The following is a 57,671-nucleotide window of genomic DNA, read 5'->3' as shown; positions in this document are numbered from 1 at the left end:
AACATTATTCAAAGGATCAATAACCTGAACATATAGTTCTTTATCTCCAGCTTCAGTTAACATATTTTTAGCAACAGTAAAACAAACTTTAATCTTATCACTTCTGGTTGCACGTTCCGTTGGAATTTGTTTTCCACTGCGTCTTTCAATAACACCCATTCCTACTAAACCTACAGTTTGCAACGCAGCTGCATCTTTCACAACAGTTGCCAATTCCGTATTTTGTACCAATAGAGAATCTGTAAACATCGTGCGCTCTGCTAATTGAACATTGGTACTATCTAAAGAGGTTGCCAAGTATTGGTTTTCAACCTTTAAACGGTCATTTTCAGTTAAAAGAATGTCCATTTCTTCTTGTAATGCCATGTATTTCTTTTTATATCTCCATAAGCTACCAACGCTATTTTGAGATACTTTAAGAGAATCCATCAAACCTTCAATGCGTTCTCTAGCTGCAATAAGATCTTGATTTGTAACTTCGCTCTCAGCAATAGCCTCATCATAATCTTTAGCCATATTGTTGAGATCATTCATTACTTGTTGTTTCTCACTAACTAATAATTTTTCATTTTCTTGCTTTTCGCTGTAAAGCTTAGACGTGTAAAATGCAGTTCCTAAGAATAAGACTAGTAAAATTCCTAATCCTACTTTTAGACCTGTACTTGATTTTTGTGAACCTTCCATAAATTGTTTGGTTTTAAGTATTGTTAATAGTTGTTTTTAAATTTTTATTTGAGGTTAAAATAATTAAATAAAACTGTACTTTTATTCTATTATTCAAATTATATCCAAATGCATCATCTTATTTTATTTTCAGAAAAAGAAAAACAACAGCTTTTAAAGAAACGAAAAGGCGAATCAAAATTTGGAGAACATATTCAGTTAGTACCTAACCTCACTAACATATACGATTCAATTGTTAATTTAGACGTTGACTATGTTGTTTTCGGTATCTGTGAAGATATTGGAGTTTATGCAAATCACGGAAAAACAGGAACTTACAAAGCTTGGGAGGCAACTCTAAAAATTTTGTTAAACATACAGAGCAATAGCTTTACAAATGCTAATCGTGTTTTAATTCTCGGTCATTTGGACTATACGGAAGCGCGAGAGACGTTGCTCAAATTAAACACCTCGAAAAAGAAACAACTTTCGAAGGTTAGGTATTTTGTAGAAACAATAGATAGCGATGTTAGCCATATAGTGTCTACAATTGTTAAGGCGGGAAAAGTTCCGATTATCATTGGTGGAGGCCACAACAACGCCTATGGTAATATTAAAGGTTGTGCTTTGGCTAACAATGGAAGAATAAATGTGGTTAATTTTGATGCACATTCAGATTTTAGAGCAGAAGAAGGGAGACATAGCGGCAATGGTTTCAGTTATGCATTTGCTGAAGGGTTTTTGAAGAATTACTTCATATTTGGATTGCACGAAAACTATACCTCAGATAATTTATTTAAGACGCTGAAAAAGATAAAAAATCTGAAGTACGCTACCTATGAAGCACTAGAAGTCAGAAATGAAACAGATTTTAATGCTGAATTAAAAATGGCATTGGAACATGTTGCCGAAAAACGATTTGGAATTGAAATAGATTGTGATGCCATAAAGAATATTCCAAGTAGCGCAATGACACCTAGTGGTTTTAGTGTAAAACAAACACGACAATTTGCAAATTACTTTGCTCAGCATGAAAATGCTATGTATTTACATGTCTGCGAAGCTTCACCAACCAAGAAAACAGCAAACAAGGTTGGAAAACTTATTACGTATTTAATTACAGATTTCATTAGAGCACATGGCAATTAGAATCATTGATTTCAAAACACAATATGCCAAAGTCTTTTACGATTTGAATATAGAATGGTTAAAAACCTTTTTTTATGTCGAACCCTTCGATGAAGAATTATTAAGCAAACCAAATAAATATATTATTGAGAAAGGTGGTTTTATTTTCTTCGCCATGAAAAATGAAGAGGTCGTTGGCACGGCTGCTCTAATCCCAACCGAAAATCCTGAAATTTTAGAATTAACCAAAATGGCGGTATTACCCAAAGAACGTGGACAGAAAATTGGACAACTACTTCTACAACATTGTATTGATTTTGCTAGAGCTAAAAAATTAGAAGGACTACTCCTCTATTCCAGTACAAAATTAGAAAATGCAATCTACCTGTATAGAAAATATGGATTTAAGGAATTGGTACTTGAAAAGGACAGTCCTTATGTTCGTTCTGATATTAAAATGATGCTGGAATTTTAATCAATTATGATAATTTCGCCCTTCCACCTCAAAATCTTCTGGTACTAAATAATCTTCAATAATTCGTTCTTTATTGCCGAACTGTTTATGTCTAAAACTGACTATCATAAGCGTATCCGAAAGATCTTTAATTTTAAGGAACTTATAATCATTTTCTATATGCATTAAGGTTTTTATTTGGTCGCCTTTTAACTTGATATAAGCACCATTTTCATTTGAATAAAAACTCCAATTGACATTTAAAGATTGACCACAATCCGTATTCGATCCATTATTGTCTGTGGTTGTACCGTCCGTATTATAAGTTACACGATATGAGAGAAAACAATCTCCCATATTCATACGGTAACTATCATTATAGCGTTTTGCAAGTTTCCATGTTTTAGACGAATCTTTTGTAAGAAAAGTATTGGCATTATCAGGTAGGTTAAATTTTTCTGAATCGCATGATGACATTAAAATTGCAACTATAATTAAGAGGATATAGAATTGCAGTTTCATATTAATTCCCCACAGCTTTCAAAGAATCCAACTGACGTTGTAATTTTTCTATTTGCTCAGAATTATCTTCAACCTTTGGAATTCGCGTTAAAGAATCCATTTGTTGTTCCATAATGTCTTCATCCTTTGGCGCTTCATTGTAGTAATAACCAATCCCTTCACTAGATCGCCAAGCTTCGTTGAGTTGATTGTATACTTCTTGATCCCAAGTGCTTGGATGTTTGACGTCTATCCAAATGACATCTCTGTATTCGCTATCAATCAATACCAAATCTGGTGTAGCAGAACCATCAAATTGCTGGGCATCCGTAGAACTGATGGAAGAAATAGTACCTAAGAAAAACATGCGCTTTCTACCTGCAATATCTTTTATATAAGGTCTGAACTCCACTGGTGTACTCGCATTCCAGTCGTACTCTTTTCTAGATTCCTTAACTTTTAAAGGCATCGCAGAGACTCCTGCATACCCTTGTTTTTTGGTCGCATGATCGTAATAATACATTTTATCCGTTCCATCTGCTGGAATAAAAACACTATAACTTAAACTGGTACGCTCATTACCAACAGGTTCTAAACCAAACCAATGATACAAACCACTATAGGCATCAGAATTTGAGCCTGCAAAATCAAAATCCGTAACATATGGTTGTTGGTTTTGGTCTTTTGGCATCAATGGAATTTTTACTGCTGTTTCCATATTCCAAGGTAAGGGATCGCTAAAACCACCTAGGAATTTCAAGGATTCGGCTTGTAATTGTGAAACCTCTTCTGCTAATGTGTTTTGCTTCATTAAAAATGGATAATTTTTGATCTCGTCTGGACTTACAAAAGTACCCTTGCCAATTGTGATACGTTCCATATAATCATTAAAATCGTGTTCACCATTATCGATAATCATAACACCGCCAAACGAAGGATACGGAAAAAAGAAGCCTTTCCATTTAATTAAACTAACCACTTCTACCCAATTACCAGCGTCATTCTTCATATAAAACGTATCGCTTGGTTCATAATTAAAGAGCATCCATGGATTGAAACGTTGCACGACCGCATTATATGTGTTTCTACTAAATTTTAAGGATTCGCCTATAGAAAACGTTACATCAATTCTATTTTCATTGGAAAATCTTGGGAAAGGTGTGGTACTACTTACCGAAAACACTTCTTCGGTGTTATCGCTAATACGTTGCATCACATACTTTTCACTTGGCTGAATCGCCATGGTCCATTTATTCTCAGTTCCGATTCTTACCAAATGTGGCAACGACACATCTTTAGTCTCACCGACGCTTTCGTTGGCCATGGAAAAGATATTTCTTAAGGGTTGAATCCGTTCATTTTGCGTTAATGGCAACTCATTGATTTCAACTTTGTTCAAACTGTTGAAAACATTATAAGTTTTCATATAATCGTACATTTTGTAATGCCAACCGATGACATACAGGATGCCAAAGAAAATAATAAGCAAGGCTAAAATCCCTAATCGTGTTCCTGTACTAGCACTTTTTCTAAATTTTCTTAATCCCAAAATAAGAATCAATAAACTCACTAAAATGATGAAAATATACTTACGCAGAAATAGCAATAACGGTTGGTAATCGTCCCTAAAAAAGAACAGTAACACTAATAATAACAATGCGACGAAAATGGTAATTCGTTTTTGTTTTCCTCCTTTGTTCCAGTATGATTTTATCATATTTGATTTTTTGTCATTCTGAACTTGATTCAGAATCTTAAACTTTTTTATTAATGAAATCTTGAAATAAATTCAGGATGACACGTTTTGTCACATCAATCCCTTATCCTTCAAACGCTCCCTTGCGCTTTTTTCGTTCATTTTCTTTTCTGGCTCGTTTTCAATTTCTTTTTTAGCTTCTTCAACTGCTTTATTGTCCTTGTTTTTTAAATCTTCCAAAAAGTCCTTCCCTTTTTCAACGACATCATCTAGTTTGTCCTCGATAGAACCACTTTGTGCTTCGATGACTTCAGAAGATGAAATGATAAAACTAGCGATATAGGTTCCAAAAAGCGTACCCACAGCGAAAGATGCAAATGCAGAAACACCATTATAACTATTGAATACAGCAATTGGTGTTAGAAACTCTACAATTAATGCAGCAACCAAAACTAAGGTTACCACAAAAATAATTCGTGGTAAAAGTGATTGTTTGTAAACAAAGCCTTTTGGATTATCCTGACTCATTTGTAGCTCTTTGCTATTGACCATTTTGTTCAAAAAACGATACACTCCATTTCCGTTGGATTCTCTCCAATAGAGAAAAATTCCGAATAATATGGCTGCTATGAATATGACGAGTTCTATTCCCATGGTTTTTTAAAGTTAGAAGTTGGAAGCACGAAGTTTGCTTATTACTTTTGATTAATATTTTAGTTTTTGTCATTCTGCGCTACGACGCAGAATCCATTAATAATTCCAATCTTTAGATAAATCGATCCAATTTATATTAGCCTCTTCTATTAAATCGATTTTCCATTGCCTATTCAAGTTTTTTAATTGTTTTTCTCTCTTAATAGCGTCGTTAACATATTGAAAAGATTCAAAGTACATCAATTTATTTAAATTATATTTAGACGTAAAACCTTCGACAAGTTTATTTTTATGCTCATTCATTCTTCGTTCTAAATCATTTGTTACACCAATGTATAAAGTTCCGTTTTTCTTTTTAGACAAATTATAAACATAGTATTGGTGGTAATTCCCTTTCATTTTAATAGATTCCGCATCAAGTGCGGAATGACAGCAATTATAAAATTAGTCTAAAAAACTTAAATATTGTTACGAATCCTATCAATAACCCAATCCTTAAACGAATCCTCCCAAGTTTCGTAGCTTTTATAAAACTGCTCCTTATCATACCAATACAAGAACAACACATCCTTTGGAGCAATGTTAATGAGCAACTTATGAATTAAATCCCGATGCATAGAAGACAACGATGAATGTGGTTGATGCAAAGCAAAATAAAAAGATTGATCTACGATATCCTCAATTTTATAGGCGTTACTTCTTTCTAACTTTTCAAGATATATTTCGACGCTCATGACCAGCTTTCTGGCATTTATGTCTATTTTGTTTAAATAGCTTTTAAATAACACGTTATCGTTCAAAATAGCTGCAATTGGATGCTCTGTATCTTTTAAGAACTGTGCTAATTCGTACTTTTTGATTCGGTCATAATTTGGTGTGTTAACTATGTGTTCCAAATCGCACTCTATAATGATATAATCCTTAAGTTTATCAATTAATTCTGGTTGTTCAATATGATAAATCAGCACATCGTGAATGGTATCCTTAATAGCTTCTTTATAATATTCCTTACTTTCGAAAATAACAATCGGTTTAATAAAATCCCTCAGCAGATACACACCATCAAAAGCTCTGGTAAAGAAAGAACCTGTTGAAAAATGTAAAGGATGTAAACTTAAATCCCTGTCTCGTAAATCGCCATAAGTTTTAGCGGAATCCAATAATTGTTGATGGATACCTTCGTCAATAAAATTGTTACCTGTATTAAATTTATCAACTAAGTGTAATTGATCTTTCTGAATTTTCTCTAAATTGTCTATAAGCCTAAAGGTGATATTGACATTATCATATTTTAAAATATCTAAAGGTTCATAAAACACATCGATATTCTGATCAAAATCAATACAAATGGCTGAATCCCTAGTGATATCATTTATTTTTTGTCCATGTGTTCTAAATATGTGTTGCATCATTTCCTTATCAAAAGAATGAAACGGTAAATACACAGGTTTTCCTTTTTGCAAAGGTGAAATGATGATGCCATGCGGATTCGCATCGCCATGATTTAGGTATTGGGTATTCTTCTTTTCTTCTGCAATCTCTGGACTCCAACCTATGCCGTCAATGAAAAAAGAGGTGAGCTTGGTTTCCGTAAAACCTAGAGTTTTTAAGCACTTGTTGTAACGCTCAACCAACTTTCCGCTGATGGGTATGAGTTCACTTCGGTATAAATTTGCTTGTTTTAGTTTTTGCATCTTGTTGCAACCTTTCGATTTCGCTCAAGATAAATTTCAGCGATAATCTTATTTTTAAATTATTTTGACACGAATTTCACTAATTGTTACGCTGAGATTCACATAGTCTCACAGAGAAATTGATGTGCCGTTATATCATTAAAATTTTATTAATTTGGACATATTGCAACAACATAATTGTTTTTGCATCAATAATTTTCTCATTTGTAATCATTTCTAAAGCTTTTGAAAATTGAAATTCCAACACCTCAATTTCTTCATCTTCACTTTCTACGCCTCCTCCTTTAGCCACTTTCATACTTTCGTCATAGTCGGCAATGAATAAAAACATTTTTTCCGTTAACGCGCCTGGTGAGGTATAAGCCGTTAACACTTGTTTGGCAGCCTTTATTCTATAACCGACTTCTTCTTCGGTTTCCCTAATCACGGTTTCTAAAGCACCATCATTGTTATCAATAGCTCCTGCACAAACTTCTATGGACATGCCTTCTTGCTCATTGACCTCATAAATTGGCATTCTGAATTGTCGCGTTAAGATTACTGTTCCTTTTTTAGAATTATACAATAAAATTGCAGCACCATTACCACGATTATAAGACTCTCTCGACAATCGTTTCCATTCGCCATTTTTGAATTGATAATCGTAATCAATTCGATTTAGTGTTGCCCATTCTTTTGAGAGGGTTGTTTTTTTTATGTTTTTTAGTTTTGACACGGTTTTCATGGATTTTCACGAATTATTTTTAAATCTAAAATCTTCAATTGTTAATCGTCAATCTCTTTTCCCAAACTGTTCCCTAGCCTCTGTCTCAATATTTAATTGATTCACTCTAGCATCCACTTTACGTTTAAAATCTGTATCTGCGATGGTTGCTACATTATCTAAATAACGAATGACTTCTTGTCTTCTAATATCTGAAAAATTTAAACCTTTCATGTTCGATTTCATTAATTCTTGAAGCATATGAAACTTGGTTTCGTAATTCTTTTTGAAATATAGTTCAGGATTCTCAAACCAGTCTTTTTCCAAATCGAAATCGGTTAATCGTAAAGAAATTGCAGATTGAATATTACGCACATCCCTTGATGAGAAAAATGGAAATATCTTCTGAATCTCTTTATATAAGGCTGCATAGAACATGTGATCGTTAGTTTCATGAAGCTTTTCAACTTTATCAAAAGTTTCATGTACACGTTCTTCGGAAGGCTTTTCAACCAAATTGAGAATATCTCCCATACTTTTTGCCAAACCTTGATCGGACAAGTATTTATAGGTTTCAGGATCGTCCATGTTTACAAAATCTGGCAAAGTATTTTGTAATTTTCGCCACCAAATATAGTCTTGATCTACGAAATCGTGCTCAGTTCGTGCGCCATCAATTTTAAATCGACCTTGAACACGTGAGATTACCGCTTTATCTAACATTTCAGGTAAATTGGTAAATAAGCCTATAGAACTGTTCCCATAATTTACGGCATACGCGCCTTCTGTATATCTTAAAAACACACCTATCACTTCCTTCACTCCTGCGGAAACACCTTGTGCTGTTCGTTCTTGAAGATTATTTTCGGCATCATCTATTGGTGCAAAAATCAATTTAGTAGGATCTTGTAAAGGTTTCATCCACTCCACCATTTTTTCGGCAGAACCACCTTGAAATGTAGATATTAACGTATCTGGCATGGGATGAAACAAGAAGGGAATATCCAAATTATCGGAATGTTCTTTAAGTCTTGTTGCAATGGCAGCAATCAACATACTTTTTCCGGTTCCTGGAATCCCATAACCCATAAAAACAGGCATAAAACCACCCAATTCCTGAAACGGATTTTTCTGGGCTTCAAAATCGTAGCTCAACATTCGTTCCGTTAAACGACGAGCAAAATGTTTAGCATCTCGGTTTCCTACAATTTGTTCGAATTGAATTTTGTTGAATTCGATACTTTTTGCTGTACCTTGAAATACGTTTTCCCAACCTGAAACTGCAAAATCTGAATTTTCTAACTTATAAGTTCTATCTACTATGGTTTCCGTGTACTCTAAACTGCTTTTGCGTAATTGAATTTCATCAATCAAAGCTTCAAAATAAACCACGGTAAAATCTATGACATCTTTATCGGATTTGATGATTTCAGGATGGCCTAGATACTTATCATAATAAAACAACTGACACGAAACTCCTTTTAAAGGTGTCATAAATGAAACTTCTGGAATGCCAGCAAATTTCTGTTTCATAACCGATAAATCATCTGAAGCATGTGGTTTTAAATCGTGTAAAACTTTATAAGCCGTGGCGAATAACATAAATGCCGTCGCTGTGTGCATTTTGCTTTCGTATTCACGTTTTCCAGAGCTATCCAAAGCAGATTTATTTTCGCTTAAACTCGATAAACCAGAAGCATCATAATAAGAATCCTTAATCCAAATACCTAAGGTTAAGCCTTCTTGAACAGCAAACAGCGTGTGATTTAATTTTACAGGAAGCGCAACAGATTCTGGCAATAAACGTTTCTTTAAAGCTAAAATGGTCTTGGAAACCGAAGTGACATTAACATTACTTCCATTAGTCGCTCTAGACAAATACAGTAATATAGATTCGTCCTTGGCATCATTATCTTTGTTTTTTGCACGTTGGCTTTGTTCCCATTGAATGGATTTCAGATAGGATGTTGCTTCATCGCGAAGCATATCTAGTTCGTTTTGTTTTATGGGGAATGTTGAGTTGTGTTCCATTTATTGAGTTTTCAGTCTCAGTCGCAGTAAACAGTTCCTCACTGTGCACTGAATATTATCTCTAAAACTGTTTGTTATTAATATTTAATTTAGCCGCAATATTGAAAACTGTGACTGCGACTGAAACTTATTTCGTTTTAAGTTCAGAAATCTGAATAGGACCTTGTGCCAATTTATTCATAACTTCCGGTGTTTTATTGTAAAGCAATTGTATGATTCTATGTGGTGCAAATACAAAGCGTTCCCTATACATTGCATCCCATTTTTGAAACGTTCGTTTACTAAAAAAACCACCTTCCTTAAATTCATTACCTGATTTTAATTCATCTATTTTAAATGAAATAGCATACGATTCCAATGGAATTTCTTTGTTAGCTATGCCTTGTAAAATAGCATGCGTCACTTTGTTTTCGTCTTTGGCAAACACATTGTGAATTGGTCCTAAATCGACACGTTTTATTAACTTTGGCAAAACATCAGGTAAACGCTTATCTATTCCGTAAGCCATAGTATCTAAAGACATTTCTCTATCGGCTACCGTTTTTAGTGCTGAGTATATTTCGTCACGCTCTTTTTGAGGATCTTTTCCATCGTAATTGAAATACATGTAACAGATAAATGGTCTGTTATGCGATACATCATAAAAACTCCAACTTACCAAATGCTCGGCAGGCGAACCCTCTGGAGCTTCTATAATTTTACCTTGTACAAAACGATTAAAAATATATTCTTTCTTGGCCGATGTATAATAGACTATGGAAGCTGCTTGAAAGAGTTTCCGTTTAGTAATCGGTTCTTTTTTTCGCATCAGCGTATCTAAAAACTCATCTTTTAAAGTATTTACATCAGTAAGTTTACCTAAGTAATCTTCACGTAATGCTAAATCGTTGAATAGATATCGGAATTCTAAATAATTAGGAAAACTGGAATCTGTTAGATCGACCTTCATGTTTTCCTCATCGTCATACATGTATTTTACACGCATGGCCTCAATGGAATACAACAATAAATCACAATATTGCTTAAACAAAAGCACTTCTTGCGCGTTCAGGATTTGCTTTTGTTGAACCGCAACAATGAGTTCCTTTAATGAAAAATCTATCATTTTGTGATAGAACACATATTGTTCTTTAGAGTCTAATATTGCTGAGTCTAATGGTGTTACGATCATTTTAGTGTTCAGTTGGCAGTATTCCGTTTGCAGTATGCCACGAATACCTTAAAAGTATTATTTAAAAAAATTAATGAATATCTAATATATCCACAGTATTTAGTGACATTTTAACTGCCAACTGAATACTGTAGACTGCAGATTATTTTTTTATCCTAACAGATCATCCTCATTAGCTTCTGGTTTTGGTTCGCCTGTCGGTTCTCCTTTTCCATCACCAGATGGTGCATTAGCGTCTGCCTTGTAATATTCGTCAAAAATTTCTTTCATGTCAATACCATACCGATCAGCAAAGTTTTTCTGAATTTCTGCATCTTTCGTTCTGATCTCGCCTAAAGCTTCAGCGTAACTTCCGTAAACGCCTTGCATCACTTTTTCGTGAACTGGAATATTATCCATCATTTCCTGACGTGCTTTAGCACTTGCTGTATGCATTGCTGCCAGCGTTTCGCCAATATGCTCATCGGTTTTAACACCTAAATGCTCTAAAATAGCCGCGAATTCTTGATCTGTTCTCGCTTTTAAAGCCACCACATAACCATCGTAATACTTCAAACGCTCGTCAGTATCTGACTTTAGTTTTGCGCGGTGCGTTTGTAAATTACTACGTAACGAGGTCAAAACTTTGATAGTAAGATTGTGCTTGTGTACAAAGCTGTCTTTTGAAGCTGCCAAAGTGGTATAGGCATTTTTAAGTCCTTCTAGCTCCTCAACCTTCTGCTCTAAAGTGGTTACTTTTTCTAAAGCTTCAGAATATTCAGTAGATTGTTTGTCCGCCACCTCTTCCAATGCCTGTCTGGCTTGTTTCAAAAGTGCGTATTGTTCTTCGAGCTTATTTTCAACTTCTTTCTTTTTCTCAAGTGCTTTTGTATGATTCTTAGAAGCTTCTAAAATGGCAGTTTTTAGACTTTCTTCAACTTCCTTAATTTCGATTTCCCTATCTTTTAGTCGCTTGATTGCCGCCTGACTCTTAAATGACAATTCATTTAACAAGGTCTGCACATCAGCAGTTTCAATACGTTGCTGGAACATCGCTTTCGCCTTGTTATCTGAAGCATCACGTTCTTTTTGTGCATTTTGAAGCTCTTGCTCAGCATCCCTGATTTTGCTTTTTCGTCCCCAAAGGTTGTTCCACCATGTGTCTGGTTTGTTTTTGGCGTCTTCGAGTTCAACTTTAGCACGTTCCAAACGTTTTACAGCATCATCTATTATTTTTTGCTCCGCAGCGTTTAAGGCTGAAAAGCCTTCGAACATAATACCGACTTCATCTTGATAATCCGTTAAGTCTTTTATGGCGTCTAATAGCGTAGTTCTATCTTTTTCGGCCATGTCCACCACATTATCCAATGTGGCATTTAAAATTTTCTGACGACTTTCAGGATCATCTTCTTGAGCCAATTTTGACTTCATTTGGTCAATGGCTTTTCCCCAATTTACATCTACTTTTTCAGTTTTTTCGTTGGAATTTGTTTCTAATAAATCAAAATCATCAGACATATTTTTAGCGTGTTATTAAGTTGAACAATTTTAGGATAACAATTTCGGTAAATTTTTGAGACTACAAAAGCATTACTCACTAAATTATATGTAGTTATATCTTTGACTTTGTTACATTATTACTATTATTTTTTTTTAGGGAATTAACATTTATTGAATACCGAATTGAGGAAAACTCCATTTCAAATCAGAAAACGATTATTAACAATTAATATGTTAAATATCGATTTGCAAACAAATCGACAAATGTTGAATTTTACTTAAGAACACTGTGTTTTATCGAATATTTACAACGGTTAATCGGTAAAATTGTAGATTAAAAATGGTAAATATTTTAAAATTAAGTATTTAACATTAAGTTTTTTTCTATCTTAGCAATCCAGAACCCAATTCTAAAGACGTAAATTATGTTTAAAAACCTGCTTACCAAAGCATTGATCGTGACAACTACGCAACTTACCATGATTTTAATCGCTGTAGCGTCTATATTTTTAGTTTTTATTCTTATAGCCATTGTGAAGATGTATAAATTAAAAGCTGAAAACAAGAAATTAATGCAGACCAATGCTTATAAGGATTATGAAGATTCTGATGAAGATATTCCCAGTGGACATCTCTATGGCGATAACTAAATCACTTATGTCATTGATTTCTTCAGTTTCATCAGAAATTTTTAAAAATTGACCTACTAAAACAATCATCAATATTTTGTTAATTGGATTTATTGCCACTATTATTTTATACGTATTTCAATTTTTAAAAATTAAACAAACATACACCCCATAGAAAACAAACCTTAAAAATATTTACCAACAGAAAAAGCCAGCAAAATTGCTGGCTTTTTCTGTTTAAAATCGCTTAATTTTATCTCACCAATTTTTTATACTTAATTCGTTTCGGCATCAAATCACCACCCAAACGTTTCTTCTTATTTTCTTCGTATTCACTGAATCCGCCTTCAAAGAAATAGACTTGTGAATTGCCTTCAAAAGCTAATATGTGCGTACAGATTCTATCCAAAAACCATCTGTCGTGACTAATCACAACGGCGCAGCCAGCGAAGTTCTCCAAACCTTCTTCCAATGCTCGTAATGTATTCACATCTAAATCGTTAGTTGGCTCATCTAAAAGTAATACATTACCTTCTTCTTTTAAAGTCATTGCTAGGTGCAAACGGTTACGTTCACCACCAGACAGTAGTTTTACCTTTTTATTTTGCTCACCTCCAGAGAAATTAAACCGACTTAAATAGGCTCTGGAATTGACTTCCTTTCCACCCATCATTACCAACTCTTGTTCGTCACTAAAGTTTTGCCAAATCGTTTTTTCTGGATCAATATTAGAATGTTTTTGATCCACATAGGCAATCTTCGCCGTTTCCCCTACTTTAAATTCGCCTTTATCAGGTGTTTCCTCACCCATAATCATTCTGAATATTGTGGTTTTACCAGCTCCATTTGGACCAATAACACCTACAATTCCTGCTTGTGGAAGGTTGAAATTTAAATCATCATATAATAATTTATCTTCATATCCTTTAGCAACACCAGAAGCTTCAATAACATTAGTTCCCAATCGTGGTCCATTTGGAATATAGATTTCCAATTTTTCGTCAAGTTGTTTTTGATCTTGACTCATCAGTTTATCGTAATTCTTTAAACGTGCTTTCTGTTTGGTTTGTCGTCCTTTGGCACCTTGACGTACCCAATCTAGCTCACGTTCTAAGGTCTTTTGACGTTTAGAAGCCGTTTTACTTTCCTGAGCCATACGTTTTGATTTTTGATCTAGCCAAGACGAATAGTTGCCTTTCCAAGGAATCCCTTCACCTCTATCGAGCTCTAAAATCCAACCAGCCACATTGTCCAAGAAATATCTATCGTGTGTTACGGCAATGACAGTTCCTTTATATTGTGCTAAGTGATGCTCTAACCAATGCACCGATTCCGCATCCAAGTGATTGGTAGGCTCATCCAATAATAAAACATCTGGTTCTTGCAATAATAGACGACATAAGGCCACGCGACGACGTTCACCTCCAGAAAGTACACCAATTTTCTTATCGCCATCTGGTGTGCGTAAGGCATCCATGGCAATTTCTAATTTGGTGTCCAATTCCCAAGCATTCGCCGCATCAATTTGATCTTGCAATTCCGCTTGACGATTCATGAGCTTTTCCATTTTATCGGCGTCGCTATAGACTTCTTCTAAACCAAACTGATCATTAATACTATTATATTCATCCAAAATGGCAACGGTTTCAGCGGCACCTTCTCTCACGACTTCCATTACCGTTTTATCGTCATCCAATTGTGGTTCTTGTTCTAAATACCCAACGGTATAACCTGGTTGAAACACCACATCACCTTGATAGTTTTTATCTACTCCGGCTATTATTTTCAGTAAAGTGGATTTACCTGAACCGTTAAGACCGAGTATTCCAATCTTAGCGCCGTAAAAGAAACTTAAATATATATTCTTTAAAACTGGTGTGTTTGCACCTTGAAAGGTCTTTGTGAGACCAGACATTGCGAAAATTACTTTTTTATCGTCAGACATAATGATTTACGATTTTTGATTTACAATTTTTGATTTGAGCGTGATTGATTACTTTACTGCAACTGGGACTGAAAACTAATTTAAAAACTTCCTTTTGTTTTATTTTTACGACTTACAAAAATTAAAATACTTGCTTTGCAAAGTATCTATTTTAATTTTTATAAGCCACCCTTTGCTTGGGTTTTAAACTCTTCCTTTTAATGCATTGAAAACCCATGCAATACAAAAAAAGCCACCTCCAACGGCAGCAAATCCCCAACCTGCAACATCATCATATCGAAATGCGCCTAATGCAATTAAGCCACATCCTACAAATATCATAATCCATGTAGCCCAAGACAGTACTGTATTTTTGTTCATTGCCATATTCAATCTTAGTTTTATTAGTTAGTTAAATACAAATATCGCATTTTAAATAAAAAAAACACCACAATTTGTGATGCTTCTATTATAAAACATTTGAAATTTATAAAGTCATCATAGGAACTTCGATCAATAATAATTCGCAATCCGATTTTGATTTTATATTAAAACTTTCAGCTTCTGAAACACCAATGGCATCCCTAGTATCTAAAGTTTCACCTTCTATTTCTACTTTTCCAAAAATGCTCAAAACATAAACACCTTGATTTTCATTTGCTATAACATAATCAAAGGTATTGCCTTCTAATAAATCAATTCTTGAAATTTTTACATCTTGATGAATTTTTAAACTGTTTTCATTTTCATCTTCAAAGGAAGTCACTAAGGTTTGAAGTTTTCCCTTTCGATCTTCATCTTTAAACATCTTTTGGTCGTAACGCGGTTGAACATTTCGCTTTTGGGGAATGATCCAAATTTGAAACAAACTTAAATGTTCATCAGAAGATCCATTAATTTCAGAGTGTTGTACGCCTGTTCCTGCTGACATCACTTGAACTTCTCCAGGAACTACGGGTTGCCAATCATTATTCATATTATCGCGATGTTTTAGAACGCCTTTTAATGGAATAGTTATAATTTCCATATTTTCATGAGGATGTGTACCAAAGCCCATTTTTGGTGCAATGATATCATCATTTAGGACTCTTAACGCTCCAAAATGAACGCGTTCAGGATTATTCCAACTGGCGAAACTAAAAGAATGGTTGGCCTGCAACCATCCATGGTTAGCAAATCCTCTGCTTTCTGCTTTGTGTATTATTTTTTTCATATTAATTTTATTTTCTTAAAATCGAGAAGCTCTTGTTTATTTTATCAATACTACCTACAAGAGTTTAAAGGCCTTGCAGGTCAGTCAATCTTAACGCATTTTGTCCAAAAGATTACTCAATAGCTCTGCCTCATCTTCATTTAAATTTTTGAGCAAATCTTTATTTAGGTCTTTTGGTATTGCCTTCAATAATTCCACTCCTACTTTAGTAATTACAATCTTTACGACGCGTCGATCATTTTCAGAAGGCAAACGCTCTATTAGATTTTTAGCGCAAAGCTTATCCATTAATCGTGTTGCGTTTGGCGAACGTTCTAACATTCTATCTTTAATCGTTTGAACTTTTATTGGCTCGCCTGCCCCTTTTAAAATTCTAAGAATATTGTACTGCTGTGGTGATATTCCGAAAGGTTTAAAAAATTCGTTTTGAGCGCTTGTAATCCAGTTGGCTGTATAAATAACATTCAACAATGCCTTAACTCGATTATTCTCAAAGCTTGAATTGATATCTTTTACTAAATTTCCCATTTGTTTAGTCCTCAGTTCCCCATTGTCCTTCGCACATTTCCCCTAAGGGAAAAATTGACAGTCTTCAGTAAGCAGTTAAGATTGCTAACTTTCAATCTTAAGTCATGCGTTTTTTGTCTTAAATATTAAGTCTTTTTCTTTATACTATTGTTTTTCGTCTTTCTTCTCATTTCGCTAAGACAAAACCAGCTATACCTTGACATCATTGTACTTATCCGTTCTTGACAGTACTTTTTTGGCATATGGACAACTTGCTGATACATGTATGCCTTTTTTTCTTGCAAAAGTAACAACCGCATCAATTAATTTTTCCCCAAGACTTTGACCTCTGTAATTATCATCTATTTCAGTATGGTTAATGTCGATGATATGATCTTTTACATATACATAAGTGCTTTCCCCAACTTCTTTCCCTTCATCTAAAAGATAAAATCTATTTCTATTTGTAGTTTCTTCATGTTTTAATTCCATAATTAAAGACTGTTTTTTAATTTTTTTACTTCTTTTAATAATGCTTTATTTAATTCGTCATTTGTAAGTTTTCCTTCTGAAAAATTATCACCAAAAGATGGTAACGAAAACTGACCAACTATATGCGCATCATGACGGGGAAAACGCTCTAATGCCATTTCTAAAACCGACTGTCCGCCTCTCGCTCCAGGCGCCGTTGCCATTAACAACATAGGCTTACCTAACCAGTTTTTCTGTTCAGCCCTGGACAGCCAATCAAATAAATTCTTAAATACGGCAGCGTATGCTCCATTGTTTTCTGCTAATGAAATAATAATGCCATCTGACTTTTTCAATAGATCTAAAAATTTGGTAGCATTCTCAGGTATGCCTTCTTTCGCCTCCAAATCCTTGCTGTAGATTGGTAAATCGAAATTATTAAGATCTAAAACTGTAGCTTGAGTATTCTCAACAAGCGAAGCTGTATAAGTCGCTAACTGCTTATTAATTGAATCTGAACTATTACTGCCTGCAAAGGCTATGATTTTTTTCATATGTATTTTTTTTGAATTATAAATTTACAATTAAATAATTTATATTCCAAGGAATATAATTCCATGTATTATATTTTAACAAAACATTCACTTTCGCAACATCGATTCGTTTTGTAAATTCGTGCAAAAGAAAGACAAGTTATAATCTCAAAATATGCCCACTTTCGTGGGCCGTAAAATATGGATATCAAATTCAACCAAAACGAAGACCACAATAAACTTTTAGTCTCCGATCTTAAAAAGCGTTTCGCTCAAGTCAAATTAGGTGGTGGCGAAAAAAGTATTGAGAAACATCATGCCAAAGGTAAAATGACAGCTCGCGAGCGTATTAATTATCTTTTAGACCCAAAAGCCAAATCCATAGAAATTGGTGCTTTTGCTGGAGAAGGCATGTATGAACAATATGGTGGTTGTCCATCTGGAGGTGTTGTTGTAAAAATGGGCTACATTAAAGGTAAACAATGTATTGTCGTTGCCAATGATGCCACAGTAAAAGCTGGTGCTTGGTTTCCCATAACAGGAAAAAAGAATTTACGTGCCCAAGAGATTGCCATAGAAAACAGATTACCAATCATTTATTTAGTAGATAGTGCTGGTGTATTTCTGCCTATGCAAGACGAAATTTTCCCAGACAAAGAACATTTTGGACGTATTTTTAGAAACAATGCCGTGATGAGCAGTATGGGAATTACCCAAATTGCTGCGGTTATGGGAAGTTGTGTTGCAGGCGGCGCGTATTTGCCGATTATGAGTGACGAGGCTTTGATTGTTGACAAAACCGGAAGTATTTTCTTAGCTGGAAGCTATTTGGTAAAAGCAGCTATTGGCGAATCCATCGATAATGAAACCTTAGGAGGTGCTACGACGCATTGTGAAATCTCGGGCGTTACGGATTATAAAGCTAAGGATGATAAGGATGCATTAGACAAAATAAAATCGATAGTTGATAAAATTGGTGATTTTGACAAAGCTGGTTATAATAGAGCTGAATCTAAAAGGCCTAAAGAAAATCCGGAAGATATTTACGGCATTCTACCTAAAAGCAGAGCGGATCAATATGACATGAAGGAGATTATAAAACGTTTGGTAGATGATTCTGAATTTGACGAATACAAACAAGATTATGGTAAAACGATTATCACGGCTTATGCTAGAATTGAAGGTTGGGCAGTAGGAATCGTTGCCAACCAACGTAAATTGGTAAAGACAAAAAAAGGTGAAATGCAGTTTGGAGGTGTGATCTATAATGACTCAGCCGATAAGGCCACACGTTTCATTGCGAATTGTAACCAAAAGAAAATCCCTTTGGTCTTTCTACAAGATGTCACAGGATTTATGGTTGGTAGTAAATCGGAACACTCCGGAATCATAAAAGATGGCGCCAAAATGGTAAATGCAGTAAGCAATTCTGTGGTACCAAAATTCACCATTGTACTTGGCAATAGTTATGGCGCAGGAAACTATGCGATGTGCGGAAAAGCTTACGATCCGAGATTAATTGCGGCATGGCCGAGTGCAGAATTAGCTGTTATGAGCGGAAACTCAGCGGCAAAGGTTCTTTTACAAATTGAAACGGCTTCTCTTAAGAAGAAAGGCGAAACCATTACCAAAGAAAAAGAAGAAGAATTATACAAAAAAATAAAAGATCGATACGACGACCAAGTCTCTCCATATTATGCGGCTTCAAGAATTTGGACCGACGGTGTCATTGACCCTTTAGATACCAGAACTTGGATCAGCATGGGAATAGAAGCAGCCAACCACGCTCCCATTGAAAAGCCTTTTAATATGGGTGTTTTGCAAGTTTGATATGCCGCAACAAGAAACTAAAAAGCAGCCTCTGTATGTAATTCTATTATTGATATTAGCAGCAGAGGCTGTTTTTATTTTGCCTTTTGTTTTACAGCGTATTTTTAGAACTACGTTTTTAGAATCTTTTTCTATTACTGACACCGAAATAGGAAGTTGTTTTGCGGCTTATGGCACAGTTGCCTTGGTTTCCTATCTTTTTGGCGGACCATTGGCAGACAAATTTAAACCGCATATATTAATGTCAGTTGCGCTTATTCTAACTGCTCTCGGAGGCTTCTATCTAGCAACATATCCAAGTCTATATCAGCTACATTTACTTTATGGATTTTGGGGTTTTACCACTATTTTCCTGTTTTGGGCTGCAATGATCAAAGCCACAAGAATTTGGGGCGGCACTCATAAACAAGGTATCGCTTTTGGATTTTTAGATGGTGGTCGAGGTTTGGTCGCAGCCCTGTTTGGATCTGTTGGTGTCCTTATATTCTCAATTTTTATTACCAAAGAGGTTGAATTAACCTCAATTGCAGAACGTCGTCTAGCATTCAAAGAAGTGATAACTTACACCTCTATTGCCGTATTTTGCATTGGCATTATCGTCTTTTTCTTCTTAAAATTTACGGAAACAGAAACCATAAAATCTGAAAAACCCTCTAAATTATTGACCATAGAAAATTTTAAAATAGTTATGAAATACAGAGCCGTTTGGCTACTCATGATTATTATTCTCTGTGCTTATTACGGTTATAAAATGACGGATCTTTTTAGTAAATATGCTGAACAAGTGATGGGTTATAATAAAATCGAAGCTGCGAAAGTGGGAACATCTCTTCTGTATATAAGACCTGTTGTTGGAGTTATAATTGGTATGCTTGCTGATAGAACTAAAGCTTCCTTATGGATTGTTATTGGTTTTTTATTAATGACAATCACAAGCCTCATTTTCTATGTAGGAATTATTGATGACTCTACAACACTCTTATTTATACTATCCATTGGAACCATGGCTTTAGGTGTGTATTCAGCAAGGGTTTTATATTTCGCAACGCTTGAAGAAGCCAATATTCCATTAGCGGTTACAGGAACTGCTGTTGGCTTTATTTCAGTTGTTGGCTATACACCAGATATTTTTGCAGGACTCGTAATGGGTTATTTTTTAGATGCCAATGAAGGTGCTGTTGGGTTGCAACATGCTTTTGGTGTCATGGGTTTATTTACTTTGGCTGGATTAGTGGCATCCTTCATGCTTTATAACTATTCAAAAAATAGAGCATAAAAAAAGAGCACAAATGCGCTCTTTTTCTTTATGATATAAAAATGCTTTTAATGCGTTAAACCTTCACGCTTAGCTTTTCTTTCTGCTTTCATTTCTTTAAAACGCTCTATTGAAGATCCAAAAATCCAATAAGGAATAACGAAGGTTAAAAGGAAAATCATTAACCAAAATCCAATAGTTAATATGGTTAAAAATGCTAAAAATCCTAAATACTGATCAAATTCGAACATAATTATTGTTTCGTTTACGTTTTGTTGGCACAAAGATATAACCAAATTATAAGTTTTACAACCGACTTGCCCAGTTTTATTAACAGGTTATTAAAAATTATAGGGCTTTTATAAGCAATTCTGCTGTTGCTGGATTAGTTGCCAAGGGCACATTATGAACATCACACAATCTCATGAGCATCAAAATATCTGGTTCATGCGGATGACGATCTAATGGATCCCGAAAAAACAACACCATATCGCAACGACCTTCTGCTACTCTTGCCGCAATTTGAGCATCTCCACCTAATGGTCCAGAAAGTAAAGCATTAACCGCAAGACCAGCACTACTTACTTTCTCTCCAGTTGTACCAGTTGAAACCAGCGTAATATTTTTTTGCTGTAAAATATCACTATGTTGATTTAAAAACTGAACCATTTCAGCTTTTTTACCGTCATGCGCTATGATTGCAATTTCCATATTAAAGATTTTTAACGTGATAGTCCACTAAACCTTCAATAGGTCGTCTTACGAAATTACCCACTTTAAATCCATATTCATCAGCAACTTGTTTAATTTCCGTTTGTCCAAAATAGGCAATGGAACCTGCAAAGTGAACAGGAACACCAGAATCTAATTCTTTCTTATATTGAAGAATCATATTTTCCGTAAATAAACGTATCCCTTTAGTAATTATATTACTTATATATGCTGAATCTTTATTTATAAACATAAATTCGGCATGATCTGCCAAATACGCGCTTGGGTTGGTTTGTTTATACAAGTTATATTTTATATAATCTGCTTCAAGATTATGTTTGTGAGCAAATGCCACACTAATAGTATCTGGCATTTTATTAAAGTAATAGTCTCTAATTAATTGCTTACCAAAATAATTTCCACTGGCATCGTCCATTAATATAAAACCAAGACTTTTAACTTTTTGATGTAAATCCTTACCATCAAAATAACTACAATTAGAGCCTGTGCCCAATATACAAACTACAGCAGCTTCATCATTAGAGTCGATGCATGCTCTTACTGCAGCATATGTATCTTCCCTAACCTCAACTTCTGCCTTAACAAAATAGGTTTCTAAAATTGATTTCAACAGTAGGCTCGGTTTTTCAGTTCCACAACCTGCACCGTAAAAGTAAACATGAGTAACATCATTGGCAATCGCCATTAGTTCTTCACTTTTTCGAATTGTTTTGTTTAGTTTTTTCTCTGCAACAATAGCCGGATTTAAACCTTTGGTTCTAATTTTATCAACAGCTTGTTTACCGTTTTTATCTATGGCAATCCAGTCGCATTTTGTAGAACCTCCATCTGTAATTAAAATCATGATAATGAATATAAATAAAAATTCCGTAGCCTATGACAATGCATAATCCTACGGAATTTTCAGAATTAATACTATGTCTTAAAAGTTATTTACCTTTTCGGCCAAATCAACCAATTTGTTTGAATAACCAAATTCGTTATCGTACCAAGAAACTACTTTGAAAAATCTTGAGTTCAATTCAATGGCTGCTTCGGCATCAAAAATACTTGTACGTGCATCACTAACAAAATCTTGTGAAACTACTAAATCTTCAGTGTATCCTAAAACACCTTTCATAGCACCTTCAGAAGCTTTCTTAAATGCGGCTTTTATTTCTTCTAAAGAGGTTTCTTTTTGAGTTCTAAACGTTAAATCGACAACAGACACATCAGCAGTTGGAACTCTTAATGCCATACCTGTTAACTTTCCGTTTAACTTAGGAATCACTTTACCTACAGCTTTTGCTGCACCAGTTGAAGCCGGAATAATGTTTAAAAGCGCACTTCTACCTCCTCTATAATCTTTTTTAGATGGTCCATCTACCGTTAATTGAGTTGCAGTAGTAGCATGAACAGTTGTCATTAAACCTTCTTCCAACCCAAAATTATCATCGATAACTTTAGCAATAGGCGCTAAACAGTTTGTTGTACAAGAGGCATTGGATACGATGGTTTGATCTGCAGTTAATTCATTATCATTTACACCCATTACAAACATAGGTGCATCTTTACTAGGAGCTGAAATTACTACTTTTTTAGCGCCTCCATCAATATGATACTGAGCGGTTTCTAAAGTTGTGAAAATACCCGTACATTCTGCAACTACATCTGCACCAACTTCATCCCATTTAAGGTTTTTTGGGTCGCGCTCTGCTGTTACTCTTACGGTCTTTCCATCCACTACCAAGTGTCCGTCTTTTACTTCTACTGTTCCGTCAAATCTTCCGTGAACAGAGTCGTACTTTAATAAATACGCTAAATGCTCTACATCCAATAAATCATTAATCGCCACAACATCTACGTCGTTACGTTTTACTGTTGCTCTAAAAACGATTCTTCCTATTCTACCGAATCCGTTGATTCCTAATTTTAAATTTGCCATTACTCTATCTTTGTTTTAATTTTTATTCGTTATTAAATTGTCATTATATCCGAAACTCTTAAAAGTTCCATGTTAATTTTTGATTTTCCTTTTACAGCTTGGTCAAATGGTGTTAACTCCATAAGGTCATTTTTCATACCAACCATATAGTTACTCTTTCCTATTAACAAGCTTTCAACCGCTTTCACTCCCATTCTGCTTGCAAACACACGATCGAAACAAGAAGGTGAGCCACCACGTTGCATGTGACCAAGTACAGAAACCCGCACATCGTAACCTTCCATATTTTGATCTACATAATCTTTAAGTTCAAAAACGCTCTTTCCTATTTTATCCCCTTCGGCAACCACTACGATACTCGATGTTTTTCCAGATTTCTTGCTACGCCTCAACGATTCAACAAGCCTACCCAATCCTAAATCTTCTTCAGGAATTAAAATTTCTTCAGCGCCACCAGCTATACCAACATTCAAAGCAATATGTCCAACATCTCGTCCCATAACTTCAATAAAGAACAATCGGTTATGCGAACTTGCTGTATCCCTTATTTTATCTATGGCATCCACCACTGTATTCAAAGCTGTATCGTATCCTAAAGTATACGTAGTACCGAAAATATCATTATCTATAGTACCAGGAATTCCCATTACTGGAAATCCAAATTCTTGATTAAAAATCATAGCGCCAGTAAAACTACCGTCTCCACCGATAACCACAAAAGCATCAATTCCTGCTTTTGTCAATGCTTCGTAAGCTTTTGTTCTACCTTCCTTGGTTCTAAATTCTTTTGAACGTGCAGATTTTAAAATCGTTCCACCTTTATTAATGATACCTTTTACGCTTCGTGCATCCATTTCAACGAAATCGCCTTCTATCATCCCTTCATAACCTCTATAAATACCGTAGCATTTGATATCGTGAAAAGCGCAAGCTCTAACTACAGATCTAATTGCGGCATTCATTCCTGGCGCGTCGCCTCCAGAAGTTAAAACACCTATTTTTTTAATGGTATGTAGCATTCTCTAAATTAATTTACAGTAAAATTAAGAAACTCTACATATAAAAAAGTGACTATTATCATAAATAAACCGTCGAAATACCAATTCAAACGTTTTCGTTAATAAGTATTTTAATAACTATGGGGAATTTGAAAGGCTTAAGACTTATTTTCTGTCTTTTTTTCCTTCATAGTCATATACTCTGGCATCAAATCTTCATCATCTTTTTTCTTATTTTCTTTCGTTTTATTTGATTTTATATCTTTTCTATTTTTACCCGTAAAAATAATTTGAAGCAATTCCTTAAATGAATCGAATTCAACATTATATGATAAACCAGCGCCTTGTGTATAGCCTATTTCTTCTCCAAAATTCCGAATACTATTCTCTCTATTGAAAACTTTGGCCCTAAGTGTGCCATCTTCATTCAATAATAAATCGATTTGCACATCGCCACTTATCACGGTTTGGCTAGCACTTCCGAATGGTACACCAACCTTTCCGTTCACCAAAATTTTATCGCTTATTTTAGTTTGTAGCGTCACGCCTACCTTATTATTGGTTTGCAATTCTGGCGTATCTTGTCCCAACTCAAAATCGATACCAACATCTAAATTACCATTATTGGTCCCAAAGAGATTATTCACAATGCCTGTGAGTCGCTCTGAAATTGTTCCTGTAAAATTAACACCTCCCAAACTACTGGAAAACCCACCAGTTGCCAAAAACATCAAGGCTTGATTGTCGCGTTCGTCTTTAGAAGACAGCCTATAATCCAGCTCCGATTTTATCGTGGAACTCACGTTGGGAAATCTAAAGTTGAACTCTGGGTCTGGTTGTTCTAATTTTCCTGTTAAGTGAATTTCGACTTCAACATCGATACTTTGGTTGATCGGATTATCCAATAAAACAGAAGGGTTGGCATCAGCTGCATAAATTGCTTTTAGGTTTAATTCGGCATCCATAGGATCACCTTCCCAGACAATGCTTCCACCTTGCTCTACTTTAAATTTCTTCTCAACCACACCACCATACTTAAAATTATAGGTACCATCATAAACCACAAAATCGCCCCACATATTAAATGTTCCGTTGGTATTGATCAAGAAATTCAAACCACCTACGCCTCGTCCTTTTATAGTGCTCCCTGCTTCTTTATCTATGACTATTTCAATGACTGCATTTTGGTTGACGTTCAAGTCAAAATCCAAAACCAATCCTTTAACTTCTATTACTTGCGATATTTCCCCTTTTAATCTGGCCGCTTTTTCCTCAGGACTTAAGAAATGAATAAAAGTATTGTCACCAAAGCTTTCTGCATCATTAAGAGGAATAAAAAACTCAGTGCCTGCTTCTGTTCTTCCATCAATTACTTGAATGACTAATTGGTCAGTTGGCCCTTTTATTTCTGCTCTTCCTGAAATGAATCCTGTTCCATAATATAATTCGTCTTCGGATTCTTCAGTATTCAAGACTAAAAGTCGATCTGTTGTCAACTCTAAACCTAGTTTCCAATCCGTAAAATTATCGTGCGCAATAAAACCATTTAAATTTCCATTTGAAAAATACTTGGAATCCGTCATAGCGACATTATTGAAAATAAATTGCTGACCTCTTAGCGATACTTTAGAATCAAAATCGAAACCATAATCTACATTGAGATATGGAATGGATAATCCTGCCCTATCTAATAGCAACTCTCCATAAATAGCTGGTTTATTCAAGCTTCCTGTGACATTAGCGTAACCCGAAACCAAACCTCTGATGTTACTTATAACGCCTTCTCCCAGAGGATTTAATGGGTCTAACAAAAATTCTTCAAACGTAACATCTAAATCTATTTGTGGATTCTTTTTTGAAACATCAATCGTTCCTTTGGCGTCCAATGATTTTAAATTATCATTTATCAAAGTCACATCGACATTATAATTGGTAATGGAATTGTTGCCTTCGATATTCGCTTTAAGATTACCCAAATCGTAATCATTGACAAACAAACCACTTATTTCAACATTGGATTTCGGCAGATACACACCATTATTTTGAACCACATCTAACTTTCCATTTACAATACCTTTTAATGCCAGACTATCTATTCGTGGTGTAATTTTAACGAGTTGTACATCTTTAAAATCGACATTAAAATTCTTGTTGGTAGAATCCTGCACTTTACCAGACACCAAAATTTCCTCATCGCCTTGTGTTATTTTAATAGGAAAAATATCGAACGTATTGAATTTTCTATCAAATCGAATTTTGTTCAGCGTGTCTTTTTGTGCATTTAAAAGCCAATCGTATCCTTTAAATTTTACATCAGATTTTCTAAAGCCAACTACGGATTTATTGGACTCATCAATAGTGTAGAACAAATTCAAATTAAAATCATCTGCATTGTTTTTTCCGCCTTTAAATTGAGATTTAATTAATAATGTGTCGCGTTTGGTCACATTGATAAGGCTAAATTGTGAGGCATTGTATATGCCAGCACTTAAAGTGTCAACTTCAATATAGGTGTTGTATAAGGGATTGCTATTGTCTATACTGACATTGATATTATTGGCAAAATAATCCTTAAATTTAATTTCGGGCGAATTGAATGTGAGCTCAAACCCTTTTTCATCCGTTTCTATTCGTCCTTCAATAAAAGTGTTCTTTCCCAAAGTTAATTCCTTGAAAAAGACAGCGGCAATCTTAGAATAAATATTGAATCTGAAATCTATATACTGACCTTCATCAACCTTATTGGGTATATAATTCGTATAAATACTTCCAACGGAATTCTCAACCAAGCCCAAAATATCCTTAGTTTTAAACTGACCTGTAATTTGTCCGTTAATAATATCTGGGGAGTTTATAGCAATGGTACGTTCGTTATTTTCAAACGAAGACACGATATCAAAATCTTGAAAACTATAAGTTTCATCCTGATTTTTATAGGTTGTATTTTTAATGTTAATCGCTCCGATAGCATTATCTAAAGTTGTTCCTTTTGCAGACATAGTTACCAAACCCCTAAATTCTGAAATGCTATCTCGTGTCACAAAATTCAGTTGGCTCAAATTTGCATAACCAACATTAGCTTTAAAATCGAACTTCTTTAGGTCTTCAGAAAAATCTGCTAACCCATTAAAATCGAGTTGCAAATTAAGGTCCTCTGCTTTTACGATACCATTGAATATTTTATTCCCAAGCGTACCAGAAAGCGTTATATCTCGATACGTATAATTATTGTAGTCTAAAACAAAAACCTCTCCTTTTACATTGGTCTTTAAGTTATCTATGGTAAAACCTTTACCATCTACATCGAGATTTAGAGATGTGGATTTAACCAAAGGGTCATTGATAAGTGCTCCAATATTAAATTCATCAAAAACCACATTTCCTACATAACTGGCATTATCAATATTATCGATGTTTGTCAATAGCAAATCTGAATTTATAAACCCTAAATCCGTATCGATTTCAATATCAGCTTCAACACGTTTTGCTGTGATATAAGAGGTTCCATTTATTTTGAAATTACCAACTTTAGAAATTATACTGGGAATGGAATTCCCAAGTATTCTTGGCAATAGCGCAGTTAAATCGTTATAATTTGAAGCGAGATTTTGAAATCTTCCACGTAACGCAAAACTATCTTCTTCATTGCTAAACAAGTTTTTAAACGTGATATCTCCAATAATTCTGGTATTATTAGAGGTACTCACATTAAGATTTTTAGCTTCCAGATTATTTAAAGTTCCAGATAAATCGGCATTGAATGCTGCATGTTGGTTGGTGCCAAATTCATCAAAAAACGCATTGAGTTCTGTCAGAGAAATGTCAGAATCCCGAAAACTTGCCACCACATTTACTTTGTCTTTGAAGAACTTTAAATCTTCACGTTTATAGTTAAATCTTAAATTACCTTTTAATTCCGATAGTTCGGTTTTAATGTTAAGGTCTCCAAAATTCATGTGGTCCAAGGTGTATTCAAAATTTGCCATTAAATTTTTGACCGCAATACCTCTGCTATCCCTAAAACTCAATTTATTGATTCTACAACTTACTTCAGGACCATTAATTAAAAAATTGGTCGTATTTGCATTCAGTTCAGAAAACTCAAAGATTTTTGGGGTTTCCAAATTTTCATCTATCAATCTGAAGATTCCACCGTCTATAGAAACATCGCTTGAAGAAAACAGAAATTCACTTGGTCCCGTTCTTGGATTGTCATCATCGAACTTAGCAACGAATACGTCTAAATTAGTATCTGTTTCGCCTTTGTAAGTCTTTAAATTAAAAATGACATTTTGAAGATCAATATCACCAAAGTTAAGTTTGCCATTGATAAGATTCTGAAAACTGATAATTGAGCTATTTAACTCACTCGCACTAATCAGTGTATCTTTTTTATAATCTCTAATCAGTATATCTTTGAGTTCAATATCTCCATTGAGTTGAAGTCCAACACGACCAACATTAATGTCGGTTTTAAAATCGTCGTTAAGTCTATCTGTGACATATCTGCCTAACTTGGTCTGTACTGCAGGAATGGATAAAACCAAAAACAAAATGAAAAACAAGAGCAATATGATGCCTATTATTTTTCCTATTATTTTGAGTATCCGTTTGATAGAATTTATGAGTTTTATTGTTTGAAATCTTCACTACCTTTGCCCTAACAATACGTTGTTAAATAAGACATTGGACTTTAACTTGTAAAATTAACAATTATTGTACCGAATATCGACTATGGAAAAAGAAAATATTTATATCCTCGGAATTGAGTCGTCTTGCGATGATACAAGTGCTGCCATACTATGTAACGACCGGATTTTAAGCAATGTTGTGGCCGACCAAAAAATACATGCAGAGTATGGAGGTGTTGTGCCAGAATTAGCGTCACGAGCACATCAACAAAATATTGTTCCTGTGGTGCATCAAGCTTTTGAAAAGGCAAATATTAAAAAAGAACAATTAAGTGCTGTGGCTTTTACTCGCGGCCCAGGTTTAATGGGTTCTTTGTTAGTTGGCACTTCGTTTGCAAAATCATTAGCTTATGGTTTGAATATCCCGTTAATTGACGTCAACCACATGCAAGCGCATATTTTGGCGCATTTTATTGACGAAAAAGACCATAAAAAACCACCATTTCCTTTTTTAGCGCTGACCATTTCTGGTGGACACACACAGATCGTAAAAGTGAGCAATTATTTTGAAATGGAGGTCATAGGTGAAACCATTGACGATGCTGTTGGTGAAGCTTATGATAAAAGTGGTAAAATCCTAGGATTGGGCTATCCGGCTGGTCCAGAAATTGACAAGCGAGCGCAACTGGGAAATCCGAAAGCCTATCAATTCACCAAACCAAAAGTTGAAGGTTTGAATTTTAGTTTTTCAGGATTAAAAACCAATATCCTCTATTTTGTGCAGCGTGAAGTAAAAGCCAACCCTAATTTTATTGAAGCTAACCTAAACGATATCTGTGCTTCCATTCAGTATACCATTATCGGTATTTTAATGGCTAAATTAAAACTGGCCGTTAAACAAACTGGAATAAAACATATCGCCATTGGTGGAGGTGTTTCTGCAAATTCAGGAATTCGAAAAGCACTAAAAGATGCCGAACAAAAATTTGGATGGACGAGCTATATACCCAAATTTGAATATACCACAGATAATGCGGCAATGATTGCTATTGTTGGGTATTTGAAATATTTGGAAGCGGATTTTTCGGATTTTGATGTGATGGCTGCGGCTCGGCTGAAGTTGTAATATGAAGAAAAGAAATATTAATATTACTTCAATTGGCATCTTCTCACTTATATTCATTACTGGTATATTATGTGCTTTATATCTCAAAAAACATGAAATACTAGAAATTGAAAATTCTTTCAGTTTTGCGCTAAAATATTATTCGATTCCTGTATTGTTGCTCGGCTCTCACTTATGTTATTTAGCTGCCTTTGAATATAAAAAAAGCCTGAAAAAATGGTTCAAAATTATTTCATTTCCATTTTTTCTTATTCCTATTTTAGCTTGTTACATATCACTACTAACATTTATTTCACTCGTATTAAATGAGACGATAGGAACTCAAGAGACCATTGTTTTAAATGGTAAAATTATCGAGTTAGAAAAGACCAAAGCTGAATCTATATCTTATGTTGAAATAAATAATAAAACAGATACAATAAGGTTAAGAATAAACAAAAAACTTTATAATAAATATACGAACGAAAAAGTCTTTAGTGAAATCGTAAAAAAAGGGTCGTTCAATTTCTACTATAAATTATAGAAAACAACATTTAGACTAAATTGTTAAAACAAATGTTAACATCCTTCCAAACCTTCTCTTCCATTATATATTAAAATTTAGTTGTTTTGTACTACCCTAAATCAAACTAAATTAACTACACATGAAACATTTATTTACACTTTTACTTTTTTTACCATTATTCGGCTTTTCACAAATGGCTTTGGAACAACAGTTAGATTCTATTTCCACGCCTGATGAGGCAACCCTTTTTTTGAAAGCCAACAAACCCAAACAAGGCAAACTTTTCACATTCAATAGAGAAAAGCATAAAACCAGATTGGCCAACGATTTATTCAACATGTCGAAAGGTGGAAAAAAAGTTATTAGAACTGATTTTAAGAAAACCTTTTACAAGGTAATTGACAAAGCTCAAGTAGATTACATCAAATTTAGCATTATTGTATTCGATGCTTCGGACGAACAGGCACTGTCTAAACGTGAAAAAGTACTTTCACTATACAACCAAGGTTACAGGTTCAAGGACTTAGCTAAGCATAACTCTATAGATCGTACCGCAAAAAAAGGTGGCGATACAGGTTGGATTAAAGCTGGAGATATGTCTAAAGCATTTGACGATATTGCTTTTGCTGAAAACCATGACATTGACGCTATTTTTCCGATTGATGATTTAGAAAATCAAAAATACTACCTCGTCATTAAAACTGAGGATAGAACTCCTATTGAGGAAATTACAGTTTTAAAATTTTCTGAAAATATTGAGTAATGCAATTATTCTATAACCCTAATATTTCTGAGACCACGACTAGTTTTAATTTCGATAAGGATGAAAGCCGACACATCGCTAAAGTTTTAAGAAAAAAAGCTGGAGACATTTTACAAATTACCAATGGAAAAGGTTGGCTTTTTACTGCCGAAATCACATTGGCAGAACAAAAGAATTGCATCGTTTCCATTACCTCAAAAAGCTTTCAGCCTAAACGCAATTTCAATTTGCACTTAGCGGTTGCGCCAACAAAAATGAACGACAGATACGAGTGGTTTTTAGAAAAAGCTACTGAAATCGGTATTGAGACTATCACACCTATTATCTGCGAACATAGCGAACGTAAAGTGGTAAAGACCGAACGTTTTGAGAAAATCATTCAGTCTGCCATGAAACAATCGTTGCAATGTTATTTACCAAAACTAAATGCGTCAATAGCTTTTAAGGACTTTATAAATCAAGATATTGAAGGTCAAACTTTCATTGCCCATTGCGAAGAAACCGATAAAAAATCATTAAAATCGCAATTAAAATCGTCAACCGATTGTACTATTTTAATAGGACCCGAAGGCGACTTTAGCGTTAAAGAAATCGAAATGGCATTGGCGAATAACTTTATTCCTGTAACTTTGGGTGAGACACGTTTAAGAACTGAAACTGCAGCCATTGCCGCTTGTCATTCTGTGGCGTTTAATAATGAATAAAATGAAATGCTTTTTTACTTTATATTTTACATTTTTTACAGTGTTCCTTTTTTCCCAGGACGTCGCCATTTTAAAATACAAAGGTGGTGGCGATTGGTACAGTAACCCAACAGCTTTGCCAAATTTGGTGAAATATTGCAACGATAATATTGACACCAATATTAATGAAAGCATTCAAACGGTTGAAGTGGGTAGCACAGATATTTTTCAATTTCCTTTGTTGCATATGACAGGTCATGGCAATGTATTCTTCAGCGATGATGATGCCGAAAACTTAAGGAATTACCTTATCTCAGGAGGATTTCTCCATATTGATGATAACTACGGAATGGAACCTTACATAACCAAAGAACTCAAAAAGGTTTTTCCGAATAGTGATTTGGTTGAAATTCCAAAAGACCATAAAATATTCAGTTCGGCTTACGAATTTTCAAACGGTTTACCAAAAATCCATGAACATGATGGCAAAGCGCCACAGGCTTTCGGTATTTTTTATGAGAGCAGATTGGTGTTGCTTTTCACCTTCGAAAGCGATTTAGGTGATGGCTGGGAAGACCAAGAAGTCCATAATGATCCCGAAGATGTGAGGGAAAAAGCTTTAAAGATGGGCGCTAATATTGTGAAGTATGCTTTTGAAAACTGAGGGTATTTACGATATACGATTTTTGATTTACGAATTAAGAATTAAGAATTAAGAATTAAGAATTAAGAATTAAGAATTAAGAATTAAGAATTAAGAATTAAGAATTAAGAATTAAGAATTAAGAATTAAGAATTAAGAATATTAGCGAAGTCGATGCAAACCAAAAACTAACAAGCCTCCAACTTATCAGCAATCAACTCAACAATATCGAAATCCTTTTTTTTAATCTGAAAATCACGATTAAACCACAGTAAATCGTAAATCGTAAATCAAAAATCGTAAATCCTTTTGCAACTCAACCACTACAATTCCAACTTCAAAAAACAGAAACATCCAATCAAAATAGTTTGCGATAACATAACTAATGCACCAAATATCGGCAGCTTATTCAGAATTGCGGATGCTTTCAATATTGAAGAACTCATTTTCTGTGGGTCTGATATTTCATTAGGAAAGCGAATGACAAAAACATCGCGCTCTACGGAAAAGTATGTCAATCATAGCATAAATGAAGCTATTGAAACGCAAATTCAAGATCTAAGGGCCAATAATTATTATTTGATTGCTTTGGAGATTACGGAAAACAGTCAGGCTCTATCCGAATTCAAACTACAAACAAAACAACCAATTGCACTCATCTTAGGCGATGAAAACTTTGGAGTTTCAGAAACCATTTTAGAACAAGTGGATGCCGTCATCCATATTAATATGTTTGGAAACAATAGCAGTATGAATGTGGTGCAAGCCACAAGTATTGCGCTTTATGAAATTACCAAACAACTGAATTCTTAAATTTTATCTCAGCATCTTTGATTATATTTATCCCATGAACTCAAAAATTATAGCCAACGGTATTTTAAGAGCATTGGGAGTAATTCTTGCTGTTGCTTTAGTGCTATACTTTCTTTATAAAATTCAATCTGTAATTGTTTACATCGCAGTCGCTGCAGTTATATCATTGATCGGTCGACCGATTATATTATTTTTAAGACGGAAACTAAAATTTAGTAATACCATTGCAGTTGTGGTCACCATGTTTTTGCTAATGGGACTTTTGGTGGGATTAGTCGGTCTGTTTATTCCGTTAATTGTTGAGCAAGGTCATAATTTGGCGTTACTAAATATTGAACAATTACAGGTAAATATTGAAGATCTCTACAATCAAATCATAACCTATTTTGAATTTAATCATATCGATGTTGAACAGTCCATTAAAGATTCCAACATGCTTTCTAAATTAGATTTTGCCATTATTCCTAACTTTTTAAACAGTTTTATCAGTGGGTTGGGCAGTTTTAGTATTGGCTTGTTTTCGGTTCTTTTTATTTCATTTTTCTTTTTAAAAGACAGTAAATTGTTTGAAGATGGTATTATGACATTTGTACCAAGCGGAAATGAGGAACGCTCTAAACGTTCTATGACCGCTATAAAAGACTTGTTATCTCGATATTTCGTAGGGTTAATACTTCAAATTTTAATTCTATTCGTTATTTATACCATTGTTCTTTTAATTTTTGGAATTGATAACGCTATTGTTATTGCCTTTTTATGTGCGCTTCTCAATTTAGTACCCTATGTTGGGCCATTGGTTAGTGGGTTTTTAATTTTACTTTTAAGTATGTCGAGTAATTTGGGAGAAAGTTTTAGCGACGTTATTTTACCAAAAACCATTTATGTAATGATCGGTTTTATTATCGCCCAATTAGTTGATAATTTCTTTAGTCAACCGTATATATTTTCCAAAAGTGTAAAATCACATCCGTTGGAAATCTTCTTGGTGATCATCATTGCAGGTATTTTATTTGGTGTTGTAGGTATGATTGTTGCCATACCGACTTATACAGCGATAAAAGTTATTTTGAAGGAATTTTTATCGGATTACAATATCGTTCAGAAACTAACGAAAGATCTATAGTTTTGATTTGAATAGCGATTTATTACATATAGAAATTCAAGAATTCATAAATAATAATTTAAATTCAGATCTATCAGCATTAGTGTTGAAAGGCATTCCGTTTGAAAGTGTAGATCCGAAATTAGTTATTGAACAAATTGAAGCCAAAAAACGAAGCCGAAAGAAACTACCAACTTGGTTTGATGCCAACCATATTTACTTTCCCAATAAACTGAACATTGAACAAACCTCCTCTGAAACAACCGCTGAATATAAAGCCTCACTGATTTCAGGACAACATATAATTGACCTCACTGGTGGATTTGGAGTCGATGCGTTTTACTTCTCAAAACAAGTCAAAAACGTTACACATTGTGAAATTAATGCTGAGCTTTCAAAAATCGTCAAACATAATTTTGAAGTATTACAAGTTCCAAACATCACTTGTTTAAACGAAAACGGCATTGAAGCTTTAAAACGAATTGACGAAGAGTTCGATTGGATTTATATCGATCCATCACGTCGTGATCATTCCAAACAAAAAGTGTTTTTATTAGCCGACTGCGAACCTAATATTAAAACCTATCAAGGTCTATTCCTGAAATATGCCAAAAATGTCATGATCAAAACGTCGCCATTACTGGATTTATCAGCAACACTTTCAGACTTAAAAAATGTAAAGGAAATTCATATCGTTGCAGTAAACAATGAGGTAAAAGAATTACTTTGGATTTTGGAACGTGATTTTGAAAACGAGGTGCTGGTAAAAACCGTGAATTTACAAAAGTTGAATTCGCAGTATTTTGAATTCAATTTCCATGAAGAATCAAAAGCAATAGCCAATTATAGTGAACCACTGACCTACTTGTACGAACCAAATTCGGCAATTTTGAAATCAGGAAGTTTTAATTCCATTAGTGATATCTTGAAGGTCGATAAACTTCACAAACACTCTCATCTTTATACGTCTGAATCGCGCTTTGATTTTCCAGGAAGACGATTTAAAATTGAAAAGGTATTGGCTTTCAACAAAAAAGCTTTTTCCAAAGAAAAAATTACAAAGGCTAATATCACTACACGTAATTTTCCATTAGCAGTTAAAGATATTCGTAAAAAACTGAAGGTAAAAGATGGCGGTTCGGTTTACCTTTTTTTTACTACAAACCTAAATGATGAAAAAATAATTGTGATCTGCTCAAAAATCTAAAACTCAAAAATAGCAGTTTCCGTAAATGCATAGCTGACACAATCTTTGGGTTTTATTCTTGTATTCAATCCCGTAAATAAGCTAAATGCCGGTAAAATCATTTGATTATTGGTTACTTGAAAACAAGGTAACCTTAATTTTTGTTTGCCTTTTCCTTTAATCATAACTCCAGGATGAATATGACCAGATATCGAAAACATATCATTTTCTTGTTCCATCGGTTCATGTATAAATTGAAATGGCGGAACCATAAGTTCTGTTTCAACTTTTATATTAAAATCATCCATTAATGTATGGGAAAGTCTATCGTGATTACCCTTAACTAAGGTAATCTCTAAGTTTTCAAATTGCTCTAACCACAACTTAAAGGTTGACATGTCTCTATTGTTTTCAGCATGAAATAGATCGCCAACAATCCAAAGCTGTTGTGTTTTAAAATGAAGAATTAACGTTTTTAAACGTTCCAAATCATGTTGAAGAATCGCAGCTGGCATTGGAATACCGTGTTTTCTAAAATGAGCTGTTTTTCCAATATGAACATCAGATATAATCAGCGCATTTTCACGTTTCCAAAATAATGCGCGTTGATTGGTAAGCGTTAACGCGTCATCATTTACTATTATATTTTTGGTACTAATTTTCAAAATGGTAATTCACTTATTTTATCCTATAAGGGTTCAAAAGTATTATAATTATTATTTTTTTACACCCCTAAAGTCCCCTCTAAGGGACAATGGTCCTATTCAACTGAGTGTATTGTCCCCTTGAGGGGACTTTAGGGGTGTCTTTTTATTAAACATTCCAGTTAATTTAATTTATTCCTAATCCCATAAATATCTGTATTTCACAAACTTATGTTATATAAACCTTGCAGGTCGTAGTCAAATTATTAATCAATTTTAAAAGCCTGCGATTTAATTCGCTGAATGCGCTTATCCAAATTCTCATTGGTCATTGTGCCGCGTAAGCTATCAACTTTTAATGGAAAACTCAAAGGTGTAAACGATTTTGCACGTTTTATGATAATTTTACTTTTTGAAATTCTATCGAATGCCGCTTGTAAACGCACCTCTTCCAATTGCTGATTAAAAACTTCGGTGTAAGCTTGTCGTAATAACAAATTATCAGGTTCATAATCTTCGAGCACTCTAAAAATTAATCCCGAAGACGACTGTAAACTTTTATTGTTTTTACGAGTTCCAGGTTGTGATTGCACTACCAAACCCGCAATAACGGCAATATCCCTAAATTTTCGTGATGCCATTTCAGATGCATTGATACTGGCAATGACGTCGTCCATTAAATTTTCCTTGCTTAACAATGCTGAAATATTATCTTCATTAATCGGCAACGCTTGGTCGCTCAATAACTCGAAGCCATAGTCATTCATGGCAATTGTAAAAGTCAATGGTTTTAACTTACTGATTCGATAGGCCATTAAGGACGAAAACACTTCATGGACCAATCGACCTTCAAAAGGATACATAAATAAATGATGTCCGTCTTTAGTTTCTATCATTTCTATTAAAAACTCGTCAGCTTTTGGGATGTGCGAATGGTCTTTTTGTCGGATTATCAATGGGTTTAAAAACCTTAATTCCTTTTCCAATCGTCCAGGATCTAAAGCATCTGATAATTTTAATCTTAAAAAATGACTTAAATGTGAAGTCAAAGGCAAACGACCGCCCAGCCAACTTGGCGAGACTGCTTTCTTTGCTTTGCTTCGTCTCACAAGTGCGGTCATATCTTTGATTTTTACCAATTCTAAAATACGTCCAGCTAATATAAAACTGTCACCAGGTTTTAGCTTAGAGATAAAGAATTCTTCAATCATGCCAATATAACCACCAGAAAAATATTTGACCATCATGGAAGCTTCACTTACAATGGCTCCAATGTTCATGCGATGCAACATACTTATTCTTCTGCTTTTCACCTTGTAAACCCCAATTTCATCTTGTACAACTTTATGAAATTCCTCATATGAATGTAGCGTTTTACCGCCTTTGGTAATAAAATGTAAACACCATTGCCAATCGTCTTCAGTGATATAATGAAACGCATGAACTTGCTTTATTCGATTGAATAATTTTTCAGAATCGAAACCTTGACCAACGGCTAATGTGACCATAAATTGAATCAACACATCAAATGTCAATACCATGGGTTCACGCGACTCAATCACCTGTTCCTTTATGGCCGATTTTAAAGCTGAAACTTCAACCAGTTCCAACGAATGTGTAGGCACAAAATATATTTTTGAACGCTCATAAGGCGAATGGCCACTGCGACCAGCACGTTGCATAAAGCGCGCTATTCCTTTGGCTGAACCAATTTGTATCACACAATCGACTGGCTTGAAATCGACGCCTAAATCTAAAGAAGAAGTACAAACTACCGCTTTTAAATAGCCGTTGGAAATACTATCTTCTATCCAATTTCTTAATTTTTTATCTATGGAACCATGATGAATGGCCATAACTCCTGCTAATTCTGGATTGGCATTTAATAGTAATTGGTACCATAATTCAGACTGACCTCTGGTATTCGTAAAAATCAATGTGGTGGTATTAGCATCAATAATGGGCAAAATTTTATCGACCATCTTTCCTCCTAAATGTCCAGCCCAAGGCAACACTTCAATTTCATCTGGAAGTACGGAAACAATGTCAATTTTCTTTTTCTCTTTAGCGGTGATCTGAGTAACTTTTAAACCAGCATAAGGTAACAACACGTGTTTGGCCTCTTCTAAATTTCCAATGGTTGCCGTGACGCCCCAAATTTGAAGTTGTGGCGAGTAATGTCTTAATTGCGAAATGGCTAATTCCGTGAGAATGCCCCTTTTATTTCCCAATAACTCATGCCATTCATCTATAGCTACACATTTTACACCTTTAAAAAAGCGTTTGTTTTTCTTCTGGGAAAACATGAGATGCATAGTTTCTGGTGTCGTTAGCAAAACGTCTGGCATTAACCGTTCTTGTTTTCGTCTTATACTAGTTGGTGTATCTCCATTTCGCACTTGTACAGACCAATCCAAACCAATATCCTCAGCGGCTTCCGTCATGGCTTTTGCCAAATCCTTAGCTAATGAGCGTAATGGACTTATCCATAATAATTTTAATCCTTTGGGATAATTTTCGGGATGATTTAGATAATCTATGACTACGGCTAAAAACACGGAAAAGGTTTTTCCAAAACCCGTTGGAGCAACGACCATTCCACTATACCCACTGCCATAACGTTGCCATGTCTGACTTTGAAACGGAAACGGTTTTTGTCCTTTTTCAGCCATCCAATTGTGGACAATTTGCAACCCAGTACTGTCTTTAAATTTGCTCAAGGTGCAGTTATCAATTGTTTAACGGTTTCAATAGTATCTATATCTTCAACAGGCTTATCTTTTCGCCAACGTGCAATTCTGGGAAATCGCAAAGCCACGCCAGATTTATGTCTATTACTAAACGCAATACCTTCAAAAGCAATTTCAAAAACTAACTCTGGTTTGACTGTTCGTACTGGCCCGAATTTTTCAATCGCATTTTTATTAACCCATCGCGATATTTCGGTAATCTCTTTATCGGTTAAACCAGAATAAGCTTTTGCAACCGTAACTAATTTATCTTCCTTCTTAACGGCAAACGTATAATCAGTATATTTTGAACTACGACGACCACTACCCTTTTGTGCATAAATCATCACAGCATCTATAGTTAATGGGTCTACTTTCCATTTCCACCAATCGCCTTTTTTTCGACCTGTATGATATGGTGATGCTTTTTGCTTCAACATCAAGCCTTCACTATTAATGGCTCTGGAATTTTCACGTATAGGATATAAGTCTTTCCAAGTCGTAAAATCGACTAGAAAGGATAGTTTTAAATTATGTTGAGGCTCAATGGAATTAAAAAGTTGTTCTAAAACTGAACGTCGTTCTATCATTGGTTTTTCCCTTATATCGTCCTCATTAAATTCTAAAATATCGTAAATATAAAAACCGACAGGCACGTCTTGAAGTAATTTTTTAGTCACGTTTTTACGATTCAGTCGCTTTTGCAAATCGTTAAATAGTAAAACTGAATTATCTTTCATGGCGAGGATTTCTCCATCGATAACAAAATCGTGTTTGAATTTAGAAATTGTCTCCACCAATTCAGGAAACTGTTCAGTCACCAACTCTTCTCCACGCGACCATATATAGATTTCATTATTACGCTTTACAATTTGCCCTCTAATGCCATCCCATTTTTGCTCCACCATCCAATCTTCTGGTTCGCCTAAATCAGGAAGTTCCTTTTCCAAGGCATAAGCCAAGCAAAATGGATAAGGTTTGGAATTATCATAATTAATATGGGAGCCATTAATTAAATCTTCAAACGAAATGGTATCGATATCCCATTTACCTATAATACTGTGCATTAGTTGATTGGCATCTATATTGGTAAGTTTTGCCAAGGCATTGACTAAGGTCTTTTTTGACACGCCAATTCTAAAACTGCCACCAATTAACTTGTTAAAAATTAAGCGTTCTTGCTGTTTTAAACCATTCCAAGCATTAAGAACATATTTTTTTTTCTCATCGTCAGATTTAGGTTTTAAGGATTTAAGCTGTGTCGTCCACTCACTTAATGTCAGTTCTATATTATTTGCAGGTTCTGGCAAAAGCAAAGCAATAGTCTCTCCCAAATCACCAACCGTACTATAACTCTCAAGAAACAGCCATTCTGGCAATTGGGTGATTTCCATACACCATTGTTTCATCAAGGTGGTTTTGACAGGTCTTGAAGGTCGTTTTCCCGTGAAAAGGGCAATCAACCATAATTTATCTTTGGCTGGAGCTACCTGAAAATAATGTACCAATGCTTCGATTTTTGCATTGGTTTTATTGGTGATTTCTATGGCACTTATAAGTTCTGAAAACTGTTTCATGCTTCAACTTTTTTTTCAGATTCTTGCTCCGCTTTTGCCATAGCTTCCTCTCCGAAATCGGTTTTGAGTTCATGGGCTTTAATTCCTATTTCATTCAAATATTTCGAAAAAATAGCTTGCGAGCCATGAGTCACATAAACTTGTTCTGCCTCAGTCGCTTTAACGGCTGACAACAAACCATTCCAATCCGCATGATCGCTCACTGCAAAACCAGCATCTACGGATTGCCAACGTCTATTCCCTCTAATTTGCATCCATCCAGAACAAATGGCAGTAGCTACATTTGGAACACGTTTCAATAATTTGGAACCTAGCAATCCAGGTGGCATAATAACTATTTTATTTTGAAGTGCTTTTTTATCAAAGTCATTCGTAATTAAGGTCGTTTTTGGTAATCGAATTCCAGAATTTGAAATCGCTTCATTCAAATTATAAATCGCAGAATGCACATAAATTTCATCTAATCCCTCTAACAAAGACATTAAGCGTTGTGCTTTTCCCAAAGAATAACCCAGAAAGACAGACGTTCGATTATTGGCCTTATTATTTTCCACCCATTCTTGTAATTCTGTTTGAAGTTCTTTTTCGCTTTTCCAATTATAAATAGGCAATCCAAAAGTACTTTCAGTTATAAAGGTGTTACATTTTATGGGTTCAAATGGTGTTGAAATAAAATCGGGTTGTGTTTTATAGTCACCAGAAAATACAACGACATATCCTTTGTATTCCAGTCGGATTTGAGCAGAACCAATGACATGACCAGCTGGATGAAAGCTCACTTTTACACCATTGATTAGCAAGGGCGCTTCATAACCTAAACTTTCAATCTTAATATCAGATCCTATACGATGTTGTAAAATCGCTTTGGAATCATCCTGGCATAAATAGTGCTTCATTCCCCAACGTGCATGATCTGCATGCCCATGGGAAATGATGGCATAATCAACAGGAAACCAAGGGTCTAAAAAGAATTTACCTTGTGGACAGTAAATACCTTTTTTTGTGAATTTTATGAGCTGCATGCATTTTATTTATAACTCTTACAAGCTATTAAAAAAGTGACAGCTTTATTAGTAAATTAAAGTTAAATTTTAGCACATTTGAAATTATATCCATGATTTAATAGACCGTCTTGGGAACTTCCAGATCAATTCGTCTTGAAAAATATTTATGAAATCGTAATAGTAAGAAAGGCCTAAGCTAATAGTCTTATTAACCGCCTTAAAAGTATCTAAAAACTGAATAAAACTCAGATATTAGTCTGATAAATATATACTTAATAATATCTGGAAAAATATTCGCGTTGTTTTTATAAAAAACTCAAAAAAATTGTTGCGTTCTTTAAAATGTTGCGTTACATTTGCATCCGCATTTAAAGGAATGTTCTTATACATATTGGAGAGGTGCCTGAGTGGCCGAAAGGAGCGGTTTGCTAAATCGTCGTAGGTGGAAACACTTACCCAGGGTTCGAATCCCTGTCTCTCCGCAAATTTACTGCAGCTTATGCGACTGCAAGTAATATTAAGATAATCAATTTTCGGGGTGTAGCGTAGCCCGGTTATCGCGCCACGTTTGGGACGTGGAGGCCGCAGGTTCGAATCCTGCCACCCCGACTTTTTATTGGATTTTTGGAGTTTTACTCTAAATGGTCGCATAGCTCAGCTGGATAGAGCACCTGCCTTCTAAGCAGGCGGTCCTAGGTTCGAATCCTAGTGCGATCACAGAAAGCCTCACTAGAAATAGTGAGGCTTTTTTGTGTTTTTATTCAGGATACTCAATCCTCAAATGATAAATATTGGCCAATTTATGCTTAAGTACTTTCTTTATAGATTGTATTTCTTTAAACGTGATATTGGCATTCAAAAATTGACCGCTTTCCATTTGTTTATTGATGATATTTTCAACAAAATCATTAATCTTTGTACTTGTAGGTTCTTTTAAACTTTTTGATGCTGCTTCTACACTATCGCACATCATTAATATGGCCGTTTCTTTACTAAATGGTTTTGGTCCAGGATATTTAAAATCATTAATGTCCACATTTTCATTCTCAGCTTTTTCTTTCATATAGAAATAGTAAACCAAACTTGTGCCGTGATGGGTTCTTATAAAATCTATTACACGATCGGGTAGATTATATTTTTTAGCGGTCTCGATACCTTTTATAACATGATCTACGATAATTTTTGCACTTTCCTTACTCGATAACTCATCATGCGGATTAATTCCTGTACTCTGATTTTCGGTAAAATATGTAGGGTTATTCATCTTACCTATATCATGATATAACGCTCCTACCCTAATCAACATAGCATTAGCTCCTATTTCATTAGCTGAAGCTTCTGCTAAGTTGGCGACATTTAAGGAGTGATGAAATGTTCCCGGAGCTTTGTTGGATAGCTCCTTCAATAATTTTGTATTTGTATCTGAAAGTTCTAAAAGGGAAACATCCGATACAAGTCCAAAAATCTTTTCATATATATATATTAAAGGCTGAACAAAAAGTGTTGCCAAACCGCACAATATGAATAGACCGAATGTCTCCAATTTCAAGCCGGTTAATTGTCCTTCGTGAATAACAAAAAAAGCAAAATAGGCAATGATATATATAAATGTTATTTGACCTACTGAAATAAATAAATTAGCTCTTTTGTATAACTCGGACACCGTTAAAATAGTCACCATTCCTGCAATAATTTGAAGAAACATATATTCATAACTATTCGGCACCACAAATCCTAAGAGTAAAACGGTCAGTACATGGGCAAACAAACCTAGTCTGGCATCAAAAAAAGCTTTTAGCACCAAAGGCAAAATACACAATGGCACCACATAGATGTATTGGGAATTATAATTAATAACCAAAGTGGTTAGCAATATCATTAAAGCAATATTGAAAAATATAAATGTGACTTTAATATTATTCAAAAAAACTTCTAATCTATATTTTCTAAGAAACAACAGGAGCATTAAAAGAGCCAATGCCACGAGCAATGTATAGGCAACCAGCACCCAATTATAATTTGCTGAGTTCCAAACTTGAGACTCATATTCAGATTTTAGGGAGCTTAAAATATCATACTGGTCTGCTTCAATAACTTGCCCCTTGGAAACTATAAGTTGGTCTTTTTCAACACGACCTCTGGTTAGTGAAAGTCGTGACAGCTCTTCTTCAAGTGCTTTTTCACTTAAACTCTTATTTAGTTTTATGTTTGGTTTAATAACATCGAAAAAAATCGATATCATTTTCACCTTAACGTCTTCAGACAATGAATTATCTAAATCTTTTTCAAAGATTCGACGTAATTCGCTTAACTCATATAAACTTCCATATTGTAATTCTTTCTGAACTTTATTGGAAGTTGCTAAAATCACAGATCGATCATCATCATAGCTATAATCTAAATCTAAAATTCCTGTTGCATACAGTTTATTGACTAATGATTTACCTTTATCATATAAAGTCTGCTTTTTAAAATTATAGTCAATTGAATCTACAAATACTTGATTAAATACTTCAGAATACTCAGATAGAACTTCAGCTTCTATGTCTGTTGACACTTCAAAATATAAGGGACTTTGATTTTCTATTTCAGCTTTTTCTTTTTCTATTTCAGCGTTGGATTTTTTTATCGCAAAATTAAAAGGCGCATATAAATTTTCAGACTGCCAAGGCTTGCCTTTTTCAAAAGAGTACCTGAATTTCCCTGTTTTAGGAAACAAATAGACTATAAACAAGGTGGTCACTAAGAACAATAGGATCTTATAGACCAAAGCATGATTCTTATACCATTTATTAAGGAATACATTCATATACAATCAAATGTAGTAAATATTAGATTTTTAGACTGCTAATATCATTAATACATTCTAAAATCTCTCAAAAAATGTTTAATTTCGCAGCAAATAACATCAAACATACGCACAATGAATAAGGACGTCGTTATCGTTTCAGCCGTTAGAACACCCATAGGAAGTTTTTTAGGAAGTTTATCTACAGTACCTGCTCCACGATTAGGTGCTGCAGCCATCAAAGGAGCTTTAGATAAGATTAATTTGAAACCTGAAATGGTTGATGAAGTTCTCATGGGAAATGTCGTACAAGCTGGTACTGGTCAGGCACCTGCGCGGCAAGCTGCAATTTATGCTGGTATTCCAGATACAGTGCCCTGTACCACAATAAACAAAGTCTGCGCCTCTGGGATGAAGGCTGTGATGCAAGCGGCACAAGCTATTCAATTAGGCGATGCTGAAATTATTGTTGCTGGTGGTATGGAAAACATGAGTTTGATTCCACATTATTATCACGCTAGGACTGGAACAAAATTCGGACCTGCAACACTGGAAGATGGCATGCAAAAGGACGGATTAGTTGATGCTTATGATAAAAATGCCATGGGAGTTTGTGCAGATGCCTGTGCTACTGAATATAAATTCTCTAGAGAGGACCAAGATGCTTTTGCTGTTCAATCATACGAACGCTCCAAAGCCGCTTGGGACGATGGTAAATTTAAAGATGAAGTCATTGCCGTTGAAGTTCCTCAACGTAGAGGCGAACCTACAATTGTTGATAGAGATGAAGAATACACCAATGTAAAAATGGAAAAAATTCCTGCTTTACGTCCTGCGTTTACTAAGGATGGGACAGTAACTGCAGCAAATGCCTCAACTATAAATGATGGCGCAGCTGCCTTGGTTTTAATGAGCAGGGAAAAAGCTGAAGAATTAGGTTTAACTCCTTTGGCGACCATAAAAAGTTATGCAGATGCTGCTACCGAACCTAAATGGTTTACAACCGCACCAGCTAAAGCATTACCTAAAGCATTGAAAAAAGCAAATATGGAATTAGATGCTGTTGATTATTTTGAATTTAATGAAGCATTTTCAGTCGTTGGCTTGGCGAATATGAAAATTTTAGGATTGGACGACAGTAAAGTCAATGTTAATGGAGGAGCCGTTTCGTTGGGTCATCCGCTAGGATGTTCTGGTGCAAGAATTCTTGTGACATTAATCAATGTGTTACATCAAAATGATGCCAAACTAGGTGCTGCAGCTATTTGTAATGGTGGTGGTGGCGCTTCTGCAATGGTAATAGAACGCGCTTAACCTAACGTTATGCAATACGGCATTTGCAATCTAGGGATTGTACCTATACGATTAGAACCCAACGATACCAGTGAAATGGTAACGCAAGCATTGTATGGAGATTTTTTCAAAGTGCTTGAACAACGAAAAAAGTGGAGTCGTATTCGTTTTGCATTTGATAATTATGAAGGTTGGATTGATAATAAGCAATATCAAGAAATTGAAGAGCTTAATTATAATGACCTTGATAAATCAGAAATTAACCTTTCCAAAGATTTAATTGAATTTGTTTCGGACGATTCAAATAACCTTTACCCTATTCCTGTAGGATCAGATTTGAATGGTTTGAGTTTATTAAATCATCAATTTGATGGCATTGCAGTAACTTCAAAAAGGGCAAAGGAAAATATTATCAATTCGTCGTTTTTATTTTTGAACGCGCCATATTTATGGGGTGGAAAAACACCTTTTGGAATTGATTGTTCCGGTTTTACGCAAATGGTCTACAAACTAAATGGTTATAAACTGTTTAGGGACGCTTCCGAACAAGCTACACAAGGTGAGGCCTTAAGTTTTATTGAAGAAAGCGAACCAGGTGATTTGGCTTTTTTTGATAATGTAGAAGGCAACATTACGCATGTAGGCATTATCATGGAAGATAATTATATCATTCACGCACATGGTAAGGTAAGAATTGACCGATTAGACCATAGCGGCATTTATAATATTGAGAAAAACACACATACTCATAGACTGAGAGTTATTAAAAAGATTGTATAAAAAAATCGTCTAAAAATTTCTTTTTAGACGATCTCAAATTATATTTATTTCTACGAATAATTAATTTCCTTCAGCTGAACTTTGCATAGCTTCAACTCTAGCTTTCATTGCCTTAAACTTATCTGTTTCACCCAATGCACTATAGATATTCATCAAAGTCATAGCTGCATTAAGATTGGTTTCTTTTAAATCTAGTGCTTTTATCAAGTAAGGTATTGCTTCTTCATAAATTTCAGTACGCTGTTTTTTTAACTCATCGTACTTTTTATTATCTGCGGCACTTGTACCTAAATTGTTCATTTCTTCAACAACATTTGCTTCACCTTCCAGTATAACAACCGCAATATTATTGTACGAATCTACATGATTGGGGTCGATAGCAATAGCTTTTTCATAATATTTAATGGCATCTTCCTGGTTTCCAGCTTCTGCAGCTAAAACACCAAGGTTATATTGCAACTCAGCATTGTTTGGATCCTTTTGAGTTGCTTCTTCCATCAAAATTTTAAATTTTTCTGTATTACCCATTTTAAGATATACATTCGCTTCTGACAATAATAAACCTAGATCGTCCGGATTTTCTGCCCTAGCATCTGCCATAGCACCCAAAGCCTTTTCATCCTCTCCTTGAGAGACATAGATTAAAGCGATATTCTTCACAATTTCCGCTTTTTTAGATTCGGCTTTTTCATCTTTCGGATCAGAATGCATTTTTGCTTTTACTGATAGGTCTCTAGATGCTTTATCCCTAAAACTTTCTTCTTCATTTGTCTCTACATTAGTAGCATAATATACCATTTCTCCACCGTCATAACCCAAGTTTTTAAGTTGAATGTAATAATCTAAAGCGGTATCATAATCGGGTTCTGAGACAGCTGCTGAAGCTGCATAATACAGGTATAATGTATCCTTAGGAGACATTCTATAAACCCTTTCAAAACCTTTTGCCGCAGCTTTATATTTATTTTCTGTAAAAGCATCGTTAGCCTTGGTTAAAAACGTATTTACCATTTCAGCAGTCATATCGTTTGCTTCTTTGGTATATTTCAATTTTCCCATTTCGGACTCTAGCGTTTTCAATTTGTCTAAGCTTTCAATCGCTTCGTCAATGTTAGCACCTGTACCTGCGCCATTGGCATACAATGCTTGTGCTTTTAAGAGATAGAACTTCGCTTTAGACTTATCGTCCATATCTCCCATTAAGGCTTCCGCTGCAGAAACTGCTGATTTGGCATCTGCAAAATTCGAATTTTTAAGTGCTTTTTCAACTTCCTTTAGCTCTTTTTTCTGTGCAAAGGACATTGACGCTACAGCTACTAGAAGCACTAATGTCATTAATTTTTTCATCTTGTAATAATAGTTTTTGTTATTAATTTTTAGTTTTCAGTTTCAGTGTCATCTTCATCAATAGCCGTGCCATCTTCATTAGAGTCTTGACTATCAGTTGATTCGGAATCTATAATTTCTTCAGAGATTATATCTTCGATATCGTCTTCTTCATCCTTCATTACTTTTGCAACCGCAGCAATAGAATCGTTTCCTTTCAGGTTTATTAATTTAACCCCTTGCGTAGCTCTTCCCATAACACGCAAATCGGCTACTGCCATACGAATCGCAATACCAGATTTATTGATAATCATTAAATCGTCTTCGTCGGTCACATTTTTAATTGATACTAAGTTACCTGTTTTTTCTGTAATAGAAATGGTTTTTACACCTTTTCCGCCTCTATTGGTAATTCTGTAATCTTCTAAACTTGAACGTTTCCCATAGCCATTCTCAGAAACGACAAGGATATTGCTTTCCATATCATCAACAGCGATCATACCTATAACTTCGTCTGTTTTTTCATTTTGAAGTCGAATACCACGAACACCAGAAGCATTTCTCCCCATTGGTCTTGTCTTGGCTTCTTCAAAACGAATGGCTTTACCAGATTTCAAGGCCAACATTACTTGGCTTTCTCCAGTTGTTAACTTCGCTTCCAATAAAACATCATCTTCCTTAATAGTAATGGCGTTGATTCCATTAGATCTTGGTCTGGAATACTGCTCTAAAGAGGTTTTCTTAACCTGGCCTTTCTTAGTCGCCATGATGACATAGTGACTATTAATATAATCTTCATCTTTTAAATCTTGCGTACAAATGAAAGCCATAACCTTATCATCTTGCTCAATATTTATGAGATTCTGAATCGCTCTACCTTTAGACGTTTTTGATCCCTCTGGAATTTCATAAACTCGCATCCAGAAACATTTTCCTTTTTGCGTAAAGAACAACATATATTGATGATTGGTACCTACAAATAAATGCTCTAAGAAATCTTCATTACGAGTGGTCGAAGCTTTTTGTCCAACACCTCCTCTATGCTGGGTTTTGTATTCCGTAAGTGATGTACGTTTTATATAACCTGCATGGGAAATGGTAATAACCACTTGCTCATCTGGAATCATATCTTCAATGCTCAAGTCTCCTCCGGCATATTCAATTATAGAACGACGCTCATCTCCATATTTTTCCCTAACAACCTCAAGCTCTTCTTTTATAATAGCCATTCGGCGGTCTTTCTTTTCCAAAATATCTTTAAGGTCAATGATCGTTTTCATGATCTCCTCATACTCAGCACGTAATTTATCCTGCTCTAAGCCTGTTAACTGACGCAAACGCATCTCAACAATAGCTTTTGCCTGAATCTCAGACAATTTAAAGCGTTCAATTAAATTATTACGCGCTTCATCGGCATTAGAAGATGCACGAATAATTTTAATAACCTCATCAATATTATCTGAAGCTATAATTAAGCCTTCTAAAATATGTGCGCGCTCTTCAGCTTTACGCAATTCATAGGTGGTACGTCTTACAACAACCTCATGCCTATGCTCTACGAAATAATGAATTAATTCTTTTAAATTCAACAATTGCGGACGGCCTTTCACTAGTGCTATATTATTAACACTAAAAGACGTCTGTAAAGCAGAGTACTTATATAGTTTATTGAGAACAATATTAGGAATTGCGTCACGCTTCAAAACATAAACAATACGCATACCATTTCTATCCGATTCATCACGAATAGAGGCAATACCATCCATTTTCTTTTCGTTTACCAAGTCCGCAGTTTTCTTAATCATGTCTGCTTTGTTCACTTGATAAGGAATCTCTGTTACAATAATACATTCCCTGCCTTGTACTTCTTCAATATTCGCTTTTCCGCGCATTACAATACGTCCACGACCTGTATGGAAAGCTTCCTTAACGCCATCATAACCATAGATTGTTCCACCTGTCGGAAAATCTGGAGCTTTAATGTGTTGCATTAATTCGTCAATCTCTATATCATTATTTTCAATATAGGCGATGGTTCCATTAACAACTTCAGTTAAATTATGTGGTGGCATATTGGTTGCCATACCCACAGCGATACCAGAAGCACCGTTAACTAAAAGTCCTGGAATACGTGTTGGAAGAACGGTAGGTTCTTCTAAAGTATCATCAAAATTTAATTTATGATCTACGGTTTCCTTATCAATATCTGCCAACATGTCCTCAGATATTTTACGCATACGCGCTTCAGTATATCGCATTGCCGCTGGACTATCGCCATCTACAGAACCAAAATTCCCTTGGCCATCGACTAACATGTAACGTAAACTCCACTCCTGAGCCATACGTACCATAGTGTCATAAACCGAGGTATCACCATGCGGATGATACTTACCTAAAACTTCACCAACTATTCTTGCTGATTTTTTATGTGCCGAATTTGCTCTAATACCTAGTTCATGCATACCATAAAGTACACGTCTGTGAACCGGCTTTAATCCATCTCTTACATCTGGTAACGCACGTGACACAATGACCGACATTGAATAATCAATGTAAGCCGATTTCATTTCATCTTCAATGTTAATTGGAATGAGTTTTTCTCCTTCTGCCATATATAAAATTAATTAGTTTTTTTGTAAATTTTATTAACGTGCTAATATAACCAAAATAGTACGTTTAGACGCCTAATCCATTATCCTTTTTGATGTTTTTTATTAACAATTATTGATATCTTTTTCGTTAATAAGTATCACGATATTTCCTTTGATTTAAAAGGCTTTTTTAGTCTCTTCGTTTGCGACATATAATACAATTATTAATTAAGGTATAGTTTTTGACTTATACTCAATATGTTTTTATTATTTTTAAAGCAGAAAGGAATATAATATGGATGATAATTTTTCCCCAAGAGTTAAAGATGTTATTGCTTATAGCAAAGAAGAAGCCTTGCGATTAGGCCATGATTTTATTGGAACCGAGCATTTAATGCTTGGACTTTTAAGAGATGGCAATGGCAAAGCAATAGATATATTAGGTGCATTAGAAGTGGATTTGAATCACTTAAGGCGTAAAGTAGAGATTTTAAGTCCTGCTAACCCAAACATAGTAACCACCTCTAACGAAAAAAAGAATTTACACTTAACCAGACAAGCAGAGCGTGCATTAAAAACAACGTTTTTAGAAGCAAAATTGTTTCAAAGCACCTCAATTAACACAGCACATTTATTATTGTGTATTTTAAGAAATGAAAATGATCCAACAACTAAGCTTTTAAACAAGCTAAAAGTAGATTATGATAACGTAAAAGAAGAATTTAAATCTATGGCAACTAACGAAGATGATTATTTAGAAACCCCAAAAGCAGAATCGTTTTCTGATGATGATATGAATGATGATGGCGATGCTAAGCAAAATCCATTTGGTGGACAAGCGAGTAAAACGAACAAGAAATCAAAAACCCCAGTTTTAGATAATTTTGGAAGGGACTTAACGGTTCTCGCAGAAGAAGACAAATTGGATCCCGTTGTAGGGCGAGAAAAAGAAATACAGCGTGTATCCCAAATTTTAAGTCGAAGAAAGAAAAACAATCCTTTATTAATAGGAGAACCTGGTGTCGGTAAATCTGCCATTGCAGAAGGATTAGCACTAAGAATTGTAAAACGAAAAGTTTCACGTACCTTATTTAATAAACGCGTCGTAACTTTAGACTTGGCTAGTTTAGTCGCAGGTACAAAGTATAGAGGTCAGTTTGAAGAACGCATGAAAGCGGTAATGAACGAACTCGAAAAGAATGATGATATTATTCTTTTTATAGATGAGATCCATACTATCGTTGGTGCAGGTGGTGCAACAGGAAGCTTAGATGCATCTAACATGTTCAAACCAGCATTGGCAAGAGGCGAAATACAATGTATTGGTGCCACAACTTTAGATGAATACAGACAATACATAGAAAAAGATGGGGCTTTAGAGCGTCGTTTTCAGAAAGTGATAGTAGAACCAACTTCTGTTGAAGAAACCATTGAAATACTTAACAATATTAAAAGTAAGTATGAAGAACATCATAATGTGGATTATACGAATGAAGCGATTGAAGCTTGTGTGAAATTGACGAACCGTTATATGACGGAGCGTTTTTTACCGGACAAAGCCATTGATGCTTTAGATGAGGCTGGTTCTCGGGTTCATATAACCAATATTGATGTACCGAAACAAATTCTTGAATTGGAAAAGAAACTTGAAGAAGTTAAAGAAACCAAGAATAGCGTTGTTAAAAAACAGAAATATGAAGAAGCTGCTAAGCTAAGAGATGATGAAAAACGATTAGAAAAAGAACTAGCAACAGCTCAGGAAAAATGGGAAGAAGAAACCAAACAACATAAAGAAGTAGTGACGGAAGATAATGTTGCCGATGTGGTTTCCATGATGACCGGAATTCCTGTAAATAAAATTGCACAGACCGAAATCAATAAACTCTCTCAATTACCTGAATTAATAAAAGGTAAAGTAGTCGGACAAGATCAAGCAGTTGCAAAAGTTGTAAAAGCTATTCAGAGAAACAGAGCTGGACTTAAAGATCCAAATAAGCCAATTGGTTCATTTATATTTCTAGGTCAAACTGGTGTTGGTAAAACGCAGTTAGCTAAAGTCTTAGCTCGTGAGTTATTCGATAGTGATGACGCACTGGTAAGAATCGACATGAGTGAATACATGGAAAAATTTGCTATTTCCCGTTTAGTTGGAGCACCTCCAGGATACGTTGGTTACGAAGAAGGTGGGCAATTAACAGAAAAAATAAGACGTAAACCTTATGCCGTTGTTCTTTTGGATGAAATTGAAAAAGCCCATCCAGATGTCTTTAATATGTTATTACAAGTTTTAGATGACGGTTATTTAACGGATAGCTTAGGTCGTAAAATTGATTTTAGAAATGCCATTATCATCATGACTTCTAATATTGGTGCCCGAAAATTAAAAGATTTCGGATCTGGCGTTGGTTTTGGAACTTCCGCAAAAGCAGCTCAAGAATCTGATTATGCGAAAGGTGTGATAGAAAACGCCCTTAAAAAAGCATTTGCACCGGAATTTCTAAACAGAATTGATGATGTCGTAGTGTTCAATGCTTTAGAGAAAGAAGATATAAGTAAAATTATCGATATTGAACTGGTTAAATTAATTGACAGAATTAAAGATATAGGCTATGAGCTTAAGTTAACCGCAAAAGCTAAAGACTATATTGCTGAAAAAGGATTTGACAAACAATATGGTGCCCGACCGCTAAATAGAGCGATCCAGAAATATGTAGAAGATGCACTTGCTGAAGAAATCATAAATTCTAAAATTCATGAAGGTGATACTATTACTATGGATTTAGATGAAAAAAATGATGCTTTGAGCATTAAAATTAAATCTACCGGTAAAACGACTGAATCTTAAGACATTTTAACCATTATAGTTTAAACTCCTTCGTTATGAAGGAGTTTTTTTTTATCTTAATGCTAATTATTCTATTTTTTGTGATGAAAGAAATTCTACACTATGATTTTTGTGATATATCTATCTATGATAATTACGTTGTAGTAGTCATCAAAGAAGGTGTAAATGTTACATCAAAGCATAATATTGTTTTAGTTGAAATCGCAAAAAAATATTATTCAGCAACCCCGTTTGTTTATATAACGCATAGAATAAATTCCTATTCCGTGGACCCAAAAATATATCATGAAACGGTACAAATCAAAACCTTGAAAGGCTTTGCCGTTGTTTCAAGTAATTATCAAGCTAAAATAAATGCTCAAATAGAAAAAATGTTCTTCAATAAGCCTTTTGAAATTTTTAAAACTCTTAATGATGCCATGATTTGGGCAGATGAAATAGTTAAATAAATTTGATCATAATTATCATTTAATCATTATAACCTCTATAAGGGGAAAATTAGGATTTAGCACAATGAAGCGTCTAATTGAATTTTAAATTTTGGCAGAAATGACGTCAAATTATTCTTCTTACTTAATTCTTGGTATAAGTACAAACTGAAAAAGACCTCAAAGTTAGATACCGAAACCAGTTCAGCATAAACCTTTGAGGTCTTCAATCTCATATTATTCGATTCTTATTTTTTAGTTTTTGCCCTATCCTTTTTAGCAACCTTCTTAGTTGTAGCCTCTGTATTGACATTCATTTTAGCTACAGCTTTAGCTTTCTTCTTAGGTTGAGCCTTCTTTTCGTATTTAAAAGCAACCATTCCCAATGGTGGAATATCAATCTCAACAGATTGATCTCTAAAATGCCAAGGCTCAGCCTTAGTTGTTTTCAATTTATTCTTGTATTGATCGCTTCCAAAATATGCTTTTAAATCACTATTAAAAACTTCTTTCAGTTTTCCTTTTCTCGGTAAGCCCAACTTGTAGTTCTTTTTAGGAACTGGTGTCATATTGCAAGCAATGATTAAATCATCCTTTTCATCGTTTCCTTTTCTAATATAGGTGAATACCGAATTTTTAGAATCACCATAATCTATCCATTCAAATCCCTCTGCTGAAAATTGTTTTTCATACAAGGCAGGTTCTTTTTTGTAAAGAGCGTTTAAATCTTTAATCAATTGCTTCACACCTTTATGAGGTTCATATTGCAATAAATACCATTCAAGACTGGTTTCAAAATTCCATTCGCCACTTTGACCAAACTCCGAGCCTTGAAACAATAAGTTCGTTCCTGGATGTGTAAACATATAGCTGTACAACAGTCTTAAATTACCGAAACGTTGCCACTCATCGCCTGGCATACGTCCCAGAATTGATTTTTTACCATAAACGACTTCATCATGACTTAATGGTAACATAAAATTCTCTGTAAACGCATAAGTCATTGAGAAGGTCAAATCGTTTTGATGATATTGTCTATAAACCGGTTCTTTAGCAAAATACTGAAGTGTATCGTGCATCCAGCCCATCATCCATTTCATACCAAAACCTAATCCACCCATATATGTTGGCTTAGAAACCATAGGGAACGCTGTGGATTCTTCTGCGATAGTCTGTACATCTGGAAAAGAAGCATACACTGCTTCATTCATTTCTCTTAAAAACGACATCGCTTCTAAATTTTCTCTTCCTCCAAACATATTTGGTTCCCATTGTCCATCTTCACGACTGTAATCCAAAAATAACATTGAAGCAACCGCATCAACTCGCAAGCCATCAGCATGGTATTGATCTAGCCAGAAAATAGCATTACTAATTAAGAATGATTTGACTTCGTTACGACCATAGTTAAATATTAAACTCTTCCAATCGTTATGATAGCCTTTTTTTGGATCTGGATGTTCATACAATGCAGAACCATCAAAGAAACCTAATCCATGAGCATCTTCTGGAAAGTGCGATGGCACCCAATCCAGAATAATTCCGATATCGCTTTGATGTAGTTTATCGACCAATAATTTGAATTCTTCAGGATATCCAAATCGTGAAGTTGGTGCAAAGTAACCTGTTACTTGATAACCCCAAGACGGGTCGTACGGAAACTCCATAACTGGCATTAATTCTACGTGTGTAAAATTCATGTCCTTTACATATTTCACTAATTCATCAGCCATTTCTACGTAAGACAGAAAACGGCCTTCTTCAACGTGTTTTTTCCAAGAACCTAAATGGACTTCGTAAACCGAAAATGGAGCGTCTTGAGCATTATGCTTTTTACGCTTCTTCATCCATTTATTGTCCTTCCACGAATAGTCATCATCCCAAACAATCGACGCTGTTTTCGGATTGTGTTCTGCTCTTCTTGCGTAAGGATCCGCTTTTTCGGTTTTAATATCGTTGTTATTGCTCTGTATTTTGTATTTGTAGACACTGCCTTTTCCAGCGCCAGGAATAAAGCCTTCCCAAATCCCACTGGAATCCCAACGTACATTCAATTGATGCTCGCCTTCAACCCAAAAATTAAAATCTCCAATAACGGAAACATGTTTGGCAGTTGGTGCCCAAACGGCGAAATAAACACCGTCTACGCCATCAACCGTTGTGGTGTGAGATCCGAATTTTTCGTATAAACGATAGTGCTTTCCAGCTTTAAAAAGGTTGATGTCGAATTCCGTAAAACGACTGTGTGCAATTACTTCTGCCATAAATTAGTTGTTAATGATATTTGAAATCCCTTTTAATGGAATTACTGCCCATTTTGGACGTGAATTAAGTTCGTAACCCAATTCATAAACTGCTTTTTCGAGCATCGCGTACTTCAATAAAAAGATACGCTCTTGATTATAACCAATATTGAGGTTCGCTGATTGTACTTTAGTCACATAAGTTTCTAAAAACACATTTTTTAAATATTGATACAAGATTTCACCTGCCTCGAATAGATGGTCTTGATTGTAATTATACAAATCCATATTATTGAAAATGGTGGCATAAATTGCATAGTGAAAAGAACGAAACAAACCAGCTATATCTTTTAATGGTGGTTGTTTAACTTTACGATCGCGAATGGTACTTTCTGGTTCGCCTTCAAAATCGAGGATATAAAAATCATCGTCTTTTACCAAAACTTGACCTAGATGAAAATCGCCATGTACCCTGATGCGCTCGCCTTTTAGTTTTGTCCAATCGAAATCTACAAAACGTTTTCTAATGGTATTCTTCTTTTCTAAGAATTCGTTAGCCAATTCCAATGCCAATCCATCGAGTTTGTATAAGCTATTTTCAATGGTATTCAATCGGTTTTGAAATTGATAAAGTAATCTATTTTTTAACCAAACTTCGTAATCGCCATTAAAATGTGATGGTGTAAATGCCGTATCTTCAAATTCACTACCTAAAGCGATGTGCATTTCCGCTGTACGTTTTGCTAAAGTTTGAATCTTAACAAAAGCATTCAACCCAACCCAATCAATGATTTGAGCAGGTACATCCCTAATTTCTAAATGACCAAAATCTTCCGCTTTGGGTAATTTTGAAATATCTATTCTTTTGTATTCTAAATTTGAAAAAACCTTATGAAATTCAACTAACATATATTCCCAAGCATCGCCTTGGTTTTCTACCATCTCTTGCATCAAGCCAATGGTAATATTAATATCGTTATCCTTTATCTGAACGCTTCCTAAATACGCTGGTGTATTCTTGTAATCTTTCTTTTCAGAAAGGAAACGACTCATTTCATAATCTGGATTACGATCCGAATATATTCTTCTAAAGAATTTCAATACATATTTGTCATTATAAACTACGGACGTATTGCTCTGCTCCATTCCCATGTGGCGCGACGACTCGTAAGCGCAATCCTTAAACAATTCACTTTTATAATAACGAACTTTTGTTCTGTCATTTGGAACTGCAGTTAAAATTCGTTCAAAAACGACTCTTCTAAATGCTTCGAGATTAATGGCATCAATAATAAACCCTTCTTGATTTTGAATGCTTATGGGTAAAATACGATCGTCTTTCGCAAAATTTTCATCTGACACAAATGCAATAGGCAAAAAATAGTGCTGATAGAAAGATTCCACAAAATTGACTTCTAGAATCAATCCATAATATACTTCGCCATCCTTTTGAATTCTAAACGATTCAGCAAGTTCTATATATTTTAACTTGCTAGCCTTGCCGCCATACCAGCGTTGTTTTACTATATAGTCTTCGAGAACATCGGACAAAAACACTTTGATGAACTCTTCATTACCTAGGAGATCTTCCCACTTATCATTAAAGTTATAAGGGGATTGTAAAGTATTTTGTTTTTTCTCTTTATTGCCCATCATTATTTATGAATCTTAAAGATATGAAATGGCAATGTTGGATGTAATTCTACATAATTCCATTCGTTATGCCAATTATAACTGCTTGCCGTAATCAAATCCTGTACTTGTACGCGATGACCTGCTCC

49 protein-coding genes and 3 tRNA genes (2 of these 52 cut by a window edge) are annotated in these 57,671 nt (G+C 34.8%); 20 read left to right on the top strand and 32 right to left on the bottom strand.

The genetic code is table 11. The features are described 5' to 3' along the window. Nucleotides 1–684, bottom strand: partial view of a chromosome partitioning protein ParA gene (locus tag HM990_RS05720; protein WP_178988011.1) — the 5' portion only. It extends 204 nt beyond the left edge of the window; only the first 684 of its 888 coding nucleotides appear in the window; it begins with the start codon at nt 682–684; its stop codon lies beyond the left edge, outside the window. Between the two features lie 108 nt (nt 685–792). On the opposite strand from HM990_RS05720, the gene HM990_RS05715 reads away from it, so the two are divergent. Both HM990_RS05715 and HM990_RS05710 read left to right on the top strand, forming a co-directional pair. After that, entirely contained in the window at nt 793–1,812 is a 1,020-nt protein-coding gene (locus tag HM990_RS05715) for a formimidoylglutamase (protein ID WP_178988010.1), read from the top strand. Next, complete coding sequence (locus HM990_RS05710; RefSeq protein WP_178988009.1) at nt 1,802–2,266, top strand: GNAT family N-acetyltransferase; 465 nt, start codon at nt 1,802–1,804, stop codon at nt 2,264–2,266. Before HM990_RS05715 ends, HM990_RS05710 begins: the two co-directional genes overlap by 11 nt. Here the strand turns inward: HM990_RS05710 and HM990_RS05705 are convergent, their stop codons facing one another. From HM990_RS05705 to HM990_RS05665, 9 genes are all read right to left on the bottom strand, one after another. Further along, a complete protein-coding gene (locus HM990_RS05705) occupies nt 2,267–2,767 on the bottom strand; it encodes a lipocalin family protein (protein WP_178988008.1) in 501 nt (166 codons plus the stop codon). It abuts the gene before it with no gap. A gap of 1 nt (nt 2,768) precedes the next feature. Further along, entirely contained in the window at nt 2,769–4,463 is a 1,695-nt protein-coding gene (locus HM990_RS05700; protein WP_178988007.1) for a hypothetical protein, read from the bottom strand. Between the two features lie 90 nt (nt 4,464–4,553). After that, nucleotides 4,554–5,096 (bottom strand): hypothetical protein, encoded by a 543-nt coding sequence (locus HM990_RS05695; protein ID WP_178988006.1) that lies wholly within the window; start codon nt 5,094–5,096, stop codon nt 4,554–4,556. Nucleotides 5,097–5,192: 96 nt separating this feature from the next. Further along, nucleotides 5,193–5,495 carry a GIY-YIG nuclease family protein gene (locus tag HM990_RS05690; RefSeq protein ID WP_178988005.1) on the bottom strand — a complete coding sequence of 101 codons (303 nt, stop codon included), beginning with the start codon at nt 5,493–5,495 and terminating at the stop codon, nt 5,193–5,195. A gap of 59 nt (nt 5,496–5,554) precedes the next feature. Then, a complete protein-coding gene (locus HM990_RS05685; RefSeq protein WP_178988004.1) occupies nt 5,555–6,790 on the bottom strand; it encodes a DUF6638 family protein in 1,236 nt (411 codons plus the stop codon). Nucleotides 6,791–6,920: 130 nt separating this feature from the next. Continuing rightward, nucleotides 6,921–7,514 carry an NUDIX domain-containing protein gene (locus HM990_RS05680; RefSeq protein ID WP_178988003.1) on the bottom strand — a complete coding sequence of 198 codons (594 nt, stop codon included), beginning with the start codon at nt 7,512–7,514 and terminating at the stop codon, nt 6,921–6,923. A gap of 48 nt (nt 7,515–7,562) precedes the next feature. Continuing rightward, nucleotides 7,563–9,524 carry an AAA family ATPase gene (locus tag HM990_RS05675; protein WP_178988002.1) on the bottom strand — a complete coding sequence of 654 codons (1,962 nt, stop codon included), beginning with the start codon at nt 9,522–9,524 and terminating at the stop codon, nt 7,563–7,565. Between the two features lie 127 nt (nt 9,525–9,651). Then, on the bottom strand, nt 9,652–10,695 hold the full coding sequence (locus HM990_RS05670) for a hypothetical protein (protein WP_178988001.1): 1,044 nt from the start codon (nt 10,693–10,695) through the stop codon (nt 9,652–9,654). Between the two features lie 150 nt (nt 10,696–10,845). Continuing rightward, nucleotides 10,846–12,192, bottom strand: a complete 1,347-nt coding sequence (locus HM990_RS05665; RefSeq protein ID WP_178988000.1) for a coiled-coil domain-containing protein — start codon at nt 12,190–12,192, stop codon at nt 10,846–10,848. Between the two features lie 407 nt (nt 12,193–12,599). Here HM990_RS05665 and HM990_RS05660 point away from each other — a divergent pair, with 407 nt between their 5' ends. Beyond that, nucleotides 12,600–12,824 (top strand): hypothetical protein, encoded by a 225-nt coding sequence (locus HM990_RS05660; RefSeq protein WP_178987999.1) that lies wholly within the window; start codon nt 12,600–12,602, stop codon nt 12,822–12,824. Nucleotides 12,825–13,056: 232 nt separating this feature from the next. Here the strand turns inward: HM990_RS05660 and ettA are convergent, their stop codons facing one another. The 6 genes from ettA to HM990_RS05630 form a co-directional block, all read right to left on the bottom strand. Continuing rightward, nucleotides 13,057–14,748, bottom strand: a complete 1,692-nt coding sequence (ettA, locus tag HM990_RS05655; RefSeq protein ID WP_178987998.1) for an energy-dependent translational throttle protein EttA — start codon at nt 14,746–14,748, stop codon at nt 13,057–13,059. A 183-nt stretch (nt 14,749–14,931) separates the two neighbouring features. Continuing rightward, entirely contained in the window at nt 14,932–15,114 is a 183-nt protein-coding gene (locus HM990_RS05650; RefSeq protein WP_173301102.1) for a CAL67264 family membrane protein, read from the bottom strand. Between the two features lie 100 nt (nt 15,115–15,214). Continuing rightward, nucleotides 15,215–15,940 (bottom strand): pirin family protein, encoded by a 726-nt coding sequence (locus HM990_RS05645; protein ID WP_178987997.1) that lies wholly within the window; start codon nt 15,938–15,940, stop codon nt 15,215–15,217. A 90-nt stretch (nt 15,941–16,030) separates the two neighbouring features. Beyond that, entirely contained in the window at nt 16,031–16,468 is a 438-nt protein-coding gene (locus HM990_RS05640; protein ID WP_178987996.1) for a MarR family winged helix-turn-helix transcriptional regulator, read from the bottom strand. 189 nt (nt 16,469–16,657) lie between these two features. Beyond that, nucleotides 16,658–16,939: a GNAT family N-acetyltransferase gene (locus tag HM990_RS05635; protein WP_178987995.1), complete on the bottom strand. Its 282-nt coding sequence runs from the start codon at nt 16,937–16,939 to the stop codon at nt 16,658–16,660. A gap of 2 nt (nt 16,940–16,941) precedes the next feature. Beyond that, nucleotides 16,942–17,472, bottom strand: a complete 531-nt coding sequence (locus HM990_RS05630; protein WP_178987994.1) for an NADPH-dependent FMN reductase — start codon at nt 17,470–17,472, stop codon at nt 16,942–16,944. A gap of 180 nt (nt 17,473–17,652) precedes the next feature. Between HM990_RS05630 and HM990_RS05625 the strand changes: the two genes are divergently transcribed. Both HM990_RS05625 and HM990_RS05620 read left to right on the top strand, forming a co-directional pair. Next, the gene (locus HM990_RS05625) at nt 17,653–19,281 is read left to right on the top strand and encodes an acyl-CoA carboxylase subunit beta (protein WP_178987993.1); all 1,629 of its coding nucleotides are present in this window, start codon (nt 17,653–17,655) and stop codon (nt 19,279–19,281) included. 1 nt (nt 19,282) lies between these two features. After that, nucleotides 19,283–20,557 (top strand): MFS transporter, encoded by a 1,275-nt coding sequence (locus HM990_RS05620; RefSeq protein ID WP_178991857.1) that lies wholly within the window; start codon nt 19,283–19,285, stop codon nt 20,555–20,557. Nucleotides 20,558–20,604: 47 nt separating this feature from the next. Here the strand turns inward: HM990_RS05620 and HM990_RS05615 are convergent, their stop codons facing one another. The 6 genes from HM990_RS05615 to HM990_RS05590 form a co-directional block, all read right to left on the bottom strand. Further along, complete coding sequence (locus tag HM990_RS05615) at nt 20,605–20,787, bottom strand: hypothetical protein (RefSeq protein WP_178987992.1); 183 nt, start codon at nt 20,785–20,787, stop codon at nt 20,605–20,607. Nucleotides 20,788–20,884: 97 nt separating this feature from the next. Next, nucleotides 20,885–21,247 carry a methylglyoxal synthase gene (locus HM990_RS05610; RefSeq protein ID WP_178987991.1) on the bottom strand — a complete coding sequence of 121 codons (363 nt, stop codon included), beginning with the start codon at nt 21,245–21,247 and terminating at the stop codon, nt 20,885–20,887. A 1-nt stretch (nt 21,248) separates the two neighbouring features. After that, entirely contained in the window at nt 21,249–22,112 is an 864-nt protein-coding gene (locus HM990_RS05605) for an N-acetylglucosamine kinase (protein WP_178987990.1), read from the bottom strand. A gap of 78 nt (nt 22,113–22,190) precedes the next feature. Next, nucleotides 22,191–23,192, bottom strand: a complete 1,002-nt coding sequence (gap, locus tag HM990_RS05600) for a type I glyceraldehyde-3-phosphate dehydrogenase (protein ID WP_178987989.1) — start codon at nt 23,190–23,192, stop codon at nt 22,191–22,193. A 32-nt stretch (nt 23,193–23,224) separates the two neighbouring features. Further along, nucleotides 23,225–24,211, bottom strand: coding sequence for a 6-phosphofructokinase (pfkA, locus tag HM990_RS05595; protein WP_178987988.1), 987 nt, complete (start codon nt 24,209–24,211; stop codon nt 23,225–23,227). A 137-nt stretch (nt 24,212–24,348) separates the two neighbouring features. Beyond that, nucleotides 24,349–28,761, bottom strand: coding sequence for a translocation/assembly module TamB domain-containing protein (locus HM990_RS05590; protein ID WP_229719384.1), 4,413 nt, complete (start codon nt 28,759–28,761; stop codon nt 24,349–24,351). Nucleotides 28,762–28,924: 163 nt separating this feature from the next. Here HM990_RS05590 and tsaD point away from each other — a divergent pair, with 163 nt between their 5' ends. The 8 genes from tsaD (at nt 28,925) to HM990_RS05550 (ending at nt 35,663) form a co-directional block, all read left to right on the top strand. Further along, on the top strand, nt 28,925–29,947 hold the full coding sequence (tsaD, locus tag HM990_RS05585) for a tRNA (adenosine(37)-N6)-threonylcarbamoyltransferase complex transferase subunit TsaD (protein ID WP_178987987.1): 1,023 nt from the start codon (nt 28,925–28,927) through the stop codon (nt 29,945–29,947). A gap of 1 nt (nt 29,948) precedes the next feature. Next, nucleotides 29,949–30,470: a hypothetical protein gene (locus HM990_RS05580; RefSeq protein ID WP_178987986.1), complete on the top strand. Its 522-nt coding sequence runs from the start codon at nt 29,949–29,951 to the stop codon at nt 30,468–30,470. A 121-nt stretch (nt 30,471–30,591) separates the two neighbouring features. Further along, entirely contained in the window at nt 30,592–31,215 is a 624-nt protein-coding gene (locus tag HM990_RS05575) for a peptidylprolyl isomerase (protein WP_178987985.1), read from the top strand. Beyond that, complete coding sequence (locus HM990_RS05570; RefSeq protein ID WP_178987984.1) at nt 31,215–31,919, top strand: 16S rRNA (uracil(1498)-N(3))-methyltransferase; 705 nt, start codon at nt 31,215–31,217, stop codon at nt 31,917–31,919. Before HM990_RS05575 ends, HM990_RS05570 begins: the two co-directional genes overlap by 1 nt. A gap of 1 nt (nt 31,920) precedes the next feature. Beyond that, nucleotides 31,921–32,562, top strand: coding sequence for a DUF4159 domain-containing protein (locus HM990_RS05565; protein WP_178987983.1), 642 nt, complete (start codon nt 31,921–31,923; stop codon nt 32,560–32,562). Between the two features lie 288 nt (nt 32,563–32,850). Next, nucleotides 32,851–33,354 carry a TrmH family RNA methyltransferase gene (locus HM990_RS05560; RefSeq protein WP_178987982.1) on the top strand — a complete coding sequence of 168 codons (504 nt, stop codon included), beginning with the start codon at nt 32,851–32,853 and terminating at the stop codon, nt 33,352–33,354. 34 nt (nt 33,355–33,388) lie between these two features. Then, nucleotides 33,389–34,477 carry an AI-2E family transporter gene (locus tag HM990_RS05555; protein WP_178987981.1) on the top strand — a complete coding sequence of 363 codons (1,089 nt, stop codon included), beginning with the start codon at nt 33,389–33,391 and terminating at the stop codon, nt 34,475–34,477. Between the two features lie 7 nt (nt 34,478–34,484). Then, on the top strand, nt 34,485–35,663 hold the full coding sequence (locus HM990_RS05550; protein WP_178987980.1) for a class I SAM-dependent methyltransferase: 1,179 nt from the start codon (nt 34,485–34,487) through the stop codon (nt 35,661–35,663). Here the strand turns inward: HM990_RS05550 and pdeM are convergent. From pdeM to HM990_RS05530, 4 genes are all read right to left on the bottom strand, one after another. Continuing rightward, nucleotides 35,660–36,307, bottom strand: a complete 648-nt coding sequence (pdeM, locus tag HM990_RS05545) for a ligase-associated DNA damage response endonuclease PdeM (protein WP_178987979.1) — start codon at nt 36,305–36,307, stop codon at nt 35,660–35,662. The two genes, HM990_RS05550 and pdeM, sit on opposite strands and share 4 nt — an antisense overlap. 245 nt (nt 36,308–36,552) lie before the next feature. Continuing rightward, complete coding sequence (locus tag HM990_RS05540) at nt 36,553–38,958, bottom strand: ligase-associated DNA damage response DEXH box helicase (RefSeq protein WP_178991853.1); 2,406 nt, start codon at nt 38,956–38,958, stop codon at nt 36,553–36,555. Nucleotides 38,959–39,002: 44 nt separating this feature from the next. Next, nucleotides 39,003–40,592, bottom strand: a complete 1,590-nt coding sequence (locus tag HM990_RS05535) for an ATP-dependent DNA ligase (protein ID WP_178987978.1) — start codon at nt 40,590–40,592, stop codon at nt 39,003–39,005. After that, a complete protein-coding gene (locus tag HM990_RS05530; RefSeq protein ID WP_178987977.1) occupies nt 40,589–41,614 on the bottom strand; it encodes a ligase-associated DNA damage response exonuclease in 1,026 nt (341 codons plus the stop codon). The genes HM990_RS05535 and HM990_RS05530 overlap by 4 nt, the downstream gene beginning before the upstream one ends. Nucleotides 41,615–41,989: 375 nt before the next feature. On the opposite strand from HM990_RS05530, the gene HM990_RS05525 reads away from it, so the two are divergent. The 3 genes from HM990_RS05525 (at nt 41,990) to HM990_RS05515 (ending at nt 42,313) form a co-directional block, all read left to right on the top strand. Continuing rightward, nucleotides 41,990–42,078: transfer RNA gene (locus tag HM990_RS05525), tRNA-Ser, on the top strand. A gap of 52 nt (nt 42,079–42,130) precedes the next feature. Then, a tRNA-Pro gene (locus HM990_RS05520) sits at nt 42,131–42,205 on the top strand. A 34-nt stretch (nt 42,206–42,239) separates the two neighbouring features. Further along, a tRNA-Arg gene (locus HM990_RS05515) sits at nt 42,240–42,313 on the top strand. Between the two features lie 40 nt (nt 42,314–42,353). Here the strand turns inward: HM990_RS05515 and HM990_RS05510 are convergent. Continuing rightward, on the bottom strand, nt 42,354–44,405 hold the full coding sequence (locus HM990_RS05510) for an HD family phosphohydrolase (RefSeq protein WP_178987976.1): 2,052 nt from the start codon (nt 44,403–44,405) through the stop codon (nt 42,354–42,356). A gap of 114 nt (nt 44,406–44,519) precedes the next feature. Here HM990_RS05510 and HM990_RS05505 point away from each other — a divergent pair, with 114 nt between their 5' ends. Together HM990_RS05505 and HM990_RS05500 are read left to right on the top strand one after the other, a co-directional pair. Next, a complete protein-coding gene (locus HM990_RS05505; protein WP_178987975.1) occupies nt 44,520–45,698 on the top strand; it encodes an acetyl-CoA C-acyltransferase in 1,179 nt (392 codons plus the stop codon). Between the two features lie 9 nt (nt 45,699–45,707). Then, nucleotides 45,708–46,457, top strand: a complete 750-nt coding sequence (locus HM990_RS05500) for a C40 family peptidase (RefSeq protein WP_178987974.1) — start codon at nt 45,708–45,710, stop codon at nt 46,455–46,457. Nucleotides 46,458–46,517: 60 nt separating this feature from the next. On the opposite strand, the gene HM990_RS05495 is transcribed toward HM990_RS05500, so the two are convergent. Together HM990_RS05495 and gyrA are read right to left on the bottom strand one after the other, a co-directional pair. Further along, nucleotides 46,518–47,804 carry a tetratricopeptide repeat protein gene (locus HM990_RS05495; RefSeq protein WP_178987973.1) on the bottom strand — a complete coding sequence of 429 codons (1,287 nt, stop codon included), beginning with the start codon at nt 47,802–47,804 and terminating at the stop codon, nt 46,518–46,520. A gap of 29 nt (nt 47,805–47,833) precedes the next feature. Further along, the gene (gene gyrA / locus HM990_RS05490) at nt 47,834–50,395 is read right to left on the bottom strand and encodes a DNA gyrase subunit A (protein ID WP_178987972.1); all 2,562 of its coding nucleotides are present in this window, start codon (nt 50,393–50,395) and stop codon (nt 47,834–47,836) included. Between the two features lie 274 nt (nt 50,396–50,669). On the opposite strand from gyrA, the gene HM990_RS05485 reads away from it, so the two are divergent. After that, the gene (locus tag HM990_RS05485) at nt 50,670–53,219 is read left to right on the top strand and encodes an ATP-dependent Clp protease ATP-binding subunit (RefSeq protein ID WP_178987971.1); all 2,550 of its coding nucleotides are present in this window, start codon (nt 50,670–50,672) and stop codon (nt 53,217–53,219) included. Between the two features lie 35 nt (nt 53,220–53,254). Continuing rightward, on the top strand, nt 53,255–53,668 hold the full coding sequence (locus tag HM990_RS05480; RefSeq protein ID WP_229719383.1) for a hypothetical protein: 414 nt from the start codon (nt 53,255–53,257) through the stop codon (nt 53,666–53,668). Between the two features lie 227 nt (nt 53,669–53,895). Here the strand turns inward: HM990_RS05480 and glgB are convergent, their stop codons facing one another. The 3 genes in view from glgB to HM990_RS05465 are tightly spaced (at most 3 nt apart) and all read right to left on the bottom strand, a layout consistent with a single transcriptional unit that may run on beyond the window. Further along, entirely contained in the window at nt 53,896–55,911 is a 2,016-nt protein-coding gene (glgB, locus tag HM990_RS05475) for a 1,4-alpha-glucan branching protein GlgB (protein WP_178987970.1), read from the bottom strand. Nucleotides 55,912–55,914: 3 nt separating this feature from the next. After that, nucleotides 55,915–57,543, bottom strand: a complete 1,629-nt coding sequence (locus tag HM990_RS05470; protein WP_178991849.1) for a trehalose synthase — start codon at nt 57,541–57,543, stop codon at nt 55,915–55,917. A 2-nt stretch (nt 57,544–57,545) separates the two neighbouring features. Then, on the bottom strand, nt 57,546–57,671 hold the 3' portion of the coding sequence (locus HM990_RS05465; protein ID WP_178987969.1) for an alpha-1,4-glucan--maltose-1-phosphate maltosyltransferase. Its footprint extends 1,812 nt past the window's final position; the window shows 126 of its 1,938 coding nt (coding positions 1,813–1,938); its start codon lies beyond the right edge, outside the window — the gene reads right to left on this strand; its stop codon occupies nt 57,546–57,548.

It is taken from the genome of Winogradskyella schleiferi, assembly GCF_013394655.1.
Classification (GTDB): domain Bacteria; phylum Bacteroidota; class Bacteroidia; order Flavobacteriales; family Flavobacteriaceae; genus Winogradskyella; species Winogradskyella schleiferi.
Note: the sequence above shows the minus strand (reverse complement) of the source record. Positions and strands in the feature narration are given on the sequence as shown.

Excerpts from the sequence above, each read along its gene's own strand:
- HM990_RS05480 (WP_229719383.1), top strand. The coding sequence starts at position 53,255 with ATGAAGGAGTTTTTTTTTATCTTAATGCTAATTATTCTATTTTTTGTG.
- HM990_RS05695 (WP_178988006.1), bottom strand. The coding sequence starts at position 5,096 with ATGGGAATAGAACTCGTCATATTCATAGCAGCCATATTATTCGGAATT.
- HM990_RS05690 (WP_178988005.1), bottom strand. The coding sequence starts at position 5,495 with ATGAAAGGGAATTACCACCAATACTATGTTTATAATTTGTCTAAAAAG.
- HM990_RS05605 (WP_178987990.1), bottom strand. The coding sequence starts at position 22,112 with ATGATTTTAATTACAGATGGAGGTTCTACAAAATGCGACTGGATTGCC.
- gap (WP_178987989.1), bottom strand. The coding sequence starts at position 23,192 with ATGGCAAATTTAAAATTAGGAATCAACGGATTCGGTAGAATAGGAAGA.
- HM990_RS05640 (WP_178987996.1), bottom strand. The coding sequence starts at position 16,468 with ATGGGAAATTTAGTAAAAGATATCAATTCAAGCTTTGAGAATAATCGA.
- HM990_RS05555 (WP_178987981.1), top strand. The coding sequence starts at position 33,389 with ATGAACTCAAAAATTATAGCCAACGGTATTTTAAGAGCATTGGGAGTA.
- pfkA (WP_178987988.1), bottom strand. The coding sequence starts at position 24,211 with ATGCTACATACCATTAAAAAAATAGGTGTTTTAACTTCTGGAGGCGAC.
- HM990_RS05470 (WP_178991849.1), bottom strand. The coding sequence starts at position 57,543 with ATGGGCAATAAAGAGAAAAAACAAAATACTTTACAATCCCCTTATAAC.
- HM990_RS05495 (WP_178987973.1), bottom strand. The coding sequence starts at position 47,804 with ATGAAAAAATTAATGACATTAGTGCTTCTAGTAGCTGTAGCGTCAATG.
- ettA (WP_178987998.1), bottom strand. The coding sequence starts at position 14,748 with ATGTCTGACGATAAAAAAGTAATTTTCGCAATGTCTGGTCTCACAAAG.
- HM990_RS05670 (WP_178988001.1), bottom strand. The coding sequence starts at position 10,695 with ATGATCGTAACACCATTAGACTCAGCAATATTAGACTCTAAAGAACAA.
- HM990_RS05530 (WP_178987977.1), bottom strand. The coding sequence starts at position 41,614 with ATGCAGCTCATAAAATTCACAAAAAAAGGTATTTACTGTCCACAAGGT.
- HM990_RS05615 (WP_178987992.1), bottom strand. The coding sequence starts at position 20,787 with ATGTTCGAATTTGATCAGTATTTAGGATTTTTAGCATTTTTAACCATA.
- HM990_RS05620 (WP_178991857.1), top strand. The coding sequence starts at position 19,283 with ATGCCGCAACAAGAAACTAAAAAGCAGCCTCTGTATGTAATTCTATTA.
- HM990_RS05660 (WP_178987999.1), top strand. The coding sequence starts at position 12,600 with ATGTTTAAAAACCTGCTTACCAAAGCATTGATCGTGACAACTACGCAA.
- glgB (WP_178987970.1), bottom strand. The coding sequence starts at position 55,911 with ATGGCAGAAGTAATTGCACACAGTCGTTTTACGGAATTCGACATCAAC.
- HM990_RS05580 (WP_178987986.1), top strand. The coding sequence starts at position 29,949 with ATGAAGAAAAGAAATATTAATATTACTTCAATTGGCATCTTCTCACTT.
- HM990_RS05570 (WP_178987984.1), top strand. The coding sequence starts at position 31,215 with ATGCAATTATTCTATAACCCTAATATTTCTGAGACCACGACTAGTTTT.
- HM990_RS05685 (WP_178988004.1), bottom strand. The coding sequence starts at position 6,790 with ATGCAAAAACTAAAACAAGCAAATTTATACCGAAGTGAACTCATACCC.
- HM990_RS05535 (WP_178987978.1), bottom strand. The coding sequence starts at position 40,592 with ATGAAACAGTTTTCAGAACTTATAAGTGCCATAGAAATCACCAATAAA.
- HM990_RS05665 (WP_178988000.1), bottom strand. The coding sequence starts at position 12,192 with ATGTCTGATGATTTTGATTTATTAGAAACAAATTCCAACGAAAAAACT.
- HM990_RS05645 (WP_178987997.1), bottom strand. The coding sequence starts at position 15,940 with ATGAAAAAAATAATACACAAAGCAGAAAGCAGAGGATTTGCTAACCAT.
- HM990_RS05505 (WP_178987975.1), top strand. The coding sequence starts at position 44,520 with ATGAATAAGGACGTCGTTATCGTTTCAGCCGTTAGAACACCCATAGGA.
- HM990_RS05705 (WP_178988008.1), bottom strand. The coding sequence starts at position 2,767 with ATGAAACTGCAATTCTATATCCTCTTAATTATAGTTGCAATTTTAATG.
- HM990_RS05500 (WP_178987974.1), top strand. The coding sequence starts at position 45,708 with ATGCAATACGGCATTTGCAATCTAGGGATTGTACCTATACGATTAGAA.
- HM990_RS05610 (WP_178987991.1), bottom strand. The coding sequence starts at position 21,247 with ATGGAAATTGCAATCATAGCGCATGACGGTAAAAAAGCTGAAATGGTT.
- HM990_RS05630 (WP_178987994.1), bottom strand. The coding sequence starts at position 17,472 with ATGAAAAAAATCATAGCCTTTGCAGGCAGTAATAGTTCAGATTCAATT.
- HM990_RS05700 (WP_178988007.1), bottom strand. The coding sequence starts at position 4,463 with ATGATAAAATCATACTGGAACAAAGGAGGAAAACAAAAACGAATTACC.
- HM990_RS05565 (WP_178987983.1), top strand. The coding sequence starts at position 31,921 with ATGAAATGCTTTTTTACTTTATATTTTACATTTTTTACAGTGTTCCTT.
- gyrA (WP_178987972.1), bottom strand. The coding sequence starts at position 50,395 with ATGGCAGAAGGAGAAAAACTCATTCCAATTAACATTGAAGATGAAATG.
- HM990_RS05675 (WP_178988002.1), bottom strand. The coding sequence starts at position 9,524 with ATGGAACACAACTCAACATTCCCCATAAAACAAAACGAACTAGATATG.
- HM990_RS05650 (WP_173301102.1), bottom strand. The coding sequence starts at position 15,114 with ATGGCAATGAACAAAAATACAGTACTGTCTTGGGCTACATGGATTATG.
- HM990_RS05715 (WP_178988010.1), top strand. The coding sequence starts at position 793 with ATGCATCATCTTATTTTATTTTCAGAAAAAGAAAAACAACAGCTTTTA.
- HM990_RS05680 (WP_178988003.1), bottom strand. The coding sequence starts at position 7,514 with ATGAAAACCGTGTCAAAACTAAAAAACATAAAAAAAACAACCCTCTCA.
- HM990_RS05540 (WP_178991853.1), bottom strand. The coding sequence starts at position 38,958 with ATGGCTGAAAAAGGACAAAAACCGTTTCCGTTTCAAAGTCAGACATGG.
- HM990_RS05485 (WP_178987971.1), top strand. The coding sequence starts at position 50,670 with ATGGATGATAATTTTTCCCCAAGAGTTAAAGATGTTATTGCTTATAGC.
- HM990_RS05635 (WP_178987995.1), bottom strand. The coding sequence starts at position 16,939 with ATGGAATTAAAACATGAAGAAACTACAAATAGAAATAGATTTTATCTT.
- tsaD (WP_178987987.1), top strand. The coding sequence starts at position 28,925 with ATGGAAAAAGAAAATATTTATATCCTCGGAATTGAGTCGTCTTGCGAT.
- HM990_RS05575 (WP_178987985.1), top strand. The coding sequence starts at position 30,592 with ATGAAACATTTATTTACACTTTTACTTTTTTTACCATTATTCGGCTTT.
- HM990_RS05625 (WP_178987993.1), top strand. The coding sequence starts at position 17,653 with ATGGATATCAAATTCAACCAAAACGAAGACCACAATAAACTTTTAGTC.
- HM990_RS05710 (WP_178988009.1), top strand. The coding sequence starts at position 1,802 with ATGGCAATTAGAATCATTGATTTCAAAACACAATATGCCAAAGTCTTT.
- HM990_RS05510 (WP_178987976.1), bottom strand. The coding sequence starts at position 44,405 with ATGAATGTATTCCTTAATAAATGGTATAAGAATCATGCTTTGGTCTAT.